Genomic DNA, 56,536 nt, shown 5'->3' on the forward strand with positions numbered 1-56,536 from the left:
CTTCGGGTCCGCCGCCGAGAACGACCTGCTGACGGAGACCGACGAGCCGCCGAGGATCCTCGACGACACGGACGGTCTGCGCTGGCTGGCCGAGACCCTGGAGGACTACCGCGTCGAGATCGGGACCGTCGACCCCGCGCCGGGCATCGGCTCCTGACACCGCCCGCCCCCACCCCGCCCCCGCCCGTTCCTCCCGGGCGCTTTCCGGGCGGGAACCGGTAGCTTTCCGGATTTCCCCGGGGGATCGCTAAAAGGGGTTCCGGCGTCCCTGGCGCCCGTGCATACTTCTGATCGGAAGGCCGCAGTGAGAACACGGGGGAAAACGGGGGACAGTCGGGGGAATGCGGCAGGAACAGAGCACGGTATTCGAGATTCCCGGGCGAGAGAATTCGAATACCGTGCTCCCTCGCGTGTCGGTGGAATGCACGTCGGATTCAGGGCCGCCTGTCGCTCAGCACGTCGAACACCGCACGGGCGCTGACCGGATTGCGTGTCACCAGATGCACCGACCAGTCGGGATCGGCCCCCAGCACCTGCTCCAGCGTTCCGACGACCGTCTCGGCGCTGGTCCGCGCGTCGAGACCGCCCCGGCCCGCCCCGAGCAGCGGCAGGGCGATGGACCGCAGCGGGACACGTCCCGCACGGCGCTCCGCCGCCGCCAGCTGGAACACGCGCCGGACGGCCGCCGCGACGGCGTCGGGCGCGGTCTCGTACCCGTCGCCCGTCGCCGAGGGCGTGGCGACCGCCGCGTGGAGGATCCGCCGCACCCCCTGCGCCGCGAGGGCTCCCGGTGAGGTGACGGCCACCGTGCCCGCCGCCACGGGCAGCCCGGGCACCCCGAACTTGCGCATCCAGGCCGCGAGTTGGCGTGCTATTACGTCGTCCGTGATACGGCCGACGGAGTCCTTGGTGGCACCGGCCCGTCGCAGACTGCCGGAGACCGTGCGACGGAACGTCTTGGACATCTCGAAGTAGATGTTCTCCGAGGAGACCAGGACGTCCACGCCGGTGACGAGTTCGATGGGCGCCACATGCACGGTGAGCAGGACGTCCCCGTGGGAGAAGGCGGTCCGCACCACGTGGCGTCCCGCCCGGACGGGAAGGACGGCATCCGCCGGCGGTGCCGCGCCGACCGCCCCCTCGGAGGGACCCTCCCGGGTGCTAGGCACGGGCGTGGCGTCGTGGCCCTCCCCGTTCAGGATGGCTCGCGCGACCTGTTGGAGCATCAGCTTCTCCTGATGCTTGCGGAACCGCTCCGCCCCGACCCGGTAGACATGGGCCGCCCGCTCCCGGCGTTCCTTGCCCGACAGGTCGCGGGTGCCGGAGGCGAACCCGAACGAGTGGAGGGCCGCGTCGCGCAGCAGCGCCCCGTCGAGGCCCAGGACCACGGTGTGCAACAGTCGCTCGACGGCCTCCGGTTCCACCCGGACGCCCGGTGCGGATGTCTCCCCGGTCTCCGCACCGGGTGTCCGGCCCGCGACGCAGGCGTGCAGTGTCTCCAACTCCGCCTCGTGCAGCCGCAGCAGCCCCAGCGCGCGGACCCGGCCCAGTTCGTCCATCAGCTTGTGCAACACGGTCGGGACACCGGGGGCGCCCCGCTCCAACTCATCGGTCACCGCTCAAGGATGAGCAGGGCGTCCACGCCGGGCAAGCGGTTTGGGACGATCGGGAGAAAACGGTCCCTGCCGAGCGAGTTCACGGGTCGAGCGGTTCAGGACGCACCGTCGTCACACGCAGCCCCGTCTCCCGCTGTGCAAACCCTGTTCGGTCCCGGATCAGTGGCGTGGTGACCGGCGGACCGTCAGGACGGCCACGTCGTCGTGCCGGCCGCCGCCGCCCGCGTACGCGCGGGCGTCCTCGTACAGGGCCCGGGGCAGCTCGGTGGGGGAGAGGTCGAGATGCTCGGCGAGGCGTTCCTCGACCGGGTAGAACGTGCCGTCGGCGGCCCGGGTCTCGGTGAGGCCGTCGGTGCTCAGCAGCAGCGTCGCGCCCTCCGGGAACGCGAACCAGCCCACGATCGTGGGTTCCAGGGCCAGTTCGGCGAGGCCGAGCGGGACCCCGGAGTCCAGCGCGGCCGTGGTGACCGTGCCCTCGTGCAGCACATGCGGCGGGACGTGCCCGCAGTTGACGGCCTGCACCTCGTCGCCGTGCGCGTCGATGCCGATCACGAGGGCGGTGACGAAGCGCTCGTCGTCACCGGTGTGCTCGGCGTAGGAGTTGTGCCGCACGACCGCCGCGTCCAGGGCGTCGACGAGGGCGGTGAGCGTGGGCTCGCGATGGGCGGCCTCGCGGAAGGTGCCGATGACGGCGAACGCGGCGCCCACGGCGGCCAGTCCCTTGCCCTGGACGTCCCCGATCAGCACCCGGGTCCCCCAGGGCGAGTCGACGACGTCGTAGATGTCCCCACCGACCAGCCGGTCCTCCTGGAGGGGCTCGTAGACGCCGTTGACCAGCACGTCGCCGGTGAGCAGCGGGAGAGGGTGCAGGATGTGCCGCTGCATGGCCGCCGCCGTGGAGCGCAGCCGGAACATCTCGTTCTCGCGCCGGATGCGCCGGTGGCAGGCGTACACCGACGCCACGCCCAGGGCGAGGGTGAGCAGCACGAGGAGGAGCCGGTCGAGCCACCGGTCGGCGTCGACGTTGCGCACCACCGCCGTGGTGGTGACCACGAGCGTGGTCCACGCGGCGACGAACGCCGTCTGGCGGACCGTGCACAGCGCGGACGCCGTGCCCGGCAGGAACACCAGCAGACCGAGCAGCCACACCTCGGACCCGGACAGCACCCCGAGCGCCTCCACCACGGCGGTGACCGCCAGCACGCCGAGGATCAGTTCGGCGTTGTGCGGCGGTTCGATGGCCTCGAAGGCGTCGACGGCCTCGACGGGTCTCTTCCGGCGGATACCGGCCATGCCAACTCCCGGGCAGATCGTGATCTCCCCGTACGTTAAGCCGGGTCCTCCCACGGGCGGGAACCGCCCCGCCGGAGCGGCCGGAGCCGCGGGTCGACATGGACCTTCGGCCCGGCTCCGGCCCCGGCCGGGCGCTCACCGGCGAGCACCGGGCCGACCTCGTCGAGGGCCACCGTGGCGGCGACGAGCGGCCGGGGGTCGATCACGCCGGTGGCGTACGCGCGGATGGCGGCGTCGAGTCCGGGGGAGGCGGACAGGACACCGACGGCCGTGACGTCCTTGAGGACGAGCGCGCGGGTGTCGATCCGGCTGGGCACGGCGGCCAGCCCGATGTAGACCACGCGGCCGCCCGGCTCCACCAACTCCACCGCGCGGTGCGGCAGTCGGGCCGCGTTCGTGGCGTCGACGACGGCGTCGAAGGGGAGGTCCGGGAGGGAGTCCTCGGTCCAGGTGTGCTCGAATCCCAGGCCGCGCGCGAAGGCGAGGGAGGGGGCGTTCTCGCCCATGAGGTGGACCTCCGCACCCGTGGCCCGGAGGAACAGCGCGACCAGCAGACCGATCGTCCCGGGGCCCAGGACCAGGGCCCGGTCCCCCGGCCGGGTCGCGGCCGCCTCCGCCGCGCGCAGCGCGTTGCCGCCCGGCTCCACCAGCGCGCCGAGCACCGCGTCCACCGAGTCCGGCAGGCCGTGCAGGGAGGTGGCCGGTACGGCGAGCCGCTCCGCCAGCGCACCGGCCAGACCCCCGCGGATGCCGACCTCCAGGCGCCGCTCACAGACGTGCTGGTCGCCGCGGAGGCAGCGGCGGCAGCCGCCGCAGCCCAGCATCGTGTCACCCATGACGCGCCGGCCGACCCAGGCCGGGTCGACGCCCTCCCCGGCCGCCGAGACCCGCCCGGCCCACTCGTGGCCGATGCGCATCGGATAGGCCGCGTGCCCCTGGTGGAGGTAGGCCATCGTGCCGGTGAAGAACTCCATGTCGGTGCCGCACACCCCGACCCGCTCCACGTCGACGACGACCTCCCCGGGCCCGGCCACCGGCACCGGGAGCTCCTGGACCTCGTACGAACCGGGGGCGGTGAGGACGAACGCGCGCATGAGGTCCACGGGTCTTTCTCCAGGGCTGGTCGGATGCCGGGCGGCCGGGGCCGGGCGCGGGCGGGGTCTTCAGCGGGGGCGGGGGCGTGCGCGAGCTTCAGCGGCGTGCCGGGCGGAGCCTCACAGGTGCGTGCCTCATCGGTGCGGCTCGCCCAGGGGCCCGAGCAGCGCGCGGATCTCGTCGAGCGCGCCGACCAGGGCCGCCAGGGGGGTCCGGAAGGTGAGCGCGCTGACGCTCACGGCCCCGGACGGGACGGTCGGCGAGGTCAGGAACACCGGCAGCGCCACGCAGTTGACCCCGGTCTCGGTCTCCTGGTCGTCGACGCCGTGGCCCCGGGCACGGGTGGCCGCCAGCTCCCGGTGCAGCGCGGCGGCCGTGCACAGCGTCCGGGGCGTACGACGCTCCAGGGGCGAGCCGCCGATCCACGCGTCCACCTCCGGCGGGGTGCCCAGCCGCCCGGCGAGCAGCAGCTTCCCGACGGCGGTGGTGTGGGCCGGGTTGCGTCCGCCGATCGTCGACGTCAGCCGGACGGCGCCGTCGGGCGGGTCGGCCTTGGCCCGGTACACGACCTCCCGGCCGTCGAGCACCGCGTAGTGCGCGGTCTCGCCGAAACGGTGAGCCAGGGCTTCCAGCACCGGGCGGACGCGGACGTGCTCCGGCCGCGCCTCGTGGTGCGCGAAGGCCATGCGCAGGAACTCGTCGCCGAGCCCGTACCGCCCCCGCGCGTCCTGGTCGGCGAGCCCGGCCCGGCGCAGCGCGACCAGCGCCCGGTGCACCGTCGGCTTGGGGCTGCCGACCACCCGGGTCAGCTCCTCCAGACCCACCCCGCCCGGATATCCGGCCAGCTCCTTCAGGACCGCCAACACCCGGTCCGCCCCCACGAGTCGGCCGCCCCCGGCACCCGTCGGGCCACCCTCCGCGGGGTCTGTCGCGCTCCCGTACGCCTGCGTATGCTTCATCGCGTTCCAGACTGTAGACCGCCGTACCGATAGTCGGAAGGGACTCCGGGTGACGCTCCGCAGCGCGCAGTGGTACGGGGGACAGGACCGCAACGCCTATATCCACCGGGCGTGGATGCGACGGGGCGTGCCGGGCGACGCCTTCACCGGACGGCCGCAGATCGCCATCGCCAACACCGCCTCGGACCTCACCCCCTGCAACGCGCATCTGGACGAGGTCGCAGCCTCGGTGCGCAACGGCGTGTACGAGGCGGGCGGCATCCCGCTGGACCTGCCGGTGGTGTCGCTCGGCGAGACGAACGTGCGGCCCACCGCGATGCTGTGGCGGAACATGGCCGCGATGGCCACGGAGGAGATGCTGCGGGCCAACCCGGTCGACGGTGTGGTGCTCCTCGGCGGCTGCGACAAGACCATCCCCTCCCTGCTGATGGCCGCCGCCTCGGTGGACCTCCCCGCGGTCGTGGTCCCCGGCGGACCGATGCTCAACGGCACCTTCCGCGGCGCTCTGCTGGGCTGCGGCACCGGCGTGTGGCAACTCTCGGAGGAGGTCCGGGCGGGCACGCTCTCCCAGGAGCAGTTCCTGCGCTCCGAGTCGGCGATGATCCGCAGCCGGGGCCACTGCAACACGATGGGCACCGCGTCGACGATGGCGCTGGTCGCCGAGGCGCTGGGCACGGTGGTGCCCGGTCTGGCCGGGACCCCCGCTGCCGACAGCCGGCTGCTGGAGGCCGCGCACCACACCGGCCGGCTGGCCGTGGACATGGTGGGCGCCGACCGGCGGCCGGGCACCTTCCTGACCGAGGCGTCCTTCCACAACGCGATCGTCGCGCTGGCGGCGATCGGCGGTTCCACCAACGCGGTCGTCCACCTCCTGGCGATCGCGGGCCGATCGGGCGTCGACCTGACGCTGGACGACTTCGACCGCATCGGTTCCCGGGTGCCGGTCCTGGTCGACCTCCAGCCCGCCGGCCGCTTCCTGATGGAGGACCTGCACCGGGCCGGAGGGCTGCTCGCCGTCCTGCGGGAGGTCCGCGATCTGCTCGACCCCGACGCGCTGACCGTCACCGGCCGGCCGCTGGTCGACTTCCTCGACGACGCCCCCATCTGGGACGCCGAGGTCATCCGCACCCGCGCCGAACCGCTGGTCGCCGAGGGCGGCATCGCCGTCCTGCGCGGGAATCTCGCCCCCGACGGCGCGCTGATCAAACCCGCCGCCGCCTCGCCGCACCTGCTGCGGCACCGGGGCCGGGCCGTCGTCTTCGACTCCATCGAGGACTTCCGCGCCCGTATCGACGACCCGGACCTCGACGTCGACGCCGACTCCGTCCTCGTCCTGCGCGGCTGCGGACCCAAGGGCTACCCGGGCATGCCCGAGGTCGCCAACATGCCGCTGCCGAAGAAGCTCCTCGAACAGGGCGTCCGCGACATGGTCCGCGTCTGCGACGGCCGGATGAGCGGCACCGCGTACGGCACGGTCGTCCTCCACGTGGCGCCGGAGGCCGCGGCCGGCGGCCCGCTCGCCCTCGTCCGGACCGGTGACGTCGTCACCCTGGACGTGGCGGCCCGCCGCATCGACGTCGACGTACCCGCGGACGAGCTGGCCGCGCGCACGCCCGACCGGGCCACACGCGACGGGTTCGCCGCACCGCGCCGCGGCTGGGAACGCCTCTACGTCGACCACGTCCTCCAGGCCGACACCGGCGCCGACCTCGACTTCCTCCTCGGCTCCAGCGGCTCCGAGGTGAGCCGCGAGTCCCACTGACGCCGGAACCGCGCTCCGCCGAGCCCCGGTGCGCCCTTCGAGGCCGTGCGACGGGCGGACACGGGGGAACGCTGGGATGCTGAAGGAGGAACGCTGCCCGAGTTCCGACGACTGGTGGTGGTGAACGCCATGGTGAGGTCCGGGGAGAGGGGGCAGGGGTCGGCATCCCGCGCCGATCCCCAGGGCGATCCGTTCCTGCCGACCCGCTTCGCGGTACCGGCCCGGCCCGCCACGTTCCTGCGGCGCGAACGTCTGGACGACCACCTCGACCAGGCCCTGAGCACACCACTGACCGTGGTCAACGGGGCCGCCGGCGCCGGCAAGACCCTGCTGGTCGCCGACTGGGCGGCCCGGCGGGACCGGCCGGTCGCCTGGCTCACCACCGAGGCCGGCGACCAGGGCCCCGGCATGTTCTGGGCGTACGTCCTCCAGGCGCTCCGCGCGGCCGGCGTGCCCCTGCCGGTCGACATCGGCTGCCCGGCCGACGCCGGCCGCGTGGACCGCACCCTGCTGACCCGGCTCGCCGCCGAACTGGGCGCCCTGGAGCGGCCCGTCATCGTGGTGCTCGACGAGTACGACCGGGTGACCGACCCGGAGATCGCGGACCAGCTGGAGTTCGTCCTGCACCACGCGGCGTCCGGCCTCCGCCTGATCCTCGTCACCCGGACTGAACCCCTGCTGCCGCTGCACCGCCACCGGACGGCCGGCGACATCACGGAGATCAGGAACGCCGAACTCGCCTTCACGCCCGAGGAGGCGGCCGTCCTGCTGGACCTGCACGGCCTGCGGCTCCCGGTACCCGTCGCGGAGGCGCTCGTGGAGCGCACCCGGGGGTGGGCGGCCGGTCTGCGGCTGTGCGCGCTGGCCGCGAGCGAGAACCCGGACCCGGAGACCTATCTGAAACGGTTCGAGGCCGAACGCACGGCGGTCGCCGACTTCCTGCTCGCCGAAGTGCTCCAACGGCAGCCCCCCGAGACCCAGGACCTCCTCCTGCGGGTCAGCGTCCTGGACCGGTTCCGCCCCGAGCTGGCCGACGCGCTCACCGAACGCTCCGACGCCGAAGGCATCCTCGCCGGGCTGCACCGAGGCAACGCGTTCGTCGAGGACCTGGGGCACGCCTGGTACCGCCTGCACCCCCTCTTCGGGGAGATCCTCCGCGCCCATCTGCGGATGCGCCGCCCCGGCCTGGAACCCGTGCTCCACCGCCGGGCCGCCCGGTGGCTGCTCCGCTCGGACATGCTCGTGGAGGCGCTCGGGCACGGCGCCGCTGCGGGCGACTGGGAGTTCACCGCCGGAGCCCTCGTCGACGACCTCGCCATCGGCCAGCTCTTCACCGGCCTGCGCTCCGACGACCTCACCGACCTGTTCTCCCACATGGACCCCGAGGCCACGAGCCCCGCCGCGGACCTCGTACGGGCGGCCCGTGAGCTCTCCCGGTGCGAGCTCGACCGGGGCCTGACCCATCTGCGGCACGCGGAACGGAGCCTCGCGGGGGAGGAGGACCGGGCGCGGGCCCAGGACGAACCGGGACCGGCGGCGGCCCGTCTGAGCTGTCTGCTGCTGGAGACGCTGGCCGCCCGGCTGACCGGCTCACCGGACAGGGCGGAACAGGCCGCCGGGACCGCCGAGATGCTGCGCGACCAGGTCCCCGCCCACCTCCTGGACAGGCACCCCGAACTCACCGCCCTGCTCCTCGCCCATCTGGGCTCCGCACGGCTGTGGGCCGGGCGGTTCGAGGAGGCACGCGCCGCCCTGTCGCTGGTCGCCGAGGGCTCCGACGGCGTGTCGACCGCGCTCCCGCGCGAGGACTCCCTCGGCCGACTGGCCCTCATCGACTATCTGAACGGCTGGCTCGGCAGGGCGGAACGCAGGGCCATGGCGGCACTGACCGTCTCCGAGCGGTACAGCCTGCCGCAGCCGTCCGGGTTCGGCGTCGCACGGCTCGTCCTCGCGGCCGTGGCCGTCGACCGGAGCGAACTGCGGCTGGCCCGCGCCCATCTCGACGCGGCGGCCGCCACCCCGCCCGCGATGCGGGACCCGGTGACCGAGGCCGGCCGGGCCCTCGCCACCGCCCGTCTGCTGCTGGCCCGCGGCGACACCCGGGCCGCCCTGGCGGCGGCCGAGGCGGCCGTGGCCGCCGATGTCGCCTCCCCCTGGGCGGAGGGCAACACGGCTCTGGTCGCCTCCGCCGCGCACCTCGCCCGAGGCCGGCCCGAGGCGGCCGCCGAACTGCTGCGCTCCGTGCCCGGCCACCAGCCGGTGTGCGCGGTGGGCGAGGCCCGTGCCCGCCTGGCCGCGGGCACGCCCCTCGCGGCGATCGAACTGCTGGACGGGCTGCGCCCAGAGAACCCCACCGGCCCGGCGGTGACCGTACGGGCCCTGCTGGTCCGTGCCGAGGCCGCGCACGCCCTGGGCGACCAGGCCGCCGTGCGCCGACTCGTCGCCCAGGCGCTCCAGGAGGCCCGGCGCGAGCGGCTGCGCCGGCCCTTCGCCGAGGCCGGCGGCTGGCTCCGGCCGCTGCTCGGCACCGCCCCACTGCGGAGTCTCGCGGCCGGCTGGCTCACCCCCGAGCCATCGGGACGGTCCACGCGCACCGGGCCGTCCGCACCGGAGGAACTGCCGCCGGTCGTGGAGGAGCTGAGCGGCCGCGAACGCGATGTGCTGCGGCGCCTGGACCGGATGATGTCCACCGAGGAGATCGCCGCCGACCTGTGCCTCTCGGTCAACACCGTCAAGACGCACCTCAAGAGCGTCTTCCGCAAGCTCGCGGTCAACCGCCGCAACGACGCCGTACGTCGTGCCCGCGAGCTGCGGCTCCTCTGACGACCGCGCTCGTCCCGCGTCCCGGCACCCCCTGTGCGGCCGTGAGCCTGCTGCTATCGTCATAGTCAACGATGCACCTAGGTTCATCGTTGACTATGACGAGGGGCCGTCGCTGTGCCGACGGCGTCGACGAGAGGCGGTCGGTCCGTGCCGAGCGGTGCGTATCTGCGCTATGTCGCCCTGGGCGACAGTCAGACCGAGGGGCTCGGGGACGGTGACGACGACCGTGGTCCACGGGGCTGGGCGGACCGGCTCGCCGAGCGGCTCGACCGGCACCACCCCGGCCTCAGGTACGCCAACCTCGCGGTCCGCGGACGCAAGGCCGGCGAGGTGCGCGCCGAGCAGCTCGCCCCGGCGCTCGCGATGCGACCCGACCTCGCCACCGTGGTCGCCGGGGTCAACGACGTGCTGCGCCCGCGCGTCGACCTCGACGAGGTGGCGGGCCATCTGGAGGCGATGTTCGCCGCCCTCACCGCCCAGGGCGCCACCGTCGCGACCCTCACCTTCCCCGACGTGGGGCGCATCTCCCCGCTGGCCCGCCCGCTCGCCCGCCGGGTGCTCGCCCTCAACGACCGCGTCCGGGAGGCCGCCGGCCGTCACGGCGTGGTGGTCGCGGAGACGGCGGTGCACCCCGCGGCGGCCGACCCACGGCTGTGGAGCGCCGACCGGCTGCACGCGGGCCCGCTCGGGCATGAGCGCATCGCGGCCGCCATGGCCCAGGCGCTCGACCTGCCGGGCAGCGACGACACCTGGACCCTGCCCCTGCCGGACGAGGGGGCTCCCGTCGCCGCCTGGCGGGCGGTGGGAGCCGAGGCGCGCTGGATCGCCACCTTCCTCGGCCCCTGGCTTGGTCGCCGTCTGCGCGGCCGATCCTCGGGCGACGGCCGTCAGGCCAAGAGACCCACCCTCACACCCCTGACCACACCCACTGACCAGGCGTCAGCCCAGGACCTTCGCCAAGGCCTGGCCGACCGGACCTAGGTGCGCGGGCGCGGCGCGGTCGCGCGCTGGTCGAGTCTGCGCAGGGCCATGTCCCCCCATTGCAGGTTCTCCCGCTCCAGGGACATGCCGCGCAGCAGCGTGAGGTACGGGCCGACGCGTTCGGCCTCGGTGAAGTAGGCCTCCTCCGAGCGCCCGTCGAGGAGGCGTTGGCGCAGCCTCTCGTAGTGGGCGAGCTTGGTGGTGGCCCACTCCATGCGCTGGGTGATGGCGGCCCGTACCGCCTCGCTGTCGCCGACGTCCACGCACTGCACCTTGACCATCAGCTCGTCCCGGATCACCCCCGGCTTTCCGGGCGGCTCGGCGGTGTAGGCGCGCACGGCCTCGCGCCCGGCCCGCGTCAGCGAGAACAGGCGCTTGTTGGGGCGGCGTTCCTGTTCGACGACGCGGGCCGTGACCAGCCCTTCGGCCTCCATGCGTTCCAGCTCCCGGTAGAGCTGCTGGGGGGTCGACATCCAGAAGTTGGCGACCGTCGCGTCGAACGCCTTCGCGAGGTCGTATCCGGACGCCTCGCCCTCCAGCAGCGCGGCCATCACCGCGTTCCGCAAAGCCATGAGCACACGCTAACAGCGCTGTGATCAGTGCGGTGATTCGTGCGGTCGTCAGCGTTGTGATCAGTCAAGGAGGTGATCGTCTCCCGCCCTTTCGCCTGTGGACAAGGGTGCCGCACCCCTCTAGTCTCCACATCACATACTCAACTCATTGAGTATAACTCCGTGTGAGAGGTGGGTTCATGCACGCCTTCCGTAAGGCCGTGGAGAGCGGGGACATGGAGGCCGTCGCCGCCCTGCTGGCCGACGACGTCGTCTTCACCAGCCCGGTCGCGTTCAAGCCGTACCCGGGCAAGGCGATCACCGCCGCGATCCTGCGGGGTGTGTTCCGGGTCTTCGAGGACCTCACGTACGTCCGCGAGATCGCCAACCCCGACGGGCGCGACCACGCCTTCGTCTTCACCGCGACCGTCGCCGGCAAGCGGCTCCAGGGCTGCGACTTCCTGCACTTCGACGACGACGGGAAGATCGACGAGTTCACGGTGATGGTCCGCCCGCTCTCCGCCGCCCAGGCCCTGTCCGAGGCGATGGGCGCCCAGTTCGAGCAGATCGCCCGCGAGGCGGCCGAAGGCTGACCACGAGTCCCTCGCCGGCGCCGGCCGCCCGCGGACCAGGGCACCCCGAGGGCGCTGCTCCGGCCCGGGTTGTCAGTGCCCGTTCGTACGATCTCGGCATGTCCGATGCCTTCACGGTCCTGTGGACCCATGACACGTGCCGTGCCCTGCGCACGGCGGGGCGCGAGGGTGAGCGCCCGCCCGTCGCCTTCAGCGGTGTCCATTCCTCGCTCCCCGCATGGTCGGGCGCCCGCCCCGACGACGAGGTGTACGCGCTGCACGTGAACCGGGGCGAGGTGCTGGTGGTGAGCCGGATGCGCGTGGTCGACAGAGAGCGGCGCGAGTGCTGCGGCGCCGCTCCGGCGACCTGGAGCGACCCGGGGTTCCCCGGACACCACGCGTGGTCGGCGCTCGGCGCGGGCGGCTGCGGGGCCGAGGCCGTGCACGTGGACGCCACACCGGTGCGCTTCGACATGCCGATACCCGGCGACCTCCTCGGACGTCTGACCTGGCGCAATCGCCGAGGACAGACCCGGGGCCTGAAGTACGTGGCGGACGGACGGCTGCAGCGCGCGGTCAGCCTTCAGGGGTTCTACCGGCTCACGCCCGAGTCGGCCGGCGACATCGCGGCGGTGCTCGACGACACCGCCGCCCGCTCCGGTCCGCCGGTCAGCCCTGCGCCGGGTCCGGCGGGGCCTCCGCTCGCGTGAACCCGTGGCTCCGCTCCACCTTCGCCACGTGGAGCGAGTAGCTCTGGTACCACTCGGCACGCCCGCGCTTCTGCGCCGCGCGGTGCTCGAGGTCGGTACGCCACCGTGTCAGTGCGTCGGCGTCACGGAAGTAGCTGACGGTGATGCCCAGCCCGCCGGGGGTCTGCGCGTGGTCCATCCCGAGGTATCCGGGGATGGACTTCACCAGCTCCTCCATGCGCGCGTTCGTCTCGGGGTAGCCGTCCTGATCCTCGGTCCGCACGGTGGTGAACACAGCCACGTAGTAAGGGGGTTCGTAGGCCTCGACGGGTGCGACAGCTGCTTCTGAGTGATCGCTCATGGCGCTACCGTACGGCGGGCGGCCGGACACGCGTGCCCGGTCGCTCTCGACTCCTACGCCGACTCCCGCCGCACCGGCTCATTCCTCCTCATCGACCCGACCGACGGCACGACGTTCGCCGCCGGCCTGGCGGACGTGCGCTGACCCGCCCCTCGGCCCCAGAAATCCAGGTGCCGGACCCGGGCACACGTCCCTAACCTCGTCCCCATGCGTCACGATCCCGCCCTGCTGAACGTCATCGATGTGGAAGCCACCTGCTGGGACGGGCAACCGCCGCCCGGCTCCGTGCACGAGATCATCGAGATCGGTCTGACCGTCGTGGACGTGTCGGCACGGAGCCGTGTGTCGCGGCACCGGATCCTGGTCCGCCCCGCCCGGTCGGCCGTCGGTGACTTCTGCACGGAACTGACCGGTCTGACGCAGACCGAGGTGGACAGGGGCGTCTCCTTCGCCGAGGCGTGCCGGATCCTCGTCGAGGAGCACCAGGCTGCCGAGCGCCCCTGGGCGAGCTGGGGCGAGTACGACCGGCTGCAGTTCGCCCGGCAGAGCCAGGCCGACGGGGTGGCCTACCCGTTCGGCTGTCCGACGGAGCGCACGCACACCAATGCCAAGGCCGTGTTCGCCGCGGCGTACGGGCTGCGCAAGAAGCCCGGCATGAGCCACGCCCTGCGGATCGCCGGGCTGCCCCTCGAAGGACGCCACCACCGCGGCGAGGACGACGCGTGGAACATCGCGGCACTCGTCCTCGACCTGGTGGACCGCGGGGCATGGCCGACCCCGGCGGCCACGGTGGTGTAGCCGGCTTCGCCTCCCCCCAAGTGGCGGGGGTGGCCCGGCGGTCGCCAAGGTCGTGATCCGGGCCCTGGTCCTGCTGGCCGTGGGCACAGGACTCACCATTGCTCTCCGTGGTCCCGGTAGCCGTCGGGCAGCCGCGCCGGTGTGAGCAGCCCCAGTGATTCGGCTCCCCCGTGGCGGGTGAGGCGCCGCTACGGCTTCTGGGCTGGGATGGGGCAGCGGCCCATCGGTCGTGGGCGTTGTCCGGGTGTCGCCCAGTGGCGTCGCGGCCGACCCGAGAGGACAGCGGGGAACTGTGCCGGATCCACGCCCCGCAGGGCAACGACCGACTCCGCCGCCCACCGGCGCCGTTCTCATGGTTGAGCAGTATCGCCAGGCCACATACGTACCGAACCGGCGTCACATACGCGCGCGTGGCCAGTGAGGCCTCGAATCCCGCCTTGAGCAGGCCGGCGACCCAGCGCTCCCGCAGTTCCATCGCGTTGGGGCCGACGGGAATCTGCTCGGCCGGCAGCCGGGCGGCGCTCGGCCAGGGCCCTCATCGACAGCGCCTCCGCTCCCTCCTCGTCGACGATCCGCAGCGCCAGGGCGACGATCCGGTCCGGCGGGACCGGCGGACGACCGGCAGCGCGGCGCGCCCACTGATCCATCTCCTCGCTCAAGACCCCCCTGGCCGTAACACGCGGGGACTTCCTCTTGACACGACCGTCATATCGGTAACAGTGTAGCCATTATGAGTACCTGGTCTGAGCCCCAGCCCGATTCCCGGTTCGTCGAGGTGGACGGCCTGCGGATCCACTACAAGCGTGCTGGGCACGGCCCGGCACTCGTGCTGCTGCACGGCAGTGCCTCGTCCCTGCAGCACTTCGACCGCGCGTCGGAGCTGCTGTCGGATTCGTTCGATGTCATCCGTCCCGACCTGCCGGCGTTCGGACTGACAGGGCCGCGCAAGGACCGCGACTACCGCGTCCCGGCGTACGCCGCGACGGTGGCGGGCTTCATGGAGGCGCTGGGCGTGCCGCGCTACGCGGCGGGCGGCAATTCCCTGGGCGGCAACATCGCCTGGAACGTCGCGCTGGATCATCCGGAGCGGCTGACCGGCCTGGTACTGGTCAATGCCACCGGTTACCCGGAGAAGACGGTGCCCGCGGGGATGCGCCTGACCCGCAACCCGCTGGTGCGGCCCCTGCTGAGGCGGGTGATGCCGCGCGGGGCGATCGAGCGCAACCTGCGCGAGGCCGTCGGGCCGCATTCGCAGATCGTGGACGACGCCATGGTGGACCGCGCCCATCAGCTCATGAGCCGCCCCGGCAACCGCTCGGCCTTCGTCGACTTCTGCAACACCGACCAGCCGGACCGCAGCGCGCAGATCCCCCGCATCACGGTGCCCACGTTGGTGCTGCGCAGCGCGAGCATCGACGGCCAGCACTTCGCCCGCGACATCCCCGACGCCCAGGAGCACGTCCACCCCCACGGCGGACATCTGCTGCCGGAGGAGGAACCGCAGTGGGTCGCGGACGCGATCGCGAAGTTCCTCGGCTCCTGTGCCGACACCCCCACGCACTGAGGGCAAGGAGGCCCGTTCCATGAAGTACTTCGTCGCCTCGGGCGAGGACCGCAAGCTCACCGCCGACTCGCGGGGGGCGCTGCGTGGCAGTTTCATCGAGCTGTCCGACGGCGTCACCCACTACGAGCTGACGGGGCCCGAGGACGGGGACGTGGTCCTGATGGCGGGCGGTCTGACCATCCCGCTGTTCTACTGGGACGGCCTCGTCAGCGAGTTGCACGCCCGTGGGCTGCGCACTCTGACGTGCAGCGCCTACGGCCGCGGCTACTCCGACCGGGTACAGGCGCGATACGACGAGACGCTGTTCACGCGGCAGCTGGCCGAGCTGACGGACCGGCTCGGCCTGACGGCGCGGCCCCTGCACCTGGTCGGCACCTCCATGGGCGCGCTGGTCGGCATGACGTACGCCGCCCAGTACCGCTCGTCGGTGTCCACACTCACCATCGTCGGACCCGCCGGTCTCGCGAAACCGCGGTTGACTTCCCCCGACCGGCTGCTGCGCAGCGATCTGCTGGCCGGAGTGGTCGCCCGCCGGCGCGGCCTTCAGCTGCTCCAGGGGCACCTCGGGCACAACGTCCGCGACCCCGAACTCGGCGCGAAACTGACCGAGATGGTTCTCGACGCCTTCCGCTTCGAGGGCTCGCTGTACGCGGTCTTCGACACCCTCCAGCACCTGCCTGTCACCGGCCGGGACGACCTCTTCCGGCGGACGGGGGTGCTGGGCATTCCGACGCTGCTGCTGTGGGGCGACGAGGACAACGTCACGCCGCTGGCGCACTTCGACACAGCGTGCGCTCTGCTGAAGCCCCAGAAACATCATGTAATCAATAAATGCGGGCATATGGCCCCATTCGAACGGCCTTGCGACGTCGCCGACCAGCTCGTCCCGTTCGTGTCCGCACGCACCGAAAGGCTCGACTCATGAACAGTCCGCAGGCCATCGACGTCCTGATCGTCGGCGCCGGCCCCTCGGGCTCCGCCTTGGCGATCGACCTCGTACGCCGTGGACTCGACGTCCGGATCGTCGACAGGTCCCCCCACGCCTTCGACGGCTCGCGCGCCAAGGGCATCCAGCCCCGCAGCCTCGAAGTCCTCGAAGACCTGGGCGCTCTCGACGATGTGCTGGCCGGCGGCGACATCTATCCCAAGCTCGGGATCCACGCAGGACCCATCGGTGTGCCGTGGAAGATGTTCCCCCACAAAGACGCGACCCCGGACGTCCCGTACCCGAACACCTGGCTCATCCCGCAGTTCCGCACGGACCGCGCCCTGCACGCCCGGCTCGGTGAGCTCGGCCGCGAGGTCGAGTTCGGCAAGGAGCTGACCGAGCTGACGCAGGACGAGAACACGGTGGTCGCCAAGGTGGTGGGCGCGGACGGGGTCGAGGAGATCGTCGCCCGCTATGCGGTGGGGGCCGACGGCGGCTCCAGCGTGGTGCGCAAGCAGCTCGACATCGGTTTCGCAGGGACGACGGACGACGCCGACCGCGTACTGATCGTGGATGCCTCCGTCAGTGGCCTGGCCCGCAACCGGTGGCACATGTGGCCCGGACTGGGCGGCAAGCTCGTCGGCGCCTGCCCGATCCCCCACAGCGACATGTTCCAGTGGATGATTCGGCTCACGCCCGACGAGAAGCCGCCCCAGGGGATCGGCGCCATCATCGACCGGATCCACTCCCACACCCGCAACCGGCACATCCAGCTGCACGAGATCCACTGGACGTCCGTGTTCCGGCCCAACATCCGTCTCGCGCAGCACTACGGCCGCGGACGTGTCTTCCTCGTCGGCGACGCCGCGCACGTCCACACCCCGGCCGGTGCCCAGGGCTTGAACACCGGTATGCAGGACGGCTACAACCTCGGCTGGAAGCTCGGCCAGGTCCTCGCCGGAGCCGACCCGGCCCTGCTGGACACCTACGAGGCCGAGCGGCAGCCGATCGCCGCCAGGGTCCTGGGACTGTCCACGGAGAAGTGGGGCGGCATCGCCAAGCTCGACCCCTCCAGCATGAAGCGCGGCAAGGACGAGCAGCAGCTCGCCCTGACCTACTACGGCGGCCCGCTCGCCCCCGCCGACGGCGACAGCGGCGGCACCAGCACGCTGCACGTGGGCGACCGCGCCCCGGACGCCCGGCTGCTCGGCGCCGACGGAGTCGAGACCCGCCTGTTCAGCCTCTTCCAGGGGCCGCACTTCACCGCCGTCGCCTACGGCCCCGGCGCCGCCCGGGACCTCGAACTCCTCGACTGGCCGACGGCGGGCGCCCAGCTGAAGCGGCTCACCGTCGGATCGGCCGCGGGCGACGGCCGCGCCTTCTCCGACCCCAAGAACACGCTGCGGAGTGCCTATGGCCTGACCGGCGACACTCTGCTGCTGATCCGTCCCGACGGCTACATCGGGCACATCGCCACTCGGGATTTCCTCACCACCACACAAGCCGCCGTGCGGGCAATGACGCCCCAGGCAAGGAGCCGCACCATGTCCCAGCAGAGCCACACCTCCCCCGGTTCGGGGGCCACTGAATGAGCCGCATACTGCTGTGCGGGGCGCAGGTCATCACGATGACGCCGGACCGGCCGGACGCCGAGCAGGTCGACATCCTCGTCGACGGCGAGACCATCGCCGCCGTCGGTGAAACCATCGAGGCGCCCGACGCCGAGGTCGTCGACTTCTCCGGCCGCGTCCTCATCCCCGGCCTGGTCAACGCCCATCTGCACACCTGGCAGACCGCGCTGCGCTCCGCGGGCGCCGACTGGACGCTGATGGAGTACCTCACCCACCTGCACGGCGAGTGCGTCGGTCAGTACACCCCGGCCGACATGCACATCAGCAATCTCGCCGGCGCCCTGAGCCAGCTCAACTGCGGTACGACCACCGTGGGCGACTGGTGTCACAACGCCCTGTCGCCCGAGCACGCCGACGCGGCCGTCGAGGGACTGGTCCGGGCCGGGATCCGCGCCGTCTTCCTGCACGGCACGCCCTACCGCTCGCCGGACACACCCCACCCGCTCGCCGAGATCGACCGGTTGCTCGACGGCCCCGTCCGCGACCACGCCCTCCTCACCCTGGGCATGGCCCTCCAGGGGCCGCAGTACTCCTCCCCCGAGACCGCGGTGGCCGACTTCCGGGCCGGCGCGGAACGCGGCCTCGTCGTCTCGATGCACCAGAGCGGCGGCGAACCCTCACCCGGCTGGGAAGCCGTGCGCAACGCCGGGCTGTTCAGCCCCCTGACCAACGTCGTGCACGGAGCCGACCTGCCCGAGGACTGGCTGAAGACGCTCGTCGACACAGGTGTCACCTTCACCACCACCCCGGAGAACGAACTGGGCCAGGGACACGGCACACCCATCACCGGATCCCTGCTGAGCCTGGGCGTGGCCCCCTCCCTGGGCACCGACATCGACACCGCCGTACCCGGCACGGTCCTCACCGCCGCCCGGATCGCGCTGGCCCACCAGCGCGGCCTGGACCACGCCCACCACCGGCAGACGACCGGCATGTACGCCAACACGCCGTCCGTCACGAGCAAACAGGCGCTTGCCTGGGCCACGGTCGAAGGAGCGAAGGCACTGGGCCTGGCGGACAGGGTGGGCCGGATCGAGGCGGGCATGCAGGCCGACCTGGTCGCCGTCGACGCGCGGGCGCTCAACCTGTGGCCGGCGCACGACCCGGTCGCCACGGTCCTGCACGCCGACATCGCCAACATCGAAGCCGTGATGGTCGCCGGCACCTGGCGCAAACGCGATCACGTCCTGCTCACATCCGGCCTCGACGAGGTCAAGGACCAACTGCGCGAGTCCGGAGAGCGGCTGCTGCGCGGCATCAGGCCCGCCGGCTCTCCCGGCTGACATACAGCAACGGCCCCGACGCATGAACCGCGCGCCGACGCGTACGACACCCCGTCCTCGTCGGCGCGATGGCCACGCGCCCTCAGAGCCGCACACCGCGGCCTCGTTCCCACAGCAAGAAGGTGCCGTGAGCAGCCCCGTGCCGCCTATCGTGGGGATGCCCCACGACGCCCCGCACCAGGAGCAGATCATCCAGGCAGCCATCGCCCTTCTGGACGAGGGCGGCATCGAGAGTCTGACCATGCGAAGACTCGGCAGCCGTCTCGGCATCACCGCGGCGGCACTCTACTGGCACATCAAAAGCCGACACGATCTGCTCCTGCTGGCCGCTGACACCGTCTGGGGGCAGACACCTCTCCCCGCTCTCGACGGCCTCGAATGGCGTCCGGCCCTCCTGTCCATGGCCGACAACCTGCGTTCGATGCTTCTCAGGCACCCCTGGCTGCTGGCCGCCATGACCATGCAGCCTCTCGACGGCCCGGCCAGGGACCGTCATGACGAGCACCTGCTCGCGGTCTGCGAGGCGTCCGGCCTCACCAGGCGGGATGCCGAGCAAGCCGCCCAGAGCGTCGTCACGTTCGCGATCGGCGCCGCCCTCGCAGCCACCCCTCGCCCGTATGTGTCCTTCGGACTGCAGTCGCTTCTCCACGGCGTCGAAGCCAGGCTTGCCGCCCGTACCTGACCAACACCGCTCTCGAACAGCGGGGCGAGGGCCCGCCCGACGTCGGCTGAAGATCGCCTCTCACCCGCTCAGGAGGCCGCCGATCGCACGATGGCGCGGGCCGCAGCACGCCCCTCGGGAGCGGGGACGAGCGGGTAGGCGTGGACCGCCCCGTCGCACACCGTGACATGCACGGCCACCCCTTCCGCAGCAGCCCGTTCTTCCAGGCGCAGGACGTCCGGGTAGAACAAGTCGCGAGTGCCGATGTAGACGTCGATGGGCGCCAGGGGGGCAAGCGGGCCATTGACGGGACTGAGCCTGGGGTGGGCGGGGTCGTCCCCACCTGCCCAGCCACGTCCGGCCACGAGCAGGCCGCTGGTGGTGAGAAACGGATCTCGGGCTTCGACCTCGGGAATCGCAGGGTTGGTCAAAGTCAGATCCAGCCAGGGAGAGATCAGTACCAGTCGGGCCGGCTGAGGCAGACCCGAGCCGACCAGGCTCTGCGCCACGCCCAGAGCCAAGCCCGCGCCGGCGGAGTCGCCCATGATCGTGACCTGGCCGGCGTCCAGGTCGCCGAGCAGGTCGCGGTAGACGGTGGTGACGAAGGGATAGGCGTCACGGTAGGTGTACTTCGGCGCCAGCCCGTAGTGCGCCACCTCGACGCGTACACCGGCATCCGCAAGCTGCGAGATCAACTGCCAGTGCGGGGGCGAGAGGTGTTTGACGTAGGCGCCGCCGTGCAGATAGACGACCGCTCGCTGCGCCCGGCGCCCGCGCGGACTGACGGTGTGGCATGCGAAACCGTCGATGCTGCGCGATCTCACGTCGTGCCGCTGTACCAGTTTGGCGGGCGGACGAGGTGGCTCCTTCGACGCGGCCACGGGGTCCGGGGCCGTCTTGCGTTTGAGGACCAACCGCATGAACGCGGCGACTACGTGCATCTGGGGACTGCTCATGTCCGGCTCTCCTTCTTGGCACCGCGAAGCGGTCCGCTTCGTGGAGGTTGTCACATGTGGGGGACAGGTCTGACGAGCTCTGCTTCGTCGGCGAAAGCCACCGCCTGGACGCGGTCCGGGCACCGATCTCGGCGAGGGTGCGGCTGACGTGTGACCTGATCGTGGGTTCGGCCGGATGCAGGGTGGTGGAGTCGGCCACTGTCGTGGTCCTGGTCCGGGACGGGACTGTGCAGGCGGTGAGCGAAGGTGTCGAGGAGTCCGTGGGGCAGACTCGGCGCGATGACGGCGTCGCCTCTGGCCACCGCGTGGACCGCGGAGATCAGTTCCTCGGGGGAGCGCCGTACACACCCGTACCGTCGGCCCACCCCCCCCCCACGAAAGAACCAGCACGCCGCCCTACTCGTGCGCGATGTGTGCGCGGTGTTCGGCGAGTACGTCCAGTCCGAAGTCGGAGGTCAGGTCACGCCACACCGAGTGGGCGTGGTTGGCGTACCGCTGGGTGTTGTCGTACTCGATGAGGACGCGAGGGTCTTGTACCCGGTAGTAGTGCGGTTCCCCGGCGTCCGTGCTGCCCGCCCAGCCGAAATGCACCGCGTCGAGGACGGTGTCGGAGGCGTAGTGGGTGTCGTAGGCGTCTGCGAGGAACTCGGGTGCCCGTCCGGTGTAGTGGGTGACGAGCCGGTGCAACAGGTGCCGCTGTTCGTGGTTCAGGTCGCGGCCGCTGACGCCCTTGGGGGGAATCGTGATGGCCACGCGCGCGTGATCGTTCTCGGTGTATCCGCTGCCCGCTTCCGCCCGGCGGTCGATGTCGTCGACGAGCCGGTCCAGCTCAGGGTCGGCGAACCGGCCGCGCCACAGGTCCTGCATGTGCATCATCGTGTCGCCGTGTGCGACGCGTGGGCGGTTGCCGGAGACGATGTCCGAGACCGCGGACGGGTGGAGCAGGGCGCTTTGGAGTTGGCCCGGGTCCAGACTGCGGACCAGTTGGCGGGCCGTCTCCTCAGGGCCTTGCAAGGGCCGCAGGGTGCCTCCGATCAGTTCGGTCGTGGCCGGGTCGGCACCGATGAAGCAGGGGGTCGTGGAGACGAGCCGACCGGTGACGACGAGGTTGTTCAGGGAGATGTGGTGGCCGCCGAACCGCCATGCCCAGACACGGTCGCCGGGGCGGCCGAAGATCCTCAGCCAGTACAGGCCGGGATCCCGTCCGCGCTGCCGGCCCCAGTGGACCCGCCACCCTTCCAGCTGGTCCAGGACGTTCTCCAGTCCCATCACGGTGGTGACCGTGGCGTAGCCCGGGACGGACAGTCCGGTGGCCACCAGCCGCATGGCCAGGCTCTGTTGGCACGCGTTCTGGTCCCGGACGGCGAGCCCGCCGTGTTCGGTGGGGGTGTAGAACCAGCGCAGCCGCTCGGCCTCCGCGTCCGGGTGGAGCGGGGAGTCGTAGGCGGCGAGCGGGAGTTGGTCCTCGCTCAGGCTGTCCAGCCAGGCGGTGGCGGCATCGGCCATGGCGGCCGCCGCCTTCTCCCGCCCGGCTGCCAGGGCGGCGGGCGCGGTGCCCTCTCGGTCACCGGTCACCCGTGGGCTCCGGGTCCTCGGAGATGTCCAGCATGACCTTGATGGCGTTGCCCCAGCGCTCGGCGTAGGTGTCGAACGCCTCGGCGACGTCGGGCAGCCCGAAATGGTGGGTGACCAGTTCCGCGGTGCGCAGTCGGCCCCGGGCGGCCAGGCCCACGGCGCGGGCCAGCGAACCGGTGCCCTCGCCGCGGACCGTCTGGATCGAGATGCCGTTCATCACGGCGTGGTTGAGGTCGGCCCGTACGGGCTCTTCGAAGAAGCCGACGAGGACGACCTTCCCGGACCGCTTGGCCATGCGCAGCGCGTCGTCCACCGCACTCGGGGCGCCGGAGCACTCCAGGACGATGTCGGCGCCGATCCCGTCGGTCGCCTCCCGAACCGCCGCCACGGCGTCCTCCTCCCGGGAGTTGACGACCAGGTCCGCGCCGAAGGACTTGCCGATGGTGAGCCTGGCTTCCCGCGTGCCGGCCAGGGCCACGGTCCTGGCCCCGAGTTCACGTGCGACCTGCACCGCGAGCAGACCTATCGGCCCGGGGCCGATCACAGCGACCGTGGACCCGACGAGCAGGGTGTCGAGTACGTCGAAGGCGTGCATCACGGTGCCCACGGTGGTGAGGACGACCGCGGCGTCGAAGTCCACGGTGTCCGGCAACCGGTGGAGGGTCGCCACGTGGTTGAGCGCGTACTCCGCGAAGCCCCCGTTGACGGTCATCCCCTGCACGCGGTGCCCGGTGTGCCGCAGGCCGTAGTTGAGGCAGTCCGTGTAGGTCCCAGCCAGGCAGTTGGCGCAGCGCATGCAGCCGCGGTGGGCTTCCGTCACGACCCGGTCGCCGACCCGGAGCTCGTCCACGGCGCTGCCCACCGCGGCGACGACGCCGGCGTACTCGTGGCCGGGTACGAACTCGCCCGCGGCCGGGCCGCCGTCCTTGAAGAAGTGCCGACTGCGGACCTTCAGGTCCGTTCCGCACAGGGACGCCCTGCGGACGTGCACCAGAACGTCTTCCGGTCCCACCTGCGGCAGGGGCAGCGTCGTGACGGCGAGGGTGCCGGGCTCGCCCAGCACCGCGGCCTGCATGGTTTCCGGCAAGGACATAGGGGCCTCCAGTTACGGCCATGAACATGCATCGGGAATCGGCGGGCCGAAGCGACCCTGTTCCCCACCTCATCTTGCACGCCGGAAATGCCTATTCCCTATTCGCGGCGTATAGGCATCCCTTATGCATGTCACGAGAGATTCCTATTGGAGAGCCACCACGACCTCGTGGCAGTGTCATGTGGAAACGACGGACGTAGCCGTCGGCCGTACGGCCGGGGAGCGGGGCCACCGCCCAAGGAGCGAAGCTGTGGATCTGGGAATTTCGGGCAAGACGGCGCTCGTGCTGGGCGGAGGCGGGGGTCTCGGCGGTGCGATCGCCCAGGCTCTCGCCGAGGAAGGGGCCGCTGTCGCCGTCGCGGACATCAGCCCACAGGCCGCCGAGCGCACCGCCGAGGCGGTGGTCGACGCGGGTGGGAAAGCCGTGCCCCTGGAATGGGATCTCGCGGACCTGGGCGCGATCGACCAGCACATCGCGGCAGTCGAAGGGGCGCTCGGTCCCGTGGACATCCTGGTCAACAACACGGGAGGGCCGCCGCCCTCACCGGTTGCGGGGCAGGACCCTGAACTCTGGCTGAAGCACTTCCAGTCCATGGTGCTGTCCGTCATCGCGATCACGGACAGGGTCGCGCCGCTGATGCGGAGCCGCGGCTGGGGCAGGATCATCACCAGCGCCAGCTCGGGGGTGATCGCCCCCATCCCCAACCTGGGGCTGTCGAACGCCTTGCGGGGCAGCCTGCTCGGCTGGTCCAAGACGCTGGCCCGGGAAGTCGCGGCCGAGGGTGTCACCTGCAACGTGGTCGTTCCTGGACGGATCGGCACCCAGCGCATCAAGTTCCTCGACCAGGCCAAGGCCGATCGGGAGGGCAAGTCCGTCGCGGAGACGTCCGCCGAGAGCGTCGCGTCGATCCCCGTGGGCCGCTACGGCGAACCGCGGGAATACGCCGCCGCCGTCGCCTTCCTCGCAAGCGCCCAGGCCTCTTACATCACAGGCTCGGTCATTCGCGTCGACGGCGGACTCATCGCCAGCCTCTGAAAAAGACATCGGACTTCTGAGGAGGCAGAACAGTGGCACCCCTGGACCGCAACACCCATGGTGTATTCGCCATCGCACCAACGCCCTTCGACGAGGAAGGCGCAATCGATTTCGACTCACTCAGCCGACTCGTCGACTTCTACGGAGACGCCGGCGTCACCGGACTGACCCTCCTGGGCCAGATGGGTGAAGCACCCAAGCTGTCCCACGAGGAGAGCGTGCGCATCGTCCAGCACGTCATCAAGCGCACCGATCTGCCGATCGTCGTGGGCGTCTCCGCACCCGGTTACGCCGGCATGCGGGCTCTCGCGGTCGACGTCATGTCAGCCGGTGCCGAGGGCGTCATGATCGCCCCGCCGAACACGCTGCGGACCGACGACCAGATCGTGAGCTACTACGAGGGAGCGGCGGGCGCCATCGGCGCGGACGTGCCGTTCGTGATCCAGGACTATCCGCTGTCGTTCTCCGTCGTCATGTCCCCTGCCGTCATCGCCCGCATCGCGAACGCCGCGCCGGGGTGCGTGATGCTCAAGCACGAGGACTGGCCGGGCCTGGAGAAGATCAGCGCACTCCGGCAACTCGAAGCCGACGGAGCGATGCCCCGCCTGTCGATCCTGTGCGGAAACGGCGGCCTCTTCCTGGACTTCGAGACCGAACGCGGGGCCGACGGAGCGATGACGGGCTACTGCGTTCCCGAGCTCCTCGTCGACGTGGTGCGCCACACCACGGCCGGCGACCGTGACGCCGCCCATGACGTCTTCGACGCCCACCTGCCCCTGCTGCGCTACGAACAGCAACCGGGCATCGGCCTGGCCGTGCGCAAGTACGTCATGAAGCGCCGCGGAATCCTGGCCTCCGACACCCAGCGCAAGCCCGGGGCCGTGCTGTCGGCGCGTGCCCGCACCGAGGTCGACTACTTGCTGTCCCGGCTCACCCGCAAGGACAGCAGGGTGGCACTCATGGCCTGACGCACCGGCAACACCAGCGCGAGCTGCGTACCATGCCGACTGTTCCTGAAGGACACCGGATTTGTGGTCACAGCGCGAGAACTGCGCAACGCTCGGCCGAGTACCTTGATCACATGCAGCTACGTCAGCTGGAGTACTTCCTCGCGGTCTGGGAGGCGGGCTCCTTCAGCGGAGCGGCTGCGCGGCTCTATGTCACGCAGCCTTCGCTCTCCCAGCAGATCGGTGCCCTGGAGAAGGAGCTGGGCGCGGTCCTGCTGGAGCGCGGCCGGCAAGGGGTGACGCTGACTCCCGCGGGCCGTGTCTTCCTGCCCCGTGCGCAGGACGTCGTCCGTGCGGTTCAGGACGCGCAGGACTCGGTGCGCGAGGTGGTGGAGGGCCGTCAGGGCGACGTCCACGTCCTGACCGTACGGTCCGTCGCCTCGGGGATCCTGCCGCCGTCCGCGGCGCGCTGGCACTCGACGTACCCCTCCACCGTGCTGAGACTGCACGACTACTCCCACCGCCGGGACCTCGAAGAGGCCATGCGCAGCGGCCAGGGCGACATCGCGGTCGGTCCACGGCCCGACCCGTGGGAGGGGCCCGTCATCTCCCTGGGATACGAGGAGATGGTGGTGACCGGCTCGGCCGAATACCCGGCGGGGACAGCGGCTGATCCGGCCGAACTCGCCGCTGCCGACTGGGTGCTCTACGAGCAGGAACAGGGCATGAGCGAGGTGGCGGACCGCCTGGCAGGGCACCTCGGGTTCAAGCCGCGCACCGTCGCTCGCACGGGCCAGGTCTCCGCAGCGCTCCTGTTCGCGGTCGAGGGGATCGGCGTGACGGTGACACCGGAGAACGCGGTGCCGCTGCGCTGGTCGAGGCACGCCCGGCGGATCGGGCCCGGCTGTTTCCGGGAGCTGGTGGTGTTCAGCAGAAAGCTCCCTTCCCAACTGGCCGAGCGGTACCGGGACATGCTCACCTCTTTGGAGCTGCCGCTCACTGCTGAACGGGATCTGCCCGAAGGGGCGATCCGCTTCTAGCGGGCATGATGCCCAACTGCGCCCGCCGCACAGTAAAGAGCCCCGGCTGTGAGCGAAGTGTGCCGGTCGGGCCGCCTTGCCGCCGATGACGACGGTGGATCCCGCGTCAGCCGGAAGGCACCGATGATGAGCGCACCTGTTCACGGCCTCGTCGCGATCACACCGATCAAGGCCTGGGGAACCACCATCCCGCTCTCAGCCTTCACGCCGTCCGGCGCCGACCGCACCGATGAGTGCCATGTGGTCCTCGACACGAGCAGTCACAGCCACCCGCATCCGCCACTGCCTGGACGGTGCCCTGGGCGAATCCATGCCGGGAGCCCCTTGCATTTGACTTTACGCAGCACGGTAACCATCCTGGTCACCTAGTAACCGAAATGGTCACCCAAAGGGATGTGCGCACCATGACGAACGACAACGAGCCCGCGGGAAGCAGGCTGGGGCCGCGGTTGTGGCTGACCCCGGCAGTCATCGTCACCGTGGTCATGGCTGCTCTGGCAGCGTTGTATCTGGGGTCCACGGTCAACTCCTCCAAAGACCTCAACGACTTTCCCGTAGCGGTCGTCAACGCCGATACCGGAGCCACCAGCCCATCGGGGCAGCCCATCGACGTCGGCGGGCAGATCTCCGACAGCCTGCGCAAGGGGGTCGACGACGACAAGTTCGATCTACGCTTCGTCAGCCTCGCCGCAGCGAAGGAGGACATGGGCAAGGGGAAGCTCTACGGCGCGATCGTTCTGCCCTCGGACCTGAGCAAGAGGCTGGTGACTCTCACGGAGAGCGCGGCGACCGGTGGGGCCGCACAGCAGCCCGCGGTCACCGTGTACACCAATCCCCTCGCGAACACCTCCAGCGCGTCCGTCGTCAATTCCTTCGCCTCTCAGGCGCTGGCCGAGGCGAACCAGACCGTGGGCAAGCAGCTGCTCGCCACTGCGGCACAGGCCGGGGACAAGGCGGCGTCCGGCAGCCGGTCCGTCACAGGAACGGCACGCATCGTTCTGTCCGAACCGATGCTGGTGCATGTCACGCCGTTCAAGGAGGTTCCCGACGGGGCCGGCGGCGGCCTCTCGGCCTTCTACTACGCCCTCCTGCTGGCGCTGGCCGGGTTCACGGGCTCCCTGATCGCCACCAGTCTCGTCGACTCCCAGCTCGGTTTCACTCCGTCGGAGATCGGTCCGCTCTACCGCATGGAGAGCCACTCGGGTCACAGTCGCCTCGCCACCCTTGTTTTGAAGTGGGGAATCATGGCGGGTGTGGCGGTGCTCGTCAGCAGTGTCTATCTGGGGATCGCGGACTGGCTCGGCATGCCGCTGGACCATCCGTGGGAGCTGTGGCTGTTCAGCGTGCTGAGCATCTCGGCCGTCGCAGTGGTTGCTCAGGCGGTTCTCGCCCTGCTGGGCAGTCTGGGCATGGTGGTCAACCTCTTCCTCTTCGTCGTGCTGTCGATCCCCAGTTCCGGGGGTACGACACCGCTGGAAGCCATGCCCCCCTTCGTCCGCTTCCTCAGCTCGTTCGAGCCCATGCACCAGATCTATCTGGGTACGCGCTCGATCCTGTACTTCGGAGCCACCTGGGATTCGGGGCTGGCGCGTGCCGTGGTGGCCTCCGGGATCGCACTTGTCCTCGGCCTCCTCGTCGGGACCCTGGGTACTCGTGCCTACGACCTCAAGGGGCTGACCAGGAAGCACAGCGCCCCTGTCGTCGCCGCGCAGTGACGGACAGACTCCGCTGGGGATGTTCCACAGCACCCCCATAGGCGCACCACGAGGGCTGCTCAACTCGTCGGCTCCGGGCACTGCAACGTCGAGTGCCCGGGGCAGACGGCTTTCCTCTCCAGCCACTGCACAGGATCACGCGCTCAGCACCAGCAGCTGTGGCGACGCTCCATGCCGACCGAGATGACTCCGTAGGCGGGCGGCCTCGGGTTCGCATCGTCCTGGCTGGTCAGGCGTCGTCGCGCAGGTGAGCGAGCCCGCTGAGAAGGAGTTCGAGTCCGAAGGAGAACTCGTCCTCGATCGGAACGGGCATCGACCCGGCGACGGTGGCCGTTGCCGGGAACAAGGCTGGATCGACGCTCTGAAAGACGGCGGACAGTCGTGCGTCGTCGACTTGGCCGCCGCCATGACCGTTGACCTGTATGGCGAAGCCCAGGACATAGCGGGAGAGGGTGGCAAAGGCGTGCGCGGCCAGTCGCGGCGGGAAGCCGCTGTCGAGCAGCGCCGCCAGACAGTGCTCCCGCAGCGCCATGGCGTTCGGCCCCAGGGGAATCTCTTCGACCATCAGGCGCGCCGCGTTCCGGTGCCGGGCCAGGGCCTCGAACATGGTGTGCGCGACCGTCCGCAGCGCTTGCTGCCAGCCCATCGCGAGGAGGTCGTCGCCATTCAGTTCCACGGCGCCGAACATGCGGTCCACGACATGGGCGACCAGCGCTGCCCGGTTGTCGAAGTGCCGGTACAGCGTCGCCGTGCCCGAGCCCAGGCGCTGGGCCAGCGTCCGCATCGAGAGAGCGTCGGCCCCCTCATCGTCCACGATCTGCAGTGCGGTGGAGACGATGCGCTCGAGCGGCACGGGCGGACGCCCCGGGCGCCGAGCCGATGCCGTGGTCGCTCGCGCAGGACCAGCTGCTGCCACTGAACGTCCACCTCCTCGGCCAGCACCATAACAGCAACACCGTATCCAGTATGGAGATCGCCGGTGGGGCATGGATCGGCGGCGCCCCCCTCTCACCGACAGTAACTGTCTGCCGCCGTGCCGCCTGCGCAGGGAGCCCCCGCCTCCTGATGCGCTGGCGCTGCCACCGACATAGAAGGGTGCACGGATGCCGGCCATTACGGTGTCGTCAGGCGGGTGGACTTGAGACAGAAGGTCGGCCGCCGTCGTCACTGCCAGCAGGCGGGTGCGGTCAGCGAGCCATGATGAGTGGCTTCTCGGGCCATGTCGGGCACCCTGCGCCGGCCGAACTGTACAAGTGACGCAGCATTGCCTCAGCCGACGCTGCGCACCGGTCGCCGGGCCCGTTGTTCCGTACGGCAGCGCCGGCTAACCCGTCGCAGTGGCTCAATCACGCGTGCCGGCGGCACCGTTACCGCTGTGGCCCAGTGCGCCAAGGCCCGCTGCAATCACCACATCGGTGCGTTCGGTCCACCTGGCCTCACGGTTCGCCATCATCGTGACGGTCACAGCACCGATCGCGGACACCACCCGCACATGCCGTTCCTCATCAGTCCAGACATCGGGATCGAAGGCTGCCATCACCATGCGCTGGGCCCCGGAGAGGCGCTGCATGATCTCGGACTCTCGCGTCAGTCCGAAGGCGCCGACGATGAGCGCACCAGTCCCCGGCCACTCCTCGATCAGCTCGACCAGCGCACCGAGCAGGGCGGCGTCCCGCTCGAGCCCGACCGGGAGGCCCGCACCCGCAGCCGCCACTCGTGCGGCATGTTCCTCCGCGCGAGCCACCACGGCGTCCTGGATCCGCTCCTTCGAGCCGAAGCGCTTCAGCACAGCCGCCTTGGAGTAGCCGGCACCGTCAGCGATCGCCTGCACGGGGCCCTGAGCGAACCCGTGCCGCGCGAAGACCAAGGCCGCCACGTCGACCAGGGCGCGATCGATCTCCTCGCTGGTGGGCCTCACGGTTGGCTTCATAACCAAAGGTTACCGTTTCGGTCAGCAAGTGACCGAAACGGCAACACCACAGCACCCGACCCCACAGGTCGTCATATTTTCTCCGTGTGAATGCTCAAGTTGCTTGGGTAAGTTGCCGCTATGGAAGATCGCGCAGGGGCCGCTGACGAGTGGCCTGAATAGGGCCTCCGTCCCGGACGGGCCGATCGATCCAATCAGCCCAATGAATCCGATCAGTCCGATCAGTCCGATCAGTGTGTCTTCCTCAGCTCAGCAAGACCGATCAGATGTCCGGCAGGACCATGAATTGATAGGGATCTGATGTCCGTACGCCGACTCAACCACGCTGTCCTGTTCGTCCGCGATATCGAATGTTCTGTCGCCTTCTACAGCGCGGCGTTCGGCTTCACCGTCGAGCACGAGATACCCGGCACGGCTGCCTTCCTCAGGGCCCGGGACACCGACAACGACCACGACCTCGGCCTCTTCACCCTAGGACCCGACGCGCCAGGTCCGCAGCGCGACCGCGTCGGGCTGCACCACCTCGCCTGGGAGGTCGGCACACTTGGTGAACTGGCCGAGACGGCGGAGCTGCTCAAGGCACGCCAAGCTCTGACCGGCGGCACCGACTTCCTGACGGCCAAGTCCCTGCACGGCGTGGACCCGGACGGCAACGAGTTCGAGGTGATGTGGCGCGTCCCACGCGCCGACTGGCCGACCTCGGAGGAGAACCAGAAGCCGCTTCCGCTGGACCTCCGGTCGGCGATCGGCCGATGGGGCCCCGACTTGAGAACGGGAGCGGCTGCCGAGTCGGTCAGGTGACCGCGCATCGGTCCCGGCGACGTACAGCGGCATCATCCCCACCCCCATCATGCCCACGGCGACGGATGAGGGCTCGCCGGTGAGAGTTCGCCGAAGAACCGGGCCGACGGCTGCAAGGGCACGGCGTGAAGGGTCTTGCTCTCATCTTCACGCATCACATGTTGTCGGCCCCGTCTGAATGGTGGTTTGATCACTCGCGTGGGTTGCTTACATTCTTCGACGTGCCCGCTCTTCCCGCACCTCAATGAGAGTCTGGCGGGCTGGCGTTCCTATTACTGCGACAACGAGGCCAACTGGCGTGGCTGTGCGCGCTATCAGGTGTCACTCACCGGTGAGCGGGTGCCCATCACTTTGCTGCCCAACGGACGGCACGCCCGTTATCTGGCGCCCACGCCCAGGCCCGCCGAGTCCGGGGGGAGCGGTCCCCGCCAGGCCGAACAGCCGTCGACGACCGTCGAAGAGCCCGGACGGGGCTGGTGGGCCCGGCTGGCCGAGTGGATGAAGGGCAACGCATGACTGCCTACTGGCCCTGGTGGGCAGGTGCTGTCGGACTCGCCGTACTGACCATCGGTTACACCCTCGCCACCGATCGGTCGTTCGGGGTGTCGGGTGCCTGGGAACGCGTGCTCCACTGGCGGCGCGAAGCCGAACTGGAGCGGGAAGAGGCGCAGTTCACCGACGAGCGGGCCCTTGCCGCGGCCCTCCGCGCGGCCACCGCCGAGCACTTCGGCACGGTGTCCACCGCGCCAGTGTCCACCACCCCCGAGCCTCCGGGGCCGACTGCCGTGCCGACCGAGGACGGACGACGCCGAGGCGGGCAGCCGCGCCCCGCTCCGCTGGTCAGCCAGGCCGTTCTGCTCGTCTCGATCTTCGTGGGCGGACTGGTCGCAGCCGTCACGTCCGGGCGGTTTCACCTCCGCTTCGACATGGGGGAGGGCTACCGGGACGTGGTGACCGGCAACTCCTTCGTCATGGTCGCCCTGCTGTTCGTGGGTGGCGTACTGGTCGGCTTCGGCACCCGGCTGGCCGGTGGCTGCAGTTCGGGGCACGGGCTCAACGGCTGCGGTCGGCTGAGACCCGTCAGTCTCGTCGCGACGGCCACGTTCTTCGGAACCGCCGTCGTGGTTTCGTTCCTCCTGCTGAAGGTGATCTGATGCGTACCCGGGGCGGAGTCCTGCTGGCCAACCTACTCACCGGGCTGGCTCTCGGCTTCACCGTGACCAGTATCGGGTTCGGCGACTACGCCGAGCTGAACCGCATGTTCACCTTCCAGGACCTGCGGATGTTCCTCTCCTTCTTTGGCGCTGTCGTGATCATCGCGAGCGTGTTCGCCCTGCTGCGAGTGCGCCGGGACGCGGGGCGCATCCACGCCGGTGTCGTTCCCGGCGCGGTGCTGTTCGGTATCGGTTGGGCGATCTCCGGCGGGTGCCCGGCGATCCCGATCATCCAGGTCGCCAGCGGTTACCTGCCCGCCGTGATCACCATCGTCGGCATCGTCGTCGGGGTCAGGTTGTGCCGCTGGGCCACCGGCCGACGCTTCTTGCGTGTCGACCGGGGCTCCTGCGAAGGGTGAGTGGCTAGGTACCCTCGTGCCCTGTTCCCCGTGCCCCGTGCCCCGTGACGCACGAGCAGGTGGACCATTTCGACGTGCCAGTGCTGCGCGGCTGCCGAGGCCGATCCCCGCCTGTGGATCTGGGCCGCCCGGTCCGTGGCGGACCAACTCGGCGGGCTCGGCGGGCGGGTCACCGTGGTCGGTGACGGGGACGCCTTCGACATCGAAGGCATCGGCGTCGAGGCGCACGGAGAACTCACGCCGTGGTCCATCCGGACCTGCCGCGGGTCACCAACGTCGGCTTCCTGGTGGGGGAGGGCGACGCTACCGTCTTCCACCCGGGCGACGCCTTCACCGTCCCCGCGCGCCCGGTGGACACACTTCTCCTGCCCGTGCACGGCCCGTGGTCCAAGACGGGCGAAGTCATCGACCACGCCCGTGAGATCAAACCTCGCAGTGCCGGGGTACGAAACCGCCAAGGCGCTCGCCGAGCGCGGGGCGTCCGTGGTGCTCGCCGTGCGCAACGTCGAGAAGGGCGAGCAGGCCGCGGCCCGCATGACCGGCGACGTGACCGTGCAGGCGCTGGACCTGACCTCGCTCGACTCCGTCCGGACCGCGGCGGCGGCGCTGCACTCCCGGCTCGACCGGCTCGACCTGCTGATCAACAACGCCGGCGTGATGTTCACCCCGAAGCAGACCACCGCCGACGGCTTCGAGATGCAGTTCGGCACCAACCACCTCGGCCACTTCGCGCTCACCGGGCTGTTGCTGGACCTGATGCTGCCGGTGCCCGGCTCGCGTGTGGTGACGGTCAGCAGCACCAGCCACCGCATCCGGGCCGCGATCCACTTCGACGACCTGCAGTGGGAGCGGTCGTACAGTCGGGTCGGCGCCTACGGTCAGTCCAAGCTGGCCAACCTGATGTTCACGTACGAGCTGCAGCGGCGGCTCGCCACGCACGGCACCACCGTCGCGTTGGCCGCGCACCCCGGCATGTGCAACACCGAGCTCATGCGTAACACCCCCGCCGCGCTCCGCCTGCCCGTCACCTGGCTCGCGCCGCTGATCACCCAGACGCCGGCCATGGGCGCCCTGCCCGCCCTGCGCGCCGCCGCCGACCCCGCCGCGCTCGGCGGCCAGTACTACGGTCCCGGCGGGCGCAACGAGGCCAAGGGCCACCCCCGCCTGGTCACCTCCAGCCCGGAATCGTACGAGGTGGCCGTCCAGCAGCGGCTGTGGGCCGTCTCCGAAGACCTCACCGGCGTGAAGTTCCCCGTCCTTCAGCCCCAGCAGAACTCGGTTCCCTCCAAATCGGCCATCACGATGTAGCCCGCGCCGCGGTGCGAGGCGCCGACTCGTCCGGCGCTCCGCCGCCCGACGGCCGGCGCGGTCGAGAAGAGCCGCTACCGGAAACGTGCGGGAGCCGCGTCCGCGTAGCGGTGAGACGGTGAGCAGCCGAATGCTCTTCGTCTTCGATACCGAGCGGCGGACCAGGCCGCGTACCTGTACGCGATCGGCGGCGAGCTGACCGTAGCTGCCACCTGGGAAACCTCTCGGTGAGGCTGTAAGGCCAAACGGCATGCGGTCGGGACGGAATCCGGGGGCAAGACGGCAACGCGATCATGACTGTCGCACCATGTGGGGGCTTGTCGCGCAGTTCCCCGCGCCCCTTCCGGGGTGCGGGGAACTGTCCTGCTTCACGCCCAGGGGGTCACTGCGGTGAAGGAGCTGTCGGCCTTGAAGGTGGCCGTGTCCTGGTAGGGGTCGATGCGGAGTGCGTAGTTGTAGTGGCGGAGGAAGCGGCCGGGGTAGTTGTACGACTCAAGGCTGACCGAGCCGGGCGCGCTGCCCTGGCGGGCGCAGAAGGTGGCGTCCTTGTTGAAGACGTCGGTGCCGTTGCCGGCATCGAAGCGGATCCGGTAGTCCCAGTGGCGCATGTAGCGGCCGGCGGAGTCGCGGAAGGAGTAGCAGGTGGCGTCGGCGAGGCCGGGCACGATCGTGAGGGTCGCGCTCTGCTTGACGGCGGCGGTGCCGGAGCTGCTCACGGGGTCGATGTAGCCGAGGTTGTCGGAGCGGACCACGGCGTAACGGTCCGGGAAGTTGACGGACTGCAGCGACCGGGTGGTGTCGGTCGGCAGGGTCGCGCTGGGAACCTTCTCCCTCAGGACGGTCATGTGGCGGACGAAGCCGCTGAGGCCCGGCAGTTCCTTCCGAGGTGTCCAGGTGGCGAAGTTGTCGTAGCTGTCGCTGTACCAGTACTTCTTGTCGCGGTAGCCGTCGAAGTAGATGCGCCAGCCTCCGTCGTCGAGCTGCACCACGGCCGGGCCCTCGTTCCAGGATCCCCAGCCCGCCCAGTCACCGGTCTTCTTGATGGTGTACGGGCCGGTGAGGCTGGAGGCGGTGGCGTACTCGAGGTACTTCGTCGTCTCGTTCTTGATGATCGCGTGGTAGGTGGAGCCGATCTTGACGACGAAGGTGTCGATGTAGTTCGGGCCGATGCCGGCGAGCTGGGTGGGCGCGGTCCAGCTGGTCAGCGTGGAGTCGGTCGCCGTGATCTTCCAGGGGGTGAAGTGGACGGCGGTGCTCGCCGATGTCAGGGTCACGATGATGTTGACGCTGCCGTCGGTGTCGACGAACCACTCGGGGGCCCAGGTGCGGGTGATCCCGCTGATCGGGACCGTGTAGTTGTACAGGAAGGTCCAGTTCAGACGGTCGGCGCTGCGGGCGATGCCGATCGTGTTCCCGGTCCAGTTGGTGGTGTACGTGAGGTAGTAGAAGCCGTCGGTGTGCCTGAAGATGCTGGGGTCACGGATCAGACCGGACGGCGGTGTGTACGCCGGGCCCTTACGCAGGGTGTAGGTGGTGGCGTCCGGCGAGTCGTAGACGTACATGTTCGACTCGCTGGTGTTGGTGAAGGCGGTCATCGTGTACCGCGTCACCTGCGCCGGCGGGGCGACGGCTCCGGCCGGACCGGCGAAGGCGGTGGTGAGGCCCAGGAGGGCGGCCACCGAGGTGAGCAGGGCGAGGACTGCTCTGAGGGTTCTGTTCAACGCTCGTCCCATTTCTGCGCGAACTGCCCTGAGGCGTGGAATGTTGGTCGCAGACCGCCGTTGGTGAGCAGCAAGGTGCACCGCCGGCTATGTCTGCCTGGGTGCTGGAAAATGGCGCTTTGTCGGATATGTGGTGGCTGCCTCAGCCGTCGACGGCAACGCCGGACGGCTGAGGCCGGCCCGCCCCGGGGCGGGCCGGCCTGAGTGGCTACGGGGTCACGGTCAGCGCGGGCACCATGTCGGCGTTCGCGTTGGTGAGCTTCCCGGAGCCGGTGGCGCCTTCGGAGCTGACGAAGCGCAGCTCGTGGTTGGTGCCTCCCGCGTTACCGACGGCGAGCAGCAGCGTGGACTGCTTGGCCGCGTAGGCGTTCTGGACGAAGGAGGTGATGTCGACGGTGATCTCGCGGCCGTCGATGGCGTTGCCCTGATGGGACCCGCCGCCCTCGGGGATGATGGTCGAACCGAGGGTGAAGGTGGCCGACTTGGCGACGGAGGAGTTCGTCGCGGTGAAGCTCGGCCGGTTCTGCCAGGTCATGGTGGTGATCGGGCAGGACGTGCCGCCGCCGGTGCAGGTGGTGCTGCTGACGGGTTGCACCAGCAGCTGGTCGGTGTCGGTCGACGGGACCGACGAGTAGCGGTGGCCGACGTAGGTGAGACGGAGTGTCGCCTGGGTCGGTGCCTTGGTGAGGCTGCCCAGGGGGAACTGGATGTAGGAGAGCTTTCCGTCCCCGGACCCCGTGGTGTACTGCTCGCCCATCAGGCCCACGCCGGTGTTGCGGGTGATGAGCGTCAGCTCCGAGGATTTGTTCTTGCTCAGGTCGCCGGTCCACGCGCCCACCCAGGTGTCGCCGTCGGTGGGGGCGCCGACCTTGACGTTCTGGGTCTGACCGTTCGCGTCCGTGTAGGTCCTGGTCAGCGTGGAGACGCCGCTCGTCGTCAGCGGGAACTGGCCGGTGTACCTGACGAGTTGGCCCCCGACACGAATGTTGTTCAGCGTCGCGTTCGTGATGCCGGTGATCGAACTGCTCGTGTTCTGCTTCGAGAACCACACGTTGTCGAGGGTGAACGTGCCGATCGGAACCCTGGTGTACGTGTACGTGGTGCCCGACCCGTCGGGGTTGGGGGCGTACCCGTAGGTCGCTTGCTGTTCGGCGGTGATGGTCTTGGTGGCGTTGCCGTTGGAGACACCGACCGGCCCTTGGGCGAACCGGGAGTTGTCGATCGAGCTGTTCTTCACCACGATGCTCACGCTGGGGACCCGGTTGGGGGAGTGGCCCATGGTGATGCCACCGGCCGACGGCGACACGGAGTTGAAGTTGTCCAACGTGTAGCTGGTGGTCCGGTATCCGTACTCGTTGAATCCGATCCGGATCGCGTTGCCCGCAGCGGCGGCCCAGTTCAGGGTGTTGCTGACCGAGATGTTCTTCGTGTCCTCGTCGTCCCAGTGGTAGGAGTCGAACCCGAGATCGTCGGCGACGGTGTCGTAGGCGCCTACCGCGTTGACATAGCCCTGGACGTCGGCGGTGGAGGTGCCGAGCTGGAAGTTGTTCCACACGCCCGAGGCCAGCGGGGTGAATCCGTCGCTGGGGTTGTAGTGGCCGGAGGCGAACGCGTCGTCGTTGCCGAGGGTGAAGACACCGTTGGCGGTGATGTCCTGGCCGCTCGCGAAGTTCGTCCCGTCGATCCACGGCTGGCGGTACGGGGTGAGACCCTTGATGTTGTTGAACCTCACCCTTTGGGCGGTGTGGGTCTCGTAGTTCCACTGCTTCGCGTCGCGCGAATAGGTGTCGTTGAAGGTGATGTCCGAGGAGTGCATGACCGTGACGCCGCCCTGGTGCTGACTGCGGTAGGCGTCGTGCCGGTCGCCGCTGCTGGAGGCGTTGTAGTTCGCCACGCCGTTGCCGTCGAAGACGCCGCGGCCGGAGATTTCGATGTTGCTCGAGTTGATGATCCCGACCGCCGGCTCGAACGCCTCCATGTACGCCTGGATGCGGTTCTTCAGCAGGGCCCCTTCGTCGGTGTAGATCTTCAGCTTGCCGCCCTTGAGCTTGCTGCCGTCCAGACCGTTGACCAGGAGACCGGACCACACGTACGTGCCGTTCGGGAAGTAGAGCGTGTTGAGCGCCGTGGGGTTGGCCTTGATGGTGTCGAGGGCGGCCTGCAGGGCGTATGTGACGTCGCCCGCGGCCATCGTCCGCACCTTCGGGTAGCGCACATTGACGCTGCTCGCGCTCACCAGGCTCCCGGCCGAGGTCTGCTGCCCGGCGGGGACGGCGGTGCCGTTGACAGTCTTGCCTGCCATGGAGCTAGTCGTCGCGGCGGGAGCCTTCTGAGCCGCGCTGTTCGGGTTCTGCGCGAGGTACTTGGCGGCGAACTGCTGGAAGTTGAGGACACCGGTCTGCAGGTTGACGCCGGAACCGTCCGGTGCGCTCGTGGTGTTCGGGCGCCGGGCCGGGTCTTCCAGGGGGTCGTTGATGACGGCCAGGTAGGGCTGTCCCGTGGCGTTGGTCGAGTCGCCGTTGACCATCACGATCGCCTGGTTCAACCCGGCGGCGGCTGACATCCGGAAGGTCAGGGTGTGCTTGTCCGCGCTCACCGAGACGCTGCCGGCCGGGTAGTAGCGGGCCGGGTAGACGTTCACGGTGTCGATCGTGGTGCTGGGCAGCGTGACCGTGATCGTCGGTGTCCGGGAGTCCGACGCGAAGCGCGCGATGTCGAAGTTGTGGCCGCTCGCGGCGTACTTGACAGCCTGGACGGGCGTGCCGGCGACGTCCACCTGGTACTTGGTGGACGCCACGTCCGGGGACGTCGTCGTACCGCCCCCCACTCCTGTCGGTGCGTAGGTGTGGACGGTGGTGGCGGCGTGTGCGGGGACGGTGGCGGTGAGCATGAGGCTCGCCGCCGCGAGGGTGGCGCCGGCAACGGCCGCGATGAAGCGCTGCACGCGCGATCTGCGGCGCGCCGGGACGGGGTTCGGGTCGGCGTCGCCGCCGGCCGGTCGGTTCATGCCTGTCTCTCCTCCGGACGAGATCTTTTCGAGGTCTGCTCAGGCGCCCGCCGTCTGCTGGAGGCGGCGCGGTGCATTCGCGATGCTGCGGCCGGACCGGGGCCGTCGGGGCCGTCGCGGCCGAGAGGAATACGTTGACCGATCCATGCGATCAGGTGTGGCCGGGACGTTACTGGCGGATTTCCGAAGCCGTCAATGCTCGTGCACGCCAAGTCGCCAAAACAATCATGACCTGCGCATAGCCCCTACGTGCTCCGTAGCGGCCGAAACCAACTACCTCGGCGCAAAGTCTTGCCTTGCTGTGACAGTCGTCCTACAGTGACGCCACTTTCGTGGATCGATAAATGTTTCGGGGAGACTACGTGGTGACAATGGCGGACGTGGCCGCGAGGGCGGGCGTCACCAAGCAGACCGTCTCCAACGTGGTCTCGGGCAAGAAGGTACGGCCGGAGACCTTGGCGAAGGTGAACAAGGCGATCGCCGAACTCGGCTACAAGCCGAACCTGGTGGCGCGCTCACTGCGCACCGGCAGCACGTCGACGGTGGGGCTGTTCGTGCCGTCGGTGGCCAACGCGTTCTATTCGGAGGTGGTCGAGGAGGTGGAGAACCTCCTGGTCGGCCACGGGTACAACCTGCTGCTCGCCACGACGCGCGACGATCCCGACTACACCCGGGCCCACCTGGAGAACCTCACCGCACGCTCGGTGGACGCACTGCTGGTCGCCGGGGACAACGGCGTCGAACAGCAGCTGCCGATGCTCGCCGCGGCCAACTTCCCGGTCGCCCTGTTCGCCTGGGAGGGCGACCCGCCGACCACACTCCCGGTGGTGTCCATCGACTACCAGCACGCCGGGTTCCTGGCCGGGTGCCACCTGCGGGACCTCGGTCACCGGAACGTCGCGGTGATCGCCGATCTCCCCGCGCACACACCGCGCGTCACGGGATTGCGCCGGGCGTTCGCTCCCGACGGACTGGACGACCGCAAGGTGTTCGCCTGCACCAGCGACGACGCCGCCGGCGGCTTCGCAGCGGCCTGCGCGGCGCTGGAGGCGGATCCGAAGCTGACGGCGATCTTCGCCACCCACGACGTCCTGGCCGTCGGCGCCATAGAAGCGGTGGCCCGGTCCGGGCGGCGGGTCCCCGACGACGTCAGCGTCGTCGGCTTCGACGACATCGCCCAAGTCGGGCGGATCACACCAGCATTGACCACGGTCACCTTCCCCAAACGCGAGATGGCCCAGCAGGCCGTCGAACTCCTGCTACGAGCCGTCGACTCCGGTCGGCCGCCCACCAACGTCGTATCGCTGCTGCGCCCGACCCTGACCATCCGGGACAGCAGCGGCCCCCCGCCCGGGCCGACCGCGTAGCGCTTGGCGTCGCCCGGCCTGCACTGCGCACCTCATGGCCGTCGGCGCAATCCTTCCCAGCCATCTGTCGCCACCGCGGGACATTTCGAGAGGAAACCCCTTCACTGATGAGCGTCCTCGACCCCAATGCCTACGTCGAAGACCGGTCGCCGGGCACCGGACGGCTGCGGCCGCGCGCCGCGTTCGCCTCCGACCAGCCCACGATCGCGCTCGACGGCGACTGGAGATTCCGGCTGGCGTCGGGGCTGGACGACCTCACCGGGGACTTCGCCGCGCCGGACTTCGACGACACCGCCTGGGATCTGCTCGCCGTGCCGTCCTGCTGGCAGATGACCGGCCTGCCCGGCGAGCTCCGTTACGGTGCCCCGGCCTACACCAACATCCTGTACCCGTTCCCGGTCGACCCGCCACGAGTGCCCCGCGAGAACCCGACCGGTGAGTACCGCCGTGAGTTCGAGGTTCCCGACGCGTTCCCGGTGTCGGCCGCGGTGCTCCGGTTCGAGGGCGTCGACTCCGCGTTCGCGGTGTGGCTCAACGGGATCCGGCTCGGCGACGGCAAGGGCAGCCGACTGACCACCGAGTTCGACGTCTCCGCCGTTCTGCGCCCCGGCCGGAACGTCCTCGCGGTCCGCGTGCACCAGTGGTCGTCCGGCAGCTACCTGGAAGACCAGGACATGTGGTGGCTGTCCGGGATCTTCCGGTCGGTGTCCGTGGCCGCCCGCGGTGTCGAGGACTTCTTCGTCCACGCCGCCTACGACCACACCACCGGGCAGGGCACCCTGGCCGTCGACGTCATCGCCCCCTGCCGGGTGTCGCTGTCGGTGCCCGAACTCGGCATATCCGACGCCGATCCGGCCGGCCCGTACGTGATCGACGGCATCGAGCCCTGGTCGGACGAGCAACCGCGCCTGTATACGGGAGAGTTGGTCTCCGAGACCGGGGAGCGGATACCGCTGCGCATCGGCTTCCGCACCGTGGCGGTCGTGGACGGCGTCCTGACCGTGAACGGCAGGCCGATCTCGCTGCGGGGCGTCAACCGCCACGAATGGCACCCGCTGACGGGGCGCACCCTGACCGAGGACACCATGGTGGCCGACGTGCTGCTCATGAAGCGGCACAACATCAACGCGGTGCGCACCAGCCACTACCCGCCCGACCACCGTTTCCTGGACCTGTGCGACGAGCACGGCCTGTGGGTGTTCTGCGAGGGCGACCTGGAGACGCACGGCTTCGAACCCGGCGGCTGGCGGCACAATCCCAGCGACGACCCCGCGTGGCGCGAGGCTTACCTGGACCGGACCGCCCGACTGGTGGAACGCGACAAGAACCACCCCTCGGTCGTCGTCTGGTCGCTGGGCAACGAGTCCGGCACCGGAGCCAACCTGGCCGCCGCGGCCGCGTGGATCCGGCAGCGCGACGACAGCCGCCTGATCCACTACGAGGGCGACTTCGCGAGCTGCGCGTACGTCGACCTGTACTCCCGCATGTACATCGGTGTGGACGAGCTGTCCGCCGTGGGACGCGGCCAGGAGGCACCGACGGCCGATCCGGCCGACGACGCGCACCGCCGAGCCCTGCCGTTCGTACTGTGCGAGTACGGACACGCCATGGGCACCGGGCCCGGAGGGCTGTCCGAGTACCAGCAGGTCATCGAGGCACATCCGCGCATGGCCGGTGGATTCATCTGGGAGTGGATCGACCACGGCATCGCCCGGCTCACGGGGCAGCAGGAACCCCACACGTTCTACGCCTACGGCGGCGACTTCGGCGAGGAGATCCACGACGGCAACTTCGTCGCCGACGGGCTGCTCTTCCCCGACCGCACACCGTCGCCGGGCCTGGTCGAGTACAAGAAGGTCATCGAACCGGTCCGGATCCACATCGACCCGGCGGCACGGCAGATCAGCGTGCACAACCTGCACCACCACCGTGACACCGGCTACCTGGACTTCCAGTGGACCGTCGAGGACGGAGGCGAGCTGTCCGGCTCCGGCGGCCTGAGCGTGACCGCGACCGCGCCCGGCACGACGACAACCGTCGAGTGGCCCGCCGAGGTCACGGACGCGCTCGACGCGGCGCGCAAGAACGAGTCCGGCCACGAGGTGTGGCTGACCGTGACCGCGGTGCTCGCGGCCGACGAGACCTGGGCCGGGGCCGGCCACGAGATCGCCTGGGCGCAGGGGCTGGTCGTGGCTCCTGCCGCCTCGCCGGTCCCCTCCACGCCCGCGCCGGCGATCGCCCACGAAAGGGACATCACCCTGGGCCCCGCGCGGTTCGACGCCCGCACCGGGGTGCTGATCCGGCTCGGCGACCTGGAGCTCGACGGTCCGAGGCTGGACGTCTGGCGGGCCCCGATCGACAACGACCTGCTCAGCGCCTTCGGTGAGGCGCAGATCGGCGCTTGGCTCGCCGCCGGACTGCACCGGATGCGCCACGCTGTCCTGTGCGTCGAGCCCGACGCACAAGGGCTCACTGTCACCGCCAGGCTCGCCGCCGCCGGATCCTCCTCCGCGCTCGGCGTGGTCTACCGCTGGACGGCCTGCGACGGACCGGACGCGGGCCAGGCCCGGCTCCGGCTGGAATGCGCCGTCACCCCTGACGGCGCCTGGTCGGTGCCGCTGCCCCGGCTGGGGATCGCGATGTCGCTGCCCGGCACCGACGCCGAGGTCGAGTGGTTCGGCCTCGGTCCCGGCGAGGCGTACCGCGACTCCCGTACCGCCGCCCGCACAGGCCGTCACCGGTCGACCGTCTCGGCGATGCAGACCCCCTATGTCCGCCCACAGGAGAACGGCAACCGCCACCAAGTCCGCCGCACCCGGATCACCACCGCGGACGGCACCCTGCTCATCACGGGCGACCCGGTCATCGACCTGACCGTGCGTCCTTGGAGCACCGCGGCCCTGGCTGCCGCGGCCCACCAGCACGACCTGGCTGGCGACGGCCGACTCCATCTCCACCTCGACCACGCGCACCACGGCCTCGGCAGCACGGCCTGCGGTCCGGGCCCGTCGGCATCTGACGTCCTGGCGGCGGTCCCGACGGTGTTCAGCGTGGAGTTCAGCACCGGTCGGTAGGCGGGCCTGGCCGCCCGCCCACCGACAGTCCAGCAAGTCAGTCCCCGTCACGAAGGGTTTCCCTCACATGGACAGCACCACCATACGCACCCGCAGACTCCTGGCGCTCACCACCGCGGCCGTCATGGCGTTCGGCGTCGGCGCGTGCAGCAATGACAAGAACGACTCCGCCGAAGGATCGGGCCACAACGGGCCGGTGAAGATGGAGTTCTGGGGCTGGGCCGGCTACGAGAAGATGGTCGACCAGTGGAACGCCGCCCACCCCGATATCAAGGTCACCTTCAAGAAGATCCCGTCGGGCCCCGCGGGCGGCTACACCCAGATCAACAATGCGCTCGCCGCCGGCGAGGGCCCGTGCCTGGCCCAGATCGAGTACCAGAACATCCCGTCGATGCTCGTGAAGAACTCGGTCATGGACATCACCAAGTACGCGAGTGACGGCATGGACAAGTACGTCCCGTCGGCCGTCTCCGCCTCCAGCGTAGGCGACAAGATCTACGGGGTTCCGGTGGACGTCGGTCCGATGGTCCTCTTCTACCGCAAGGACCTGTTCGACAAGTACGGCATCAGCAAGCCGCCGGCGACCTGGGCTGAGTACAAGGCCTACGCCGAGAAGGTCAAAAAGGCCGACCCCAGTGTGAAGTTCGGCACCAAGCTCGGCGACGGCGCCGGTTTGGCCTCCTTCACCCTCCAGACCGGTCAGTCCTGGTACTCGACCCAGGGCGACAGCTGGACCGTCAGTATCGACAACCCTGGCACCCGCAAGGTCGCCGCCTACTGGCAGGACCTCAAGGACCAGGGTCTGGTGGCGAAGCACGGCAGCGCCTGGGACCCGGAGTTCAACAAGGCCTCCGAAGCCGACAAGGTGATGACGTTCGTCGCCGCGTCCTGGGCCTCCGGCGGAATCAAGTCGGACCTGAAGGGCGAGGCCGGCAAGTGGCGGGTCGCCCCGATGCCGACCTGGGAGGCCGGAGACGGCACGAGCGCCAGCAGCGGCGGCTCGGCCACCTCGGTGCTGACCGGCTGCAAGTCGCCCCGCGAAGCAGTGCAGTTCGCCGATTTTCTCTCCAGTGACCCGCAGGCCGTGAAGTCGGGCATCGAAGGCGGGCTGTACCCGGCGTCCAAGGCCGGACAGAACGACCCGTTGCTCAAGGGCGGTGACCCGTTCTTCGGCGGCCAGAAGGTCGGTGACGTGTACAAGGCCTCCGCCGCGCAGGTGCCCAGCACCTGGACCAACGGCCCGACCTTCCAGCAGGTCGAGACGGACTTCACCGGTGCCATCGGCAAGGGCACCCTGCCGGAGGCGGTCACCAAGGTCCAGGCCTCGACGGTCGCCGCGATCAAGAAGCTCGGACTGTCGGTGACCAACTGAGGCAGCGCAACTCCCGCCGCCCTGATGGATTCCCGCGGCCGCACGTATCGGGCGCCGCGGGAATCCGCTCCCTGACGACGAATCGCCCAGCGAGGTTTCCATGAGCAGTCCCAGCAGCACCCGGACCGCGTCACCGCCGCAACCTGTGCCCGCGGTCACGCGCCGTGCCTCCCCCGCCGGCCGACCGCGGCGCGCCGGTGTGCGCAGCGCGTTGACCGCGTCGGGTTTTCTGGCGCCGTTCGCGGTCCTCTTTGTGACCATGATGGTCGCGCCGATCGGCTACGCGCTCTACCAGAGCTTCTTCACCGTCCGCCGCGCCGGGCTGTTCGGTGGTGCGCAGTCCACCGAGTTCACTGGACTGTCCAACTACGCCGACGCCTTTGGCGACCACGACTTCGTGGCGTCGATCGTCCGCGTCGCGCTGCTCGGCTGCGTCCAGGTCCCGTTCATGCTCGGACTGGCCCTCCTGCTCGCGCTCCTCCTCGACTCCCGCTCGGCCCGGCTGCGCAAGACCTTCCGGCTCACGTTCTTCCTGCCCTACGCGCTGCCGGGTGCGATCGCCGCGCTGATGTGGTCCTTCCTTCTGGTCAAAGACCTCTCGCCGTTCACCGAACCGCTGTCCCACCTCGGTATCCACACCGACTTCCTGTCGCCGTCGTGGGTTCCGGTCTCGATCGGGAACATGATCACGTGGGGCTGGACCGGCTACAACACGCTGATCATCTACTCCGCGCTGCAGACGATCCCGGCCGAGGTGATGGAGGCCGCCGCGCTCGACGGTTGCACCGGATGGCGCCTGGCCTGGGCGGTGAAGATCCCGCTGGTGCGTCCCGCGCTGGTGCTGACCGCGGTCTTCTCCATCATCGGGACGGCGCAGATGTACACCGAGCCCGCGGTCCTGGTCGCCGCGCGCATCGCAGGCATCGACCCGAGGTTCTCCCCGATCATGAACACGACCGTAGCCATGGACGTGGGCGGCCAGAACGTGGCCGCCGCCCAGTCCGTCATCCTCGCGTTGATCACCCTCGTGCTCTCGTTCGGATTCCTCAAGTACACCCAGCGCAAGGGAGCGATGGCATGAGCGTGATTTCGGCCGGCCGACCGACGCGACCGACACGACCGCCCCGAACGACCCGCCGTGGCACCGACATCGCGAGCCAGACCGTCGTCAACGGTGTACTGGGCCTGATGGCCCTGTACACGCTGATCCCCCTGTGGTGGCTGTTCGTCTCCTCGACCAAGGAATCGGGCTACCTCTACACCGGTACGCCCCTGTGGTTCTCCCACTTCGACCTGATCACCAACATCAGAAACGTGTTCAGCTTCGAGGACGGCGTCTTTCGCACCTGGCTCGCCAACAGCGCGCTGTACAGCCTCGTCGGCGCCAGTGTCGGCACCCTGCTGTGCGCGATGGCCGGCTACGCGCTGTCCAAGTTCACCTTCCGCGGCCGCGAAAGCGTCTTCAACATCATCCTCGCCTCGGTGCTCATTCCGATGCCGATGTTCGCCCTGCCGTTGTTCCTGCTCATGGCCAAGATCGACATCACCAACACCTACTGGTCGGTGTTGCTGCCCAGCTGCGTCAGCCCGTTCGGCGTCTACCTGTGCCGGATCTTCGCCGCGGCGTCCGTCCCGGACGAACTCCTCGAGGCCGCACGGCTGGACGGGGCGAGCGAACGGCGCACCTTCTTCCGGATCGCCCTCCCGCTGATGTCCCCGGCCCTGGTGACCGTCTTCCTGTTCCAGTTCGTCGGCATCTGGAACAACTACCTACTGCCCGCGCTCATGCTCAACACCCCTTCACTGCAGCCCGTCACGGTGGGACTGGTGCAGTGGCGCGCGGAGAAGGCCAGCGGCGTGCCACCGCTGCTGCCGATCACGGGTGCGTTCCTGTCGCTGATCCCGCTGCTCGTCGCCTTCGTCTGTCTCCAGCGGTTCTGGCGCCAGGGCCTGACCGCAGGCTCCGTCAAGTAACGCGCTCGCCGCCCCACGCTCCTTCGGAACAGCAAAGGACCCCTGCAATGCCGCGCGCCCACGTCTTCCTCGACAAGCAGGCCGTCATCGCCCCTGTCCGACGCCGCACCTTCGGCTCGTTCGTCGAACACCTCGGCCGCTGCGTGTACACCGGGCTCTACGAGCCCGAACACCCCAGCGCGAACGAGGACGGGTTCCGGATGGACGTCGTCGAACTGGTCAGAGAGCTGGGCACCAGAACCGTCCGCTACCCCGGCGGCAACTTCGTGTCCGGCTTCCGCTGGGAGGACTCGGTCGGCCCCCGCGACCAGCGCCCGGTGCGCCGCGACCTCGCCTGGCATTCGCTGGAGTCGAACCAGGTCGGCCTGGACGAGTTCGCCCGCTGGCTCAAGCTCACCGACTCCGAGATGATGCTCGCGGTCAACCTCGGCACGCGCGGCATCCTGTCCGCCCTGGACCTGCTCGAATACGCGAACCACCCCTCCGGTACGGCGCTTTCGGACCTGCGGATCACCAACGGCACGCCGGAGCCGCACAACATCCGCATGTGGTGCCTCGGCAACGAGATGGACGGGCCCTGGCAGACCGGTTTCCTGGACGCCGACGACTACGGCAAGCTCGCCGCCCGTACCGCTGGCGCGATGAAGATGGCCGACAAGGACCTCGAACTCGTGGTCTGCGGCTCCTCAGGATCCTGGATGCCGACCTTCGGCGACTGGGAGCGCACGGTTCTCGAGCACGCCTACGAGCACGTCGACTACGTCTCCTGCCACGCCTACTACCAGGAACTCGACGGCGACCTCGGTTCCTTCCTGGCCTCGGCGACCGACATGGACTACTTCATCGACACCGTCGTCGCCACCGCCGACCACGTGGGCTACAAGAAGCGCTCCAGCAAGAAGATCAACCTGTCGTTCGACGAGTGGAACGTCTGGTACCAGAAGGAGTTCCACGAGTCCGACGAGGTCAACGACGAATGGCGGCACGCCCCCCGGCAGTTGGAGGACGTCTACTCGGTGGCGGACGCCGTCGTCGTCGGCAACCTGCTGATGACGCTGCTCAAGCACAGCGACCGAGTCACCTCGGCCTCGCTCGCGCAACTGGTCAACGTGATCGCGCCGATCATGACCGAGCCCGGCGGCCCGGCCTGGCGGCAGACGACGTTCTACCCGTTCTCGATCACCAGCCGGCTCGCCTCCGGTGAGGTGATCCGGCCCGTCGTCGAGGCGCCGACCTACTCGACGGCACGCCATGGCGAGGCGTCCGTCCTCGACGCCGTCGCGACCCTCGACGAGGACCGGGCCGCGGTCTTCCTGGTCAACCGCGGGCTGACGGAGACCACTCAGGTCACGGTCGATGTGCGCGGCCTCGGCTCCTCGCGGATCCTGGAGGCGCTCACACTCGCCGACAAGGACGCGTACGCGAAGAACACACTCACCGAGCAGAACCGCGTGACCCCGCACACCAACCTGAGCGCGATCCTGTCCGACGGGCTGCTCAACATCGAGCTGCCTCCGGTGTCGTGGACCGCGATCGCGCTGGGGTGACGGCCCGCCCGATCACCAGGGCCGGCGGCTGGTGCATGTCCACCATGGGGCCGTCGGCCGCGCCTACGGACTGAGGGACGTGATCGTGTTCCTCCAGCGCGCCGGCCTGGACATCGGAGAGGAGGATGCGATCGTCACCTCGGACTTGATCGAGTGGGTCGGCGGCGGCCCGCGTGTATGAGAGCTGTGTAGGGCGGGGAAGGGTCCCCAGGTCACCGTCCTTCCCCGGCTCACGCCCGGCGCCCACCCCAACGGTCCGGGCGCATACGCCCTTGGGGACTGGCGTGCCGCGACGGCGGCCAGGAGATCCTGCAGCCTGGGCGGCAGGGGTCGCCGTCGGTGCCGGTGGCCGTGATCAGGTCCGCGACCGTCCGCAGCCGGACCGCCTTCGTGATGCCGCAGATCGCGGCGGTGATCCGCCCGGCACCAGGGGAACGTTGGGGATCATGCCGCTGTGACGGGCCGGCCGCACAGGATGCTCCACCGCGCGGCCCGGCCGCAGGCTATGTGTCAGCGCGCCGTCCACATGGCTGCACCACGCCGCAGGGCACGACTGGGGACAGTGCCTCCGGTGCCGATGAAGTCTGGTTGCGTCCCATGGCTGCACGGGATCGAAGCGAAACGTGAAGGCGGGGCTCGGTGCTAGGTGCTGGGAGTCTTCTCAGACGTCGGTGACGCGCAGGCCGGCGTGGGCCTTGTAGCGGCGGTTCACCGAGATCAGGTTGGCTACCAGCGACTCCACTTGGTGGGCGTTGCGCAGTCGTCCTCCGTAGACGCCGCGTGCGCCCGGGAGGCGTGAGGCGAGTGCCTGGACGGTGTCGGTGGCGGCGCGTTCGTCGCCCAGGACGAGTACGTCGGTGTCGATCTTCTCGATCTGCCGGTCTTCCAGAGTGACGGCGGAGAGATGGTGAAACGCGGCGGTCACCCGGGAGTTGGGCAGCAGCTCGGCAGCCTGCTCGGCGGCGCTGCCTTCCTCGGGCCTGAGCGCGTAGGCTCCTTTCTTGTCGAAGCCGAGCGGGTTGACGCAGTCGACCACGATCTTGCCGGCGAGTTCCGCGCGGAGTGTGGTCAGCAGTTCGGCGTGTCCCTCCCAGGGGGTGGCGACGATCACCAGGTCGCTGTCCCGTGCGGTCGTGGCGTTGTCGGCGCCGCGGACGTCAGTGCCGATGGCTGCCGCGGTGGAGGTGGCCCGGGCGGCGTCCCGTGAGCCGATGATGACCTGTTGGCCCGCGCCGGCGAGCCGGTAGGCGAGGCCGCGCCCCTGCGGTCCGGTTCCGCCGAGGATGCCGACCACCAGGCCGGACACATCGGGGAGGCGATGGGGATCGTTTCGAGAGGCTTCAGAGGGAGTGGAGGGGCGGGTGCCGGCGGCTTCGTCGGGAGTCGTCATGCGGTGGTCCTTGGCTGGTTCGGTTCGTTCTTCCGCGGCTCGGTGCCGTTGGCCGTCAGCGGGCTGCTGGGGCCGCGATGCGGGACATCGGTCGGCGCCGTCAGGCGGTCAGGGACTCCACACGGCGCATCACCTCGCGGCAGAAGGCGCCCACCCCGTTCGGGTCGTCGGTGAACTGCGAGGGCTTGATGCAGAAGGTGGTGAATCCCTGAGCCATCTGCGCGGGGATGGGTTCGAGGGCCTGGGCGAGGTCGGCGCAGGAGTTGTCGTCGGGGAACACGGCGCGGGTGCTGCCGATCATCTCCAGGTCGGCGATGTCGCGGCCCGCGGCGGCCATCGCGGTCTTCAGCGTCTGCATCTGTTCGGGCGTCACCTTGCCCAGTGGGTTGAAGGCGTGACCGTGGCGGACGATCCTGCGGACCATCGCGTCGTGCATGCCCGCGCCGCCGAAGCACAGTCGGGGGCCGTCCGGCCGGTATGCCTTGGGCTCGAAGTACACGTCCTGGAACGTGTAGTACTCGCTCTCGTGGGACACGGGCGAGGGGCCCCACAACTTCGCCCAGATTTCCAGGTGTTCGTCGAGGAGCTTGCCACGCCGGGAGAACGGGACATTCAGTGCCGCGTACTCGTCCCGGCTCCAGCTGACGTTGGGCAGCACGACCAGACGGCCCTCGGAGAGAAGGTCGAGGGTGCCGAGCTCGCGGGCCAGGAGCAGGGGGTGCCGCAGGGGGGCGATGACCGCCGAAGCGGCGAGGCGCAGACGCTCGGTGACGGCGGCGATCGCGCTGAGCAGCATGAGGGAGTTGGGCCAGGGCGTATAGGGGTCCTGGTTGCCGGGCAGGGCGTAGTCGCGGGGGTTGCCCATCACGCCATCGGCTCCGGCGTCGGGACCGAGCACGATGTGTTCGCTGATCATGACGGAGTTGAATCCGGCGTCCTCGGCCTCGCGGGCCCAGCGGATCACGGTCGGCAGGTCCGCCCGTCCTCCGGTCATGGTCCAGTTCTCGCTGAGGACGAGCTGCATGCGGGGAGTGGTCATTGTGGCGATCCTCAAGGCGGGCGTGTTCGGGGGCGGGAATGAGGGGTGGCCGCAGCCGTCCGGACAGCTGCGGCCGACGGCCAACGGCTGCGGCCAACGGTCAGGCGAGGGTGACCTCGACCGGCAGGTGCTTGATGCCGTTGACGAAGTTGGAGCGGACGCGGGGGACGTCGCCGGCGAGCTTGATGTCGGCGATGCGCGGGATGAGCTCCTCGAACATGATGCGGATCTCGGTGCGGGCGAGCAGGTTGCCCAGGCACAGGTGCGGGCTGCCCTTGCCGAAGGTGACATGGTCGTTGTCGGCGCGGGCGACGTCGAAGTCGTACGGGTTGCCGAAGACTTCTTCGTCGCGGTTGCCGGAGGCATACCACATGACGACCTTGTCTCCCTCTTTGACCTTCTTGCCGCCGAGTTCGACGTCGCGGGTGGCGGTGCGGCGGAAGTGGTAGACGGGGGAGGCCCAGCGCAGGAACTCCTCGACCGCCGTGGGGATCAGCGACGGGTCGTCCTTCAGCCTCGCCAGCTGCTCGGGGTGCTGGAGGAGGGCCAGCATGGAGTGGGAGATGGTGTGGCGGGTGGTCTCGTTGCCGGCCACCACCAGGAGTAGGAAGTAGTTGTCGAAGTCCTGGGGCGAGAGCGGGACGCCGTCGCGCGGCGTGGTGTTGACCAGCTTCGAGACCAGGTCGGTGCCGTCGCCGCCGCGCCGCTGCCGGGCCAGCTCCCTGCCGTACTCGAAGACTTCGATCGACGCGGGGGAACGGAACGGCAGGTCGCGGTACTTCTCGCTCTCCGCGCTGTGCAGCAGGACGTCCGCGTAGTCGGGGTCGGTGTTGCCGATGATGCGGTTGCCCCAGTCGATGAGCTGCTGGTTGTCCTCCGGCGGTACGTCGAGGAGCCGGGCGAGGACGTTGATGGGGAAGTCGGCGGAGACGTCGGCGACGAAGTCGAAGGTGCCCTTGGCGAGGGCGGCGTCCAGCGTCTTGGCGGTCAGGCCGCGCAGGAAGTCGCTGTAGCTGTTGATGACGCTCGCGCCGAACTGCCGCTGGATCACGTTGCGCAGGGCGCGGTGGCGGACGCCGTCCATCTCCAGGATGGAGGCGCGCTTCTTGATCTGGTCGTCGTCGAGTTCTTCGAGGTTGACGAAGCGCGTGGAGGTGAAGGTCTCCGGGTCGCGGTCGACGGTGGCGATGTCGGCGTGGCGGGTCACCGACCAGAAGCCGGAGTTGGGGGCCTCTTCGGGTTGCCAGTGGACCGGGTCCTGGTGGCGCAGGGTGTGGAACATGCGCCACGGGGTGATGCCGTCGGCGAAGTTGTCGAGGTCGGCGAGGTCCACCCGGCTGAGCGGCAGGGGCTCGTCGAGGGCTGCGCGCAGCTCGGCCCGAGTGGTGGGGACGGCGGGAACGGTGGGGCTGGTCATGGGGAGGTTCCTTCGGGCGAGGGTTTTTGGGGCGGGCCTAGAGGTGGTATGCGTACTCGGTGAACTCCCAGTCGGTGACGTGTCGCCCGAAGCGTTCGAGCTCGTCCCGCTTGTAGGTGAGGAAGGACGTGGTGAAGTCCTTGCCGAGCAGGTCGGTCAGGGCGGTGTCCGCCTCCAACGCGTCGAGCGCGGCCGACAGGTTCTGGGGCAGCAGGGCGGCACGGGAGGTGTCGTAGCCGTAGCCCTGAAGCGGGGCGGGCGGTTCCTCGCCGGCCTGGACGCCGAGCAGCGCGGCGGCGATCGTGCCGGCGAACAGCAGGTACGGGTTGGCGCTGGCGTCGCCGAGGCGCAGCTCCAGCCGCGCGCCGCCACCGCGCTCCGGCGGGATGCGGACCATGGCGCTGCGGTTGTCGAGCCCCCAGTCGATCAGCCAGGGCGCGAGGGTGTCCGGGCCGAAGCGCTTGTAGGAGTTCACGGTCGGGTTGGCCAGGGCCGCGAGCGCGGGCGCGTGGGTGAGAATGCCCGCGATGGCGTGCCGGGCCATGGCGGACAGGCCGTAGGAGCCTGCCGGGTCGTCGAAGGCGTTGTGGCCATCGGCGTCGTTGCAGGACAGGTGGAGGTGGAAGCCGGAGCCGCCCGCGTCGCCGAAGGGCTTGGCCATGAAGGTGGCGAGGTTGCCCTCCTTGCGGGCCAGTTCCTTGACGGCGGCCTTGAAGCGGAAGGCGCGGTCGGCGGCGTCGAGGGCGGCGGAATGGGTCAGGTTGATCTCGTACTGGCCGCCGTCGAACTCGTGGTTGCCGGTGACGACACCGAGCCCCAGGTCGCGCAGCGCGCGCAGGGTGCGCAGCAGGTGGTTGTCGGGGTCGGCGCGCAGGCCCGCGGTGTAGATGGCGCCGGTGGTCTCGGGTGAGCGGCGCCAGCCGGTGGGCGAGCCGGGGGCGATCTGCAGCAGGAAGTACTCCAGCTCGGGACCGACCACGGGGCGCAGTCCCTGCTCGGCGCAGCGGGCCAGGACGGTGCGCAGCAGGTCGCGGGAGGACTCGGGCGCAGGGGCACCGGTCGCCGGGTCGGTGACCTCGCCGAGGCAGGCGGCGACACCCGGCTCCCAGGGCAGGACGGCCAGGGTGGACAGGTCGGGGCGTACGGTCACGTCCGGCAGGCCGGCGTCCAGGCCGCCCGCGACCGGGACCACGTCGCCCTGCGGGCTGGTGTGGTAGACGGCGCGACAGAAGGCGAGGCCGTGCTCGCAGGCCGACGGCAAATGGTCCAGCAGCACCTCGCGGGCGCGGTCGGTGCCGATGAGGTCGGGGTAGACCACGCGGACCACGTCGACGCCCTCGGCGGCGAGCCGCTCCATGTGCCGGCGGATGTCTGGGGTGTCGGATGCGCTCACCAGTGTCTCCTTGGCGGAAGGAAGGGATTCCCGGTGCCGGGGGCACTGGGAGAGAAGGGGCGGAAGAGGGAAGCCGGGGCGGCGGAGAAGCGGCCCTCGAGCTATTCATTTGATCCCGAACGATATGGAGTGGGTTGCCGCCTCGCAAGGGGCTGGTAGAAAAAAGTTATCCATCTGGACAGGTATTGACCAGGGTCGGGCGACTTCCTATCTTGTTTGAAGCCAAACGAGTGAGGGGTGCGGCATCCGCTGGATTTCGCCCCCTTTGGCTGACGGGCCCGGTTGAACCCGGGCCGGGCCCGTCTCTTCCTCCCTCTCTTCCTCGCTCCGACGCCTCACCCCTCAGGAGGACCGCCATGAAGGTCGTCGTCGACATGAACAAGTGCCAGGACCACGGCCAGTGCGTCTTCGCCGCCCCCGACGTCTTCTCGATGGACGACGACGGACACCTGGTGTACGTGTCCGACCCCGACGACGCGCTGCGCGACGAGGTCGAAGAGGCCGCCGACGTGTGTCCGCTGCAGGCCATCCGGATCGAGGGATGACCGCCATGACCGCACCCGCGACCGGACGTGTCGTCGTCGCAGGCGGCTCGATGGGCGGCCTGCGTGCCGCCGAACAACTGCGCGCGGCGGGCTGGACCGGGACGATCACGGTCATCGGTGACGAGCCCCACATGCCCTACAATCGGCCCCCGCTGTCCAAGGAGGTGCTGGCCGGCAAGGCACCCTTCGAGTCGCTCGCCTTCACGCCGAAGGCAGCGGCCGCCGACGTGGAGTGGCGGCTCGGCACGAAGGTCGTCGCCGCCGACCTCGACCGGCGCGTCGTCGAACTCGACGACGGCTCGGCGATCTCGTACGACGGACTCGTCGTCGCCACCGGCATGCGGCCCCGGCGCCTGCGCTGCCCCGGACCGCTCACCGGCCGCCACACCGTCCGAACCCTCGCCGACGCCCAGGGCCTGCGCGACGAGCTGACCCGCCCTGGTGCCCGCGTGGTCGTGGTCGGCGCCGGTTTCATCGGCTGCGAGGTCGCCGCCACCGCCGTGGGCCTCGGCGTCCGCGAGGTGACCGTCGTCGATCCGCTCCCCCTGCCCATGGTCGGCCCGCTCGGCGAACTGCTCGGCCGCGCGCTGCTGAAGCGGCACGAGGAACGCGGGGTGCGCTTCGCGCTCGGCACCGGAGTGTCCGGATTCGAAGGCGAGGACCGGGTCACCGGCGTCGTGCTGAGCGACGGCACCGTGCTGCCCGCCGATGTGGTCGTGGAGTCGGTCGGCTCCGTGGCCAACACCGAGTGGCTGGAGGGCAACGGCCTCGACCTCGGTGACGGCGTCCGCACCTGCGAGCAACTGCGGGTCGGGGGACGGCCGGAGGTGGTTGCGGTCGGCGACGTCGCCCGCTTCCCCAACGCCCGCTACGATGGCGTACCCCGGCGTGTCGAGCACTGGTCCATCCCCACCGACACCGCCAAGCACGCCGCGAAGGCCCTCGTCGCCCATCTCGCCGGCGCAGACGGGGACTTGGTGCCCTTCGCGCCGCTGCCGACCTTCTGGAGCGACCAGCACGACTTCCGGCTGCAGTCCTTCGGCGCGCCCGTGCTCGGCAAGGACGACGTACGGATCCTGGACGGCGACCCGGAGAGCGACGTCCTCGTCGGCTATCACACGGCCGGTCAACTGGTCGGCGTCGTCGCGCTCGGCGGCCAGGCCGCCGCGATGGGCGCCGCCCGCTATCGCGCCCAGTTGCTCAAGCAGCCCGCCCTCACCACGTAAGGAACCCCTTCATGTCCAATGTCCGTGGTTACTTCCACCCCAAGACGGCGAGCGGAGCCTCGTCGCTGATCCCGTCCCCGCCGTGGCGCTACTCCGGGGACCTGCTCACCGTCGAGTACCGCACCGACCCCTCCCGGGTGCGTGAACTGCTGCCCGAGCCGCTGGAGTTGGCGGACGAGGACCCGGGCGCCGTGGCGCTGATCTGGGCCGACTGGCAGTCCTGCTCGGGTTCTGGTCAGGAGCTGCTGGACCCGGTACTGGCCCAGTACAAGGAGGCGTTCGCGGTCGTGCGCTGCAAGTACCGGGGGCAGACCTACTCGCGCTGCGTCTATATCTGGGTCGACAAGGACTTCGCCATCGCGCGCGGGCTGCACCAGGGATACCCGAAGAAGCTCGGCTCGATCCACCAGACCCGCCCGCACCCCTACGGGCCCGCCCCGCGCATCGAGGCCGGCGCCCGCTTCGGCGCCACCCTGGCCGCCGCCGACCGGCGCCTGGCCCAGGCCGTGGTCACCCTGCGCGAACCGTCCGAGACCAACGGCTTCGTCAACGCCCACCCCATGGCCCACCATCGCTGGCTGCCCTCCATCGAAAAGGGCAAGGGCCTGGCGCTCGACGAGCTGATCGAGTCCGGCGCCGCCTCCTTCGAGGGCGGGCAGCCCTGGCGCGGCGACGCCGAGCTGGAGCTGTTCGAGGCGCCCACCGAGGAACTGGCACGCCTGGAGATCCGCGAGCCGATCGCCGCCTACTACCGGCAGGTCGGCGTCGTCTGGGACGGCGGCCGACTGCTGGAGTCCGGCACGTCCGGCGCCGAGTAACCCCCGTACAGACCACAGGACTTGGAGACCGGACATGACCGAGCACACCCTCACGGTGGCCGGGGTCGCCGTCGACACCCGGCACTGGATCGGCGGCGAGCGCGTCGCCTCCACCGAGACGTTCCCCGATGTCTCGCCGATCGACGGCAGCGTCATCGGTGAGATCTCCCGCGGTACGGCGATGGAGGCCTCGGCTGCGGTGGCCGCGGCTAAGGCCGCCTTCCCCGCCTGGGCCGCCACCCCCCGCGCCGAACGCGCCCGCATCCTGCACGCCGTCGCCGACGGCGTCGAGAAGCGGCTGGAAGAGCTCGCCATCGTCGAGACCACCGACAACGGCGCCCTGCTCCGCTCCCACCGCCGGGGCGTCATGCCCCGCGTCGCGCACAACTTCCGCTTCTTCGCGGACTGGCTGCTGAAGCTGGAGCACGAGGACTTCGAGACGCGCGGGCACACCAACCACGTCAGCTGGGACCCCGCGGGCCCCAGCGTTCTGATCACCCCCTGGAATGCCCCGCTGATGCTGGCCACGTGGAAGGTCGCTCCGGCTCTAGCGGCCGGCAACACGGTCATCCTCAAGCCCGCCGAGTGGACCCCGCTGACCGCCTCCCTGCTGGCCGACATCGCCGCCGAGGCCGGATTGCCGGCCGGGGTGCTGAACGTCGTGCAGGGCTACGGCTCGGAGATCGGCGACGCCCTGACCTCGCATCCTGACGTGCGACGGATCAGCTTCACCGGCTCCGTGCCGACGGCGAAGCGGATCTCGGCCTCGGCTGCCGCGAACCTGACCCCGCTCAGCCTCGAACTCGGTGGCAAGTCACCCCTGTTGGTGTTCGCCGACGCCGACCTGGACCTCGCGGTCGACCTGGCGGTGGAGCAGTACGACAACGCCGGGCAGGTGTGCCTGGCCGCGACGCGCTTCCTGGTCGAGGAGTCGGTCGCCGAGGAGTTCACCCGCCGCTTCGTCGAGAAGGCCGGGCAGCTCACCCAGGGCGACCCGCGTGACGAGGCCACCGACATCGGCCCGAACATCCACCCGCGCCAGCTGGAGAAGATCGACGGGTTCGTGCAGCGGGCGATCGCGGCCGGGGCCCGCGCGGTCATCGGT

Annotated in this window: 49 protein-coding genes and 1 pseudogene (2 of these 50 cut by a window edge); 33 read left to right on the top strand and 17 right to left on the bottom strand. The window is 70.0% G+C overall.

Annotated features, from left to right (window positions below; translation table 11 throughout):
• Positions 1-157: the final stretch of an RES family NAD+ phosphorylase gene (locus tag ACZ9QC_RS38135; protein ID WP_472917266.1), read on the top strand. It extends 527 nt beyond the left edge of the window; 157 of the gene's 684 nt are visible here — the last part of the coding sequence; the start codon falls outside the window, past its left edge; the stop codon is at positions 155-157.
• A gap of 277 nt (positions 158-434) precedes the next feature.
• On the opposite strand, the gene ACZ9QC_RS38140 is transcribed toward ACZ9QC_RS38135, so the two are convergent.
• The 4 genes from ACZ9QC_RS38140 to ACZ9QC_RS38155 form a co-directional block, all read right to left on the bottom strand.
• Positions 435-1,616, bottom strand: a complete 1,182-nt coding sequence (locus ACZ9QC_RS38140) for a macro domain-containing protein (protein WP_472917267.1) — start codon at positions 1,614-1,616, stop codon at positions 435-437.
• A 159-nt stretch (positions 1,617-1,775) separates the two neighbouring features.
• Entirely contained in the window at positions 1,776-2,909 is a 1,134-nt protein-coding gene (locus ACZ9QC_RS38145) for a PP2C family protein-serine/threonine phosphatase (RefSeq protein WP_472917268.1), read from the bottom strand.
• 35 nt (positions 2,910-2,944) lie between these two features.
• Positions 2,945-4,003, bottom strand: a complete 1,059-nt coding sequence (locus tag ACZ9QC_RS38150; RefSeq protein WP_472921922.1) for a zinc-dependent alcohol dehydrogenase — start codon at positions 4,001-4,003, stop codon at positions 2,945-2,947.
• A gap of 135 nt (positions 4,004-4,138) precedes the next feature.
• Complete coding sequence (locus ACZ9QC_RS38155) at positions 4,139-4,963, bottom strand: IclR family transcriptional regulator (RefSeq protein ID WP_472917269.1); 825 nt, start codon at positions 4,961-4,963, stop codon at positions 4,139-4,141.
• A gap of 49 nt (positions 4,964-5,012) precedes the next feature.
• On the opposite strand from ACZ9QC_RS38155, the gene ACZ9QC_RS38160 reads away from it, so the two are divergent.
• The 3 genes from ACZ9QC_RS38160 to ACZ9QC_RS38170 all read left to right on the top strand — a co-directional run bounded on the left by ACZ9QC_RS38160 (position 5,013) and on the right by ACZ9QC_RS38170 (position 10,529).
• On the top strand, positions 5,013-6,725 hold the full coding sequence (locus ACZ9QC_RS38160; protein WP_472917270.1) for an IlvD/Edd family dehydratase: 1,713 nt from the start codon (positions 5,013-5,015) through the stop codon (positions 6,723-6,725).
• Between the two features lie 129 nt (positions 6,726-6,854).
• Positions 6,855-9,548, top strand: a complete 2,694-nt coding sequence (locus tag ACZ9QC_RS38165) for a winged helix-turn-helix domain-containing protein (protein ID WP_472917271.1) — start codon at positions 6,855-6,857, stop codon at positions 9,546-9,548.
• A 147-nt stretch (positions 9,549-9,695) separates the two neighbouring features.
• Complete coding sequence (locus ACZ9QC_RS38170; protein WP_472917272.1) at positions 9,696-10,529, top strand: SGNH/GDSL hydrolase family protein; 834 nt, start codon at positions 9,696-9,698, stop codon at positions 10,527-10,529.
• Here ACZ9QC_RS38170 and ACZ9QC_RS38175 read toward each other — a convergent pair.
• Positions 10,526-11,101, bottom strand: a complete 576-nt coding sequence (locus ACZ9QC_RS38175; RefSeq protein WP_472917273.1) for a PadR family transcriptional regulator — start codon at positions 11,099-11,101, stop codon at positions 10,526-10,528. The genes ACZ9QC_RS38170 and ACZ9QC_RS38175 overlap by 4 nt on opposite strands.
• 179 nt (positions 11,102-11,280) lie before the next feature.
• Here ACZ9QC_RS38175 and ACZ9QC_RS38180 point away from each other — a divergent pair, with 179 nt between their 5' ends.
• Positions 11,281-11,673, top strand: a complete 393-nt coding sequence (locus ACZ9QC_RS38180) for a nuclear transport factor 2 family protein (protein ID WP_472917274.1) — start codon at positions 11,281-11,283, stop codon at positions 11,671-11,673.
• Between the two features lie 98 nt (positions 11,674-11,771).
• Positions 11,772-12,362: a hypothetical protein gene (locus ACZ9QC_RS38185; RefSeq protein ID WP_472917275.1), complete on the top strand. Its 591-nt coding sequence runs from the start codon at positions 11,772-11,774 to the stop codon at positions 12,360-12,362.
• Here the strand turns inward: ACZ9QC_RS38185 and ACZ9QC_RS38190 are convergent.
• The gene (locus tag ACZ9QC_RS38190) at positions 12,322-12,702 is read right to left on the bottom strand and encodes an antibiotic biosynthesis monooxygenase family protein (RefSeq protein ID WP_472917276.1); all 381 of its coding nucleotides are present in this window, start codon (positions 12,700-12,702) and stop codon (positions 12,322-12,324) included. The two genes, ACZ9QC_RS38185 and ACZ9QC_RS38190, sit on opposite strands and share 41 nt — an antisense overlap.
• Between ACZ9QC_RS38190 and ACZ9QC_RS38195 the strand changes: the two genes are divergently transcribed.
• From ACZ9QC_RS38195 to ACZ9QC_RS38225, 7 genes are all read left to right on the top strand, one after another.
• A complete protein-coding gene (locus ACZ9QC_RS38195) occupies positions 12,691-12,846 on the top strand; it encodes a hypothetical protein (protein WP_472921997.1) in 156 nt (51 codons plus the stop codon). The two genes, ACZ9QC_RS38190 and ACZ9QC_RS38195, sit on opposite strands and share 12 nt — an antisense overlap.
• A gap of 63 nt (positions 12,847-12,909) precedes the next feature.
• On the top strand, positions 12,910-13,500 hold the full coding sequence (locus ACZ9QC_RS38200) for a 3'-5' exonuclease (protein ID WP_472917277.1): 591 nt from the start codon (positions 12,910-12,912) through the stop codon (positions 13,498-13,500).
• A gap of 730 nt (positions 13,501-14,230) precedes the next feature.
• Complete coding sequence (locus tag ACZ9QC_RS38205) at positions 14,231-15,064, top strand: alpha/beta fold hydrolase (protein WP_472917278.1); 834 nt, start codon at positions 14,231-14,233, stop codon at positions 15,062-15,064.
• A gap of 19 nt (positions 15,065-15,083) precedes the next feature.
• A complete protein-coding gene (locus ACZ9QC_RS38210; protein WP_472917279.1) occupies positions 15,084-15,989 on the top strand; it encodes an alpha/beta fold hydrolase in 906 nt (301 codons plus the stop codon).
• Positions 15,986-17,584: an FAD-dependent oxidoreductase gene (locus ACZ9QC_RS38215; protein ID WP_472917280.1), complete on the top strand. Its 1,599-nt coding sequence runs from the start codon at positions 15,986-15,988 to the stop codon at positions 17,582-17,584. The genes ACZ9QC_RS38210 and ACZ9QC_RS38215 overlap by 4 nt, the downstream gene beginning before the upstream one ends.
• Positions 17,581-18,906 (top strand): amidohydrolase family protein, encoded by a 1,326-nt coding sequence (locus ACZ9QC_RS38220; protein ID WP_472917281.1) that lies wholly within the window; start codon positions 17,581-17,583, stop codon positions 18,904-18,906. Before ACZ9QC_RS38215 ends, ACZ9QC_RS38220 begins: the two co-directional genes overlap by 4 nt.
• A 157-nt stretch (positions 18,907-19,063) precedes the next feature.
• Positions 19,064-19,588, top strand: a complete 525-nt coding sequence (locus ACZ9QC_RS38225; protein WP_472917282.1) for a TetR/AcrR family transcriptional regulator C-terminal domain-containing protein — start codon at positions 19,064-19,066, stop codon at positions 19,586-19,588.
• A 68-nt stretch (positions 19,589-19,656) separates the two neighbouring features.
• Here the strand turns inward: ACZ9QC_RS38225 and ACZ9QC_RS38230 are convergent, their stop codons facing one another.
• The 3 genes from ACZ9QC_RS38230 to ACZ9QC_RS38240 all read right to left on the bottom strand — a co-directional run bounded on the left by ACZ9QC_RS38230 (position 19,657) and on the right by ACZ9QC_RS38240 (position 23,191).
• The gene (locus ACZ9QC_RS38230) at positions 19,657-20,523 is read right to left on the bottom strand and encodes an alpha/beta hydrolase fold domain-containing protein (protein ID WP_472917283.1); all 867 of its coding nucleotides are present in this window, start codon (positions 20,521-20,523) and stop codon (positions 19,657-19,659) included.
• A 396-nt stretch (positions 20,524-20,919) separates the two neighbouring features.
• Complete coding sequence (locus ACZ9QC_RS38235; RefSeq protein ID WP_472917284.1) at positions 20,920-22,098, bottom strand: DUF3500 domain-containing protein; 1,179 nt, start codon at positions 22,096-22,098, stop codon at positions 20,920-20,922.
• Positions 22,088-23,191: a zinc-dependent alcohol dehydrogenase gene (locus tag ACZ9QC_RS38240; protein ID WP_472917285.1), complete on the bottom strand. Its 1,104-nt coding sequence runs from the start codon at positions 23,189-23,191 to the stop codon at positions 22,088-22,090. Before ACZ9QC_RS38240 ends, ACZ9QC_RS38235 begins: the two co-directional genes overlap by 11 nt.
• 250 nt (positions 23,192-23,441) lie before the next feature.
• Here ACZ9QC_RS38240 and ACZ9QC_RS38245 point away from each other — a divergent pair, with 250 nt between their 5' ends.
• The 4 genes from ACZ9QC_RS38245 to ACZ9QC_RS38260 all read left to right on the top strand — a co-directional run bounded on the left by ACZ9QC_RS38245 (position 23,442) and on the right by ACZ9QC_RS38260 (position 27,929).
• A complete protein-coding gene (locus tag ACZ9QC_RS38245; protein ID WP_472917286.1) occupies positions 23,442-24,227 on the top strand; it encodes an SDR family oxidoreductase in 786 nt (261 codons plus the stop codon).
• Between the two features lie 32 nt (positions 24,228-24,259).
• Positions 24,260-25,195, top strand: a complete 936-nt coding sequence (locus ACZ9QC_RS38250; RefSeq protein ID WP_472917287.1) for a dihydrodipicolinate synthase family protein — start codon at positions 24,260-24,262, stop codon at positions 25,193-25,195.
• A 113-nt stretch (positions 25,196-25,308) separates the two neighbouring features.
• Positions 25,309-26,214, top strand: a complete 906-nt coding sequence (locus ACZ9QC_RS38255; protein ID WP_472917288.1) for a LysR family transcriptional regulator — start codon at positions 25,309-25,311, stop codon at positions 26,212-26,214.
• Positions 26,215-26,618: 404 nt separating this feature from the next.
• Positions 26,619-27,929 carry a YhgE/Pip domain-containing protein gene (locus ACZ9QC_RS38260; protein ID WP_472917289.1) on the top strand — a complete coding sequence of 437 codons (1,311 nt, stop codon included), beginning with the start codon at positions 26,619-26,621 and terminating at the stop codon, positions 27,927-27,929.
• Positions 27,930-28,158: 229 nt separating this feature from the next.
• On the opposite strand, the gene ACZ9QC_RS38265 is transcribed toward ACZ9QC_RS38260, so the two are convergent.
• Both ACZ9QC_RS38265 and ACZ9QC_RS38270 read right to left on the bottom strand, forming a co-directional pair.
• Entirely contained in the window at positions 28,159-28,782 is a 624-nt protein-coding gene (locus ACZ9QC_RS38265; RefSeq protein ID WP_472917290.1) for a TetR/AcrR family transcriptional regulator C-terminal domain-containing protein, read from the bottom strand.
• Between the two features lie 489 nt (positions 28,783-29,271).
• Complete coding sequence (locus ACZ9QC_RS38270) at positions 29,272-29,859, bottom strand: TetR/AcrR family transcriptional regulator (RefSeq protein ID WP_472917291.1); 588 nt, start codon at positions 29,857-29,859, stop codon at positions 29,272-29,274.
• A gap of 300 nt (positions 29,860-30,159) precedes the next feature.
• Between ACZ9QC_RS38270 and ACZ9QC_RS38275 the strand changes: the two genes are divergently transcribed.
• The 6 genes and pseudogenes from ACZ9QC_RS38275 (at position 30,160) to ACZ9QC_RS38300 (ending at position 33,541) form a co-directional block, all read left to right on the top strand.
• Positions 30,160-30,660: a VOC family protein gene (locus tag ACZ9QC_RS38275; protein ID WP_472917292.1), complete on the top strand. Its 501-nt coding sequence runs from the start codon at positions 30,160-30,162 to the stop codon at positions 30,658-30,660.
• A 339-nt stretch (positions 30,661-30,999) separates the two neighbouring features.
• Positions 31,000-31,176, top strand: a complete 177-nt coding sequence (locus tag ACZ9QC_RS38280; RefSeq protein WP_472917293.1) for a hypothetical protein — start codon at positions 31,000-31,002, stop codon at positions 31,174-31,176.
• Positions 31,173-31,814, top strand: a complete 642-nt coding sequence (locus ACZ9QC_RS38285) for a YeeE/YedE family protein (protein ID WP_472917294.1) — start codon at positions 31,173-31,175, stop codon at positions 31,812-31,814. The genes ACZ9QC_RS38280 and ACZ9QC_RS38285 overlap by 4 nt, the downstream gene beginning before the upstream one ends.
• Positions 31,814-32,233: a YeeE/YedE thiosulfate transporter family protein gene (locus ACZ9QC_RS38290; RefSeq protein WP_472917295.1), complete on the top strand. Its 420-nt coding sequence runs from the start codon at positions 31,814-31,816 to the stop codon at positions 32,231-32,233. Before ACZ9QC_RS38285 ends, ACZ9QC_RS38290 begins: the two co-directional genes overlap by 1 nt.
• A 44-nt stretch (positions 32,234-32,277) precedes the next feature.
• A pseudogene (locus ACZ9QC_RS38295) lies at positions 32,278-32,673 on the top strand (MBL fold metallo-hydrolase); the annotation flags it as partial.
• Positions 32,669-33,541 carry an SDR family NAD(P)-dependent oxidoreductase gene (locus tag ACZ9QC_RS38300; RefSeq protein WP_472917296.1) on the top strand — a complete coding sequence of 291 codons (873 nt, stop codon included), beginning with the start codon at positions 32,669-32,671 and terminating at the stop codon, positions 33,539-33,541. The pseudogene ACZ9QC_RS38295 and the gene ACZ9QC_RS38300, both read left to right, overlap by 5 nt.
• A gap of 368 nt (positions 33,542-33,909) precedes the next feature.
• Here the strand turns inward: ACZ9QC_RS38300 and ACZ9QC_RS38305 are convergent, their stop codons facing one another.
• On the bottom strand, positions 33,910-35,262 hold the full coding sequence (locus ACZ9QC_RS38305) for a glycoside hydrolase family 43 protein (RefSeq protein WP_472917297.1): 1,353 nt from the start codon (positions 35,260-35,262) through the stop codon (positions 33,910-33,912).
• A 208-nt stretch (positions 35,263-35,470) separates the two neighbouring features.
• Positions 35,471-38,269 carry a DNRLRE domain-containing protein gene (locus ACZ9QC_RS38310; protein WP_472917298.1) on the bottom strand — a complete coding sequence of 933 codons (2,799 nt, stop codon included), beginning with the start codon at positions 38,267-38,269 and terminating at the stop codon, positions 35,471-35,473.
• A gap of 371 nt (positions 38,270-38,640) precedes the next feature.
• Here ACZ9QC_RS38310 and ACZ9QC_RS38315 point away from each other — a divergent pair, with 371 nt between their 5' ends.
• From ACZ9QC_RS38315 to arfA, 6 genes are all read left to right on the top strand, one after another.
• The gene (locus tag ACZ9QC_RS38315) at positions 38,641-39,636 is read left to right on the top strand and encodes a LacI family DNA-binding transcriptional regulator (RefSeq protein WP_472921923.1); all 996 of its coding nucleotides are present in this window, start codon (positions 38,641-38,643) and stop codon (positions 39,634-39,636) included.
• A 107-nt stretch (positions 39,637-39,743) separates the two neighbouring features.
• The gene (locus ACZ9QC_RS38320; RefSeq protein WP_472917299.1) at positions 39,744-42,710 is read left to right on the top strand and encodes a glycoside hydrolase family 2 TIM barrel-domain containing protein; all 2,967 of its coding nucleotides are present in this window, start codon (positions 39,744-39,746) and stop codon (positions 42,708-42,710) included.
• A gap of 67 nt (positions 42,711-42,777) precedes the next feature.
• Entirely contained in the window at positions 42,778-44,082 is a 1,305-nt protein-coding gene (locus ACZ9QC_RS38325) for an ABC transporter substrate-binding protein (RefSeq protein WP_472917300.1), read from the top strand.
• A gap of 100 nt (positions 44,083-44,182) precedes the next feature.
• Complete coding sequence (locus ACZ9QC_RS38330) at positions 44,183-45,163, top strand: carbohydrate ABC transporter permease (RefSeq protein ID WP_472917301.1); 981 nt, start codon at positions 44,183-44,185, stop codon at positions 45,161-45,163.
• Positions 45,160-46,056: a carbohydrate ABC transporter permease gene (locus ACZ9QC_RS38335; RefSeq protein WP_472917302.1), complete on the top strand. Its 897-nt coding sequence runs from the start codon at positions 45,160-45,162 to the stop codon at positions 46,054-46,056. Before ACZ9QC_RS38330 ends, ACZ9QC_RS38335 begins: the two co-directional genes overlap by 4 nt.
• A gap of 47 nt (positions 46,057-46,103) precedes the next feature.
• Entirely contained in the window at positions 46,104-47,603 is a 1,500-nt protein-coding gene (gene arfA, locus ACZ9QC_RS38340) for an arabinosylfuranosidase ArfA (protein ID WP_472917303.1), read from the top strand.
• 661 nt (positions 47,604-48,264) lie between these two features.
• Here the strand turns inward: arfA and npdG are convergent.
• From npdG to ACZ9QC_RS38360, 4 genes are all read right to left on the bottom strand, one after another.
• Positions 48,265-48,993 (bottom strand): NADPH-dependent F420 reductase, encoded by a 729-nt coding sequence (gene npdG / locus ACZ9QC_RS38345; protein ID WP_472917304.1) that lies wholly within the window; start codon positions 48,991-48,993, stop codon positions 48,265-48,267.
• Positions 48,994-49,093: 100 nt separating this feature from the next.
• Positions 49,094-50,032, bottom strand: coding sequence for a TIGR03619 family F420-dependent LLM class oxidoreductase (locus ACZ9QC_RS38350; protein WP_472917305.1), 939 nt, complete (start codon positions 50,030-50,032; stop codon positions 49,094-49,096).
• Positions 50,033-50,132: 100 nt separating this feature from the next.
• Positions 50,133-51,449: a cytochrome P450 gene (locus tag ACZ9QC_RS38355; protein WP_472917306.1), complete on the bottom strand. Its 1,317-nt coding sequence runs from the start codon at positions 51,447-51,449 to the stop codon at positions 50,133-50,135.
• Positions 51,450-51,486: 37 nt separating this feature from the next.
• Entirely contained in the window at positions 51,487-52,842 is a 1,356-nt protein-coding gene (locus ACZ9QC_RS38360) for a glutamine synthetase family protein (protein ID WP_472917307.1), read from the bottom strand.
• Between the two features lie 356 nt (positions 52,843-53,198).
• Between ACZ9QC_RS38360 and ACZ9QC_RS38365 the strand changes: the two genes are divergently transcribed.
• The 4 genes in view from ACZ9QC_RS38365 to ACZ9QC_RS38380 are tightly spaced (at most 34 nt apart) and all read left to right on the top strand, a layout consistent with a single transcriptional unit that may run on beyond the window.
• Positions 53,199-53,387 carry a ferredoxin gene (locus ACZ9QC_RS38365; protein WP_067252810.1) on the top strand — a complete coding sequence of 63 codons (189 nt, stop codon included), beginning with the start codon at positions 53,199-53,201 and terminating at the stop codon, positions 53,385-53,387.
• A 5-nt stretch (positions 53,388-53,392) separates the two neighbouring features.
• Positions 53,393-54,613: an NAD(P)/FAD-dependent oxidoreductase gene (locus ACZ9QC_RS38370; RefSeq protein WP_472917308.1), complete on the top strand. Its 1,221-nt coding sequence runs from the start codon at positions 53,393-53,395 to the stop codon at positions 54,611-54,613.
• A gap of 11 nt (positions 54,614-54,624) precedes the next feature.
• Positions 54,625-55,431, top strand: coding sequence for an acetoacetate decarboxylase family protein (locus ACZ9QC_RS38375; protein ID WP_472917309.1), 807 nt, complete (start codon positions 54,625-54,627; stop codon positions 55,429-55,431).
• Positions 55,432-55,465: 34 nt separating this feature from the next.
• Positions 55,466-56,536, top strand: partial view of an aldehyde dehydrogenase gene (locus ACZ9QC_RS38380; RefSeq protein ID WP_472917310.1) — the 5' portion only. It continues 393 nt past the right edge of the window; the window shows 1,071 of its 1,464 coding nt (coding positions 1-1,071); the start codon lies at positions 55,466-55,468; its stop codon lies beyond the right edge, outside the window.

The sequence above is a fragment of the Streptomyces sp. HUAS MS02 genome (assembly GCF_055702265.1).

What these genes read in the sequence shown, in the direction of transcription:
- ACZ9QC_RS38145 (WP_472917268.1), bottom strand. Translation starts at nt 2,909, where the DNA reads ATGGCCGGTATCCGCCGGAAGAGACCCGTCGAGGCCGTCGACGCCTTC.
- ACZ9QC_RS38150 (WP_472921922.1), bottom strand. Translation starts at nt 4,003, where the DNA reads ATGCGCGCGTTCGTCCTCACCGCCCCCGGTTCGTACGAGGTCCAGGAG.
- ACZ9QC_RS38155 (WP_472917269.1), bottom strand. Translation starts at nt 4,963, where the DNA reads ATGAAGCATACGCAGGCGTACGGGAGCGCGACAGACCCCGCGGAGGGT.
- ACZ9QC_RS38165 (WP_472917271.1), top strand. Translation starts at nt 6,855, where the DNA reads ATGGTGAGGTCCGGGGAGAGGGGGCAGGGGTCGGCATCCCGCGCCGAT.
- ACZ9QC_RS38175 (WP_472917273.1), bottom strand. Translation starts at nt 11,101, where the DNA reads ATGGCTTTGCGGAACGCGGTGATGGCCGCGCTGCTGGAGGGCGAGGCG.
- ACZ9QC_RS38180 (WP_472917274.1), top strand. Translation starts at nt 11,281, where the DNA reads ATGCACGCCTTCCGTAAGGCCGTGGAGAGCGGGGACATGGAGGCCGTC.
- ACZ9QC_RS38185 (WP_472917275.1), top strand. Translation starts at nt 11,772, where the DNA reads ATGTCCGATGCCTTCACGGTCCTGTGGACCCATGACACGTGCCGTGCC.
- ACZ9QC_RS38190 (WP_472917276.1), bottom strand. Translation starts at nt 12,702, where the DNA reads ATGAGCGATCACTCAGAAGCAGCTGTCGCACCCGTCGAGGCCTACGAA.
- ACZ9QC_RS38200 (WP_472917277.1), top strand. Translation starts at nt 12,910, where the DNA reads ATGCGTCACGATCCCGCCCTGCTGAACGTCATCGATGTGGAAGCCACC.
- ACZ9QC_RS38205 (WP_472917278.1), top strand. Translation starts at nt 14,231, where the DNA reads ATGAGTACCTGGTCTGAGCCCCAGCCCGATTCCCGGTTCGTCGAGGTG.
- ACZ9QC_RS38210 (WP_472917279.1), top strand. Translation starts at nt 15,084, where the DNA reads ATGAAGTACTTCGTCGCCTCGGGCGAGGACCGCAAGCTCACCGCCGAC.
- ACZ9QC_RS38215 (WP_472917280.1), top strand. Translation starts at nt 15,986, where the DNA reads ATGAACAGTCCGCAGGCCATCGACGTCCTGATCGTCGGCGCCGGCCCC.
- ACZ9QC_RS38220 (WP_472917281.1), top strand. Translation starts at nt 17,581, where the DNA reads ATGAGCCGCATACTGCTGTGCGGGGCGCAGGTCATCACGATGACGCCG.
- ACZ9QC_RS38225 (WP_472917282.1), top strand. Translation starts at nt 19,064, where the DNA reads ATGCCCCACGACGCCCCGCACCAGGAGCAGATCATCCAGGCAGCCATC.
- ACZ9QC_RS38230 (WP_472917283.1), bottom strand. Translation starts at nt 20,523, where the DNA reads ATGAGCAGTCCCCAGATGCACGTAGTCGCCGCGTTCATGCGGTTGGTC.
- ACZ9QC_RS38240 (WP_472917285.1), bottom strand. Translation starts at nt 23,191, where the DNA reads ATGTCCTTGCCGGAAACCATGCAGGCCGCGGTGCTGGGCGAGCCCGGC.
- ACZ9QC_RS38255 (WP_472917288.1), top strand. Translation starts at nt 25,309, where the DNA reads ATGCAGCTACGTCAGCTGGAGTACTTCCTCGCGGTCTGGGAGGCGGGC.
- ACZ9QC_RS38260 (WP_472917289.1), top strand. Translation starts at nt 26,619, where the DNA reads ATGACGAACGACAACGAGCCCGCGGGAAGCAGGCTGGGGCCGCGGTTG.
- ACZ9QC_RS38270 (WP_472917291.1), bottom strand. Translation starts at nt 29,859, where the DNA reads ATGAAGCCAACCGTGAGGCCCACCAGCGAGGAGATCGATCGCGCCCTG.
- ACZ9QC_RS38275 (WP_472917292.1), top strand. Translation starts at nt 30,160, where the DNA reads ATGTCCGTACGCCGACTCAACCACGCTGTCCTGTTCGTCCGCGATATC.
- ACZ9QC_RS38285 (WP_472917294.1), top strand. Translation starts at nt 31,173, where the DNA reads ATGACTGCCTACTGGCCCTGGTGGGCAGGTGCTGTCGGACTCGCCGTA.
- ACZ9QC_RS38290 (WP_472917295.1), top strand. Translation starts at nt 31,814, where the DNA reads ATGCGTACCCGGGGCGGAGTCCTGCTGGCCAACCTACTCACCGGGCTG.
- ACZ9QC_RS38310 (WP_472917298.1), bottom strand. Translation starts at nt 38,269, where the DNA reads ATGAACCGACCGGCCGGCGGCGACGCCGACCCGAACCCCGTCCCGGCG.
- ACZ9QC_RS38315 (WP_472921923.1), top strand. Translation starts at nt 38,641, where the DNA reads ATGGCGGACGTGGCCGCGAGGGCGGGCGTCACCAAGCAGACCGTCTCC.
- ACZ9QC_RS38320 (WP_472917299.1), top strand. Translation starts at nt 39,744, where the DNA reads ATGAGCGTCCTCGACCCCAATGCCTACGTCGAAGACCGGTCGCCGGGC.
- ACZ9QC_RS38325 (WP_472917300.1), top strand. Translation starts at nt 42,778, where the DNA reads ATGGACAGCACCACCATACGCACCCGCAGACTCCTGGCGCTCACCACC.
- ACZ9QC_RS38330 (WP_472917301.1), top strand. Translation starts at nt 44,183, where the DNA reads ATGAGCAGTCCCAGCAGCACCCGGACCGCGTCACCGCCGCAACCTGTG.
- ACZ9QC_RS38335 (WP_472917302.1), top strand. Translation starts at nt 45,160, where the DNA reads ATGAGCGTGATTTCGGCCGGCCGACCGACGCGACCGACACGACCGCCC.
- arfA (WP_472917303.1), top strand. Translation starts at nt 46,104, where the DNA reads ATGCCGCGCGCCCACGTCTTCCTCGACAAGCAGGCCGTCATCGCCCCT.
- npdG (WP_472917304.1), bottom strand. Translation starts at nt 48,993, where the DNA reads ATGACGACTCCCGACGAAGCCGCCGGCACCCGCCCCTCCACTCCCTCT.
- ACZ9QC_RS38350 (WP_472917305.1), bottom strand. Translation starts at nt 50,032, where the DNA reads ATGACCACTCCCCGCATGCAGCTCGTCCTCAGCGAGAACTGGACCATG.
- ACZ9QC_RS38355 (WP_472917306.1), bottom strand. Translation starts at nt 51,449, where the DNA reads ATGACCAGCCCCACCGTTCCCGCCGTCCCCACCACTCGGGCCGAGCTG.
- ACZ9QC_RS38365 (WP_067252810.1), top strand. Translation starts at nt 53,199, where the DNA reads ATGAAGGTCGTCGTCGACATGAACAAGTGCCAGGACCACGGCCAGTGC.
- ACZ9QC_RS38370 (WP_472917308.1), top strand. Translation starts at nt 53,393, where the DNA reads ATGACCGCACCCGCGACCGGACGTGTCGTCGTCGCAGGCGGCTCGATG.
- ACZ9QC_RS38375 (WP_472917309.1), top strand. Translation starts at nt 54,625, where the DNA reads ATGTCCAATGTCCGTGGTTACTTCCACCCCAAGACGGCGAGCGGAGCC.